The sequence below is a fragment of the Salmonella sp. SAL04196 genome (assembly GCF_046550835.1).
Taxonomy (GTDB): Bacteria; Pseudomonadota; Gammaproteobacteria; order Enterobacterales; family Enterobacteriaceae; genus Salmonella; species Salmonella enterica.
Genome location: NZ_JBGDXE010000008.1, coordinates 1 through 54292, shown reverse-complemented (window position 1 = coordinate 54292; position 54292 = coordinate 1). Strand labels below are relative to the sequence as shown.

Annotated in this window: 71 protein-coding genes, 1 tRNA gene and 3 pseudogenes (1 of these 75 cut by a window edge); 58 read left to right on the top strand and 17 right to left on the bottom strand. The window is 51.7% G+C overall.

Going from position 1 to position 54292, the window contains the following annotated elements:
* Positions 1 to 33 carry the 3' end of a protein TioA gene (gene tioA, locus ACLJPE_RS20640; RefSeq protein ID WP_000241747.1) on the top strand. Its footprint begins 585 nt before the window's first position, so 33 of the gene's 618 nt are visible here — the last part of the coding sequence; its start codon lies beyond the left edge, outside the window; the stop codon is at positions 31 to 33.
* Positions 34 to 635: 602 nt separating this feature from the next.
* On the opposite strand, the pseudogene ACLJPE_RS20635 reads toward tioA, so the two are convergent.
* A pseudogene (locus tag ACLJPE_RS20635) lies at positions 636 to 748 on the bottom strand (hypothetical protein); the annotation flags it as partial.
* A gap of 56 nt (positions 749 to 804) precedes the next feature.
* On the opposite strand from ACLJPE_RS20635, the gene ACLJPE_RS20630 reads away from it, so the two are divergent.
* The gene (locus ACLJPE_RS20630) at positions 805 to 993 is read left to right on the top strand and encodes a hypothetical protein (RefSeq protein WP_031603649.1); all 189 of its coding nucleotides are present in this window, start codon (positions 805 to 807) and stop codon (positions 991 to 993) included.
* 3 nt (positions 994 to 996) lie between these two features.
* On the opposite strand, the gene pagN is transcribed toward ACLJPE_RS20630, so the two are convergent.
* From pagN to fadE, 4 genes are all read right to left on the bottom strand, one after another.
* Positions 997 to 1716, bottom strand: coding sequence for an adhesin/invasin protein PagN (pagN, locus tag ACLJPE_RS20625; RefSeq protein WP_000787605.1), 720 nt, complete (start codon positions 1714 to 1716; stop codon positions 997 to 999).
* 330 nt (positions 1717 to 2046) lie between these two features.
* Complete coding sequence (locus tag ACLJPE_RS20620) at positions 2047 to 2454, bottom strand: Spy/CpxP family protein refolding chaperone (RefSeq protein WP_001642720.1); 408 nt, start codon at positions 2452 to 2454, stop codon at positions 2047 to 2049.
* 309 nt (positions 2455 to 2763) lie between these two features.
* Positions 2764 to 3531, bottom strand: a complete 768-nt coding sequence (locus ACLJPE_RS20615) for an amidohydrolase (RefSeq protein ID WP_000015789.1) — start codon at positions 3529 to 3531, stop codon at positions 2764 to 2766.
* A gap of 108 nt (positions 3532 to 3639) precedes the next feature.
* Positions 3640 to 6084, bottom strand: coding sequence for an acyl-CoA dehydrogenase FadE (gene fadE, locus ACLJPE_RS20610; protein ID WP_000973043.1), 2445 nt, complete (start codon positions 6082 to 6084; stop codon positions 3640 to 3642).
* A 239-nt stretch (positions 6085 to 6323) separates the two neighbouring features.
* On the opposite strand from fadE, the gene lpcA reads away from it, so the two are divergent.
* Together lpcA and ACLJPE_RS20600 are read left to right on the top strand one after the other, a co-directional pair.
* Positions 6324 to 6902: a D-sedoheptulose 7-phosphate isomerase gene (lpcA, locus tag ACLJPE_RS20605; protein ID WP_000284051.1), complete on the top strand. Its 579-nt coding sequence runs from the start codon at positions 6324 to 6326 to the stop codon at positions 6900 to 6902.
* A 212-nt stretch (positions 6903 to 7114) separates the two neighbouring features.
* Positions 7115 to 7882, top strand: coding sequence for a class II glutamine amidotransferase (locus ACLJPE_RS20600; protein ID WP_039514471.1), 768 nt, complete (start codon positions 7115 to 7117; stop codon positions 7880 to 7882).
* Here the strand turns inward: ACLJPE_RS20600 and dpaA are convergent.
* Entirely contained in the window at positions 7853 to 8593 is a 741-nt protein-coding gene (gene dpaA, locus ACLJPE_RS20595; RefSeq protein ID WP_001225658.1) for a peptidoglycan meso-diaminopimelic acid protein amidase, read from the bottom strand. The two genes, ACLJPE_RS20600 and dpaA, sit on opposite strands and share 30 nt — an antisense overlap.
* Before the next feature lie 249 nt (positions 8594 to 8842).
* Between dpaA and dinB the strand changes: the two genes are divergently transcribed.
* The 3 genes from dinB to prfH all read left to right on the top strand — a co-directional run bounded on the left by dinB (position 8843) and on the right by prfH (position 11867).
* Entirely contained in the window at positions 8843 to 9898 is a 1056-nt protein-coding gene (dinB, locus tag ACLJPE_RS20590) for a DNA polymerase IV (protein WP_001226198.1), read from the top strand.
* Positions 9899 to 10116: 218 nt separating this feature from the next.
* Entirely contained in the window at positions 10117 to 11256 is a 1140-nt protein-coding gene (locus ACLJPE_RS20585) for an RNA ligase RtcB family protein (RefSeq protein ID WP_023229772.1), read from the top strand.
* Positions 11253 to 11867: a peptide chain release factor H gene (gene prfH / locus ACLJPE_RS20580; protein ID WP_000602091.1), complete on the top strand. Its 615-nt coding sequence runs from the start codon at positions 11253 to 11255 to the stop codon at positions 11865 to 11867. The genes ACLJPE_RS20585 and prfH overlap by 4 nt, the downstream gene beginning before the upstream one ends.
* Before the next feature lie 154 nt (positions 11868 to 12021).
* On the opposite strand, the gene pepD is transcribed toward prfH, so the two are convergent.
* Entirely contained in the window at positions 12022 to 13479 is a 1458-nt protein-coding gene (gene pepD / locus ACLJPE_RS20575) for a cytosol nonspecific dipeptidase (protein ID WP_001292981.1), read from the bottom strand.
* Between the two features lie 248 nt (positions 13480 to 13727).
* Here pepD and gpt point away from each other — a divergent pair, with 248 nt between their 5' ends.
* From gpt to crl, 3 genes are all read left to right on the top strand, one after another.
* On the top strand, positions 13728 to 14186 hold the full coding sequence (gene gpt / locus ACLJPE_RS20570) for a xanthine phosphoribosyltransferase (RefSeq protein WP_001292018.1): 459 nt from the start codon (positions 13728 to 13730) through the stop codon (positions 14184 to 14186).
* Positions 14187 to 14274: 88 nt separating this feature from the next.
* Positions 14275 to 15519 (top strand): esterase FrsA, encoded by a 1245-nt coding sequence (gene frsA, locus ACLJPE_RS20565; RefSeq protein ID WP_000189586.1) that lies wholly within the window; start codon positions 14275 to 14277, stop codon positions 15517 to 15519.
* Positions 15520 to 15576: 57 nt separating this feature from the next.
* A complete protein-coding gene (gene crl / locus ACLJPE_RS20560) occupies positions 15577 to 15978 on the top strand; it encodes a sigma factor-binding protein Crl (protein WP_039514468.1) in 402 nt (133 codons plus the stop codon).
* 50 nt (positions 15979 to 16028) lie between these two features.
* On the opposite strand, the gene phoE is transcribed toward crl, so the two are convergent.
* Entirely contained in the window at positions 16029 to 17081 is a 1053-nt protein-coding gene (gene phoE, locus ACLJPE_RS20555; protein ID WP_001043672.1) for a phosphoporin PhoE, read from the bottom strand.
* Positions 17082 to 17363: 282 nt separating this feature from the next.
* On the opposite strand from phoE, the gene proB reads away from it, so the two are divergent.
* The 3 genes from proB (at position 17364) to ACLJPE_RS20540 (ending at position 19920) form a co-directional block, all read left to right on the top strand.
* On the top strand, positions 17364 to 18467 hold the full coding sequence (gene proB / locus ACLJPE_RS20550) for a glutamate 5-kinase (RefSeq protein WP_001285275.1): 1104 nt from the start codon (positions 17364 to 17366) through the stop codon (positions 18465 to 18467).
* An 11-nt stretch (positions 18468 to 18478) separates the two neighbouring features.
* The gene (gene proA / locus ACLJPE_RS20545; RefSeq protein ID WP_023136370.1) at positions 18479 to 19729 is read left to right on the top strand and encodes a glutamate-5-semialdehyde dehydrogenase; all 1251 of its coding nucleotides are present in this window, start codon (positions 18479 to 18481) and stop codon (positions 19727 to 19729) included.
* A 115-nt stretch (positions 19730 to 19844) separates the two neighbouring features.
* A tRNA-Thr gene (locus ACLJPE_RS20540) sits at positions 19845 to 19920 on the top strand.
* Between the two features lie 14 nt (positions 19921 to 19934).
* Here the strand turns inward: ACLJPE_RS20540 and ACLJPE_RS20535 are convergent.
* From ACLJPE_RS20535 to ACLJPE_RS20500, 8 genes and pseudogenes are all read right to left on the bottom strand, one after another.
* Entirely contained in the window at positions 19935 to 21053 is a 1119-nt protein-coding gene (locus tag ACLJPE_RS20535) for a tyrosine-type recombinase/integrase (RefSeq protein ID WP_001132557.1), read from the bottom strand.
* Positions 20975 to 21409: a helix-turn-helix domain-containing protein gene (locus ACLJPE_RS20530; protein WP_077941726.1), complete on the bottom strand. Its 435-nt coding sequence runs from the start codon at positions 21407 to 21409 to the stop codon at positions 20975 to 20977. Before ACLJPE_RS20530 ends, ACLJPE_RS20535 begins: the two co-directional genes overlap by 79 nt.
* Positions 21325 to 21630 (bottom strand): protein YfdT, encoded by a 306-nt coding sequence (gene yfdT / locus ACLJPE_RS20525; RefSeq protein ID WP_000206732.1) that lies wholly within the window; start codon positions 21628 to 21630, stop codon positions 21325 to 21327. The genes ACLJPE_RS20530 and yfdT overlap by 85 nt, the downstream gene beginning before the upstream one ends.
* Positions 21630 to 21992 carry a phage protein gene (locus ACLJPE_RS20520; protein ID WP_001242749.1) on the bottom strand — a complete coding sequence of 121 codons (363 nt, stop codon included), beginning with the start codon at positions 21990 to 21992 and terminating at the stop codon, positions 21630 to 21632. The genes yfdT and ACLJPE_RS20520 overlap by 1 nt, the downstream gene beginning before the upstream one ends.
* Positions 21983 to 22519, bottom strand: a complete 537-nt coding sequence (yfdR, locus tag ACLJPE_RS20515) for a 5'-deoxynucleotidase (RefSeq protein WP_000008200.1) — start codon at positions 22517 to 22519, stop codon at positions 21983 to 21985. The genes ACLJPE_RS20520 and yfdR overlap by 10 nt, the downstream gene beginning before the upstream one ends.
* Before the next feature lie 127 nt (positions 22520 to 22646).
* Positions 22647 to 23471, bottom strand: coding sequence for a YfdQ family protein (locus ACLJPE_RS20510; protein WP_000081309.1), 825 nt, complete (start codon positions 23469 to 23471; stop codon positions 22647 to 22649).
* 65 nt (positions 23472 to 23536) lie between these two features.
* Complete coding sequence (yfdP, locus tag ACLJPE_RS20505) at positions 23537 to 23899, bottom strand: protein YfdP (protein WP_000135682.1); 363 nt, start codon at positions 23897 to 23899, stop codon at positions 23537 to 23539.
* Positions 23900 to 23913: 14 nt separating this feature from the next.
* A pseudogene (locus tag ACLJPE_RS20500) lies at positions 23914 to 24224 on the bottom strand (hypothetical protein).
* A gap of 113 nt (positions 24225 to 24337) precedes the next feature.
* Here ACLJPE_RS20500 and ACLJPE_RS20495 point away from each other — a divergent pair.
* Complete coding sequence (locus tag ACLJPE_RS20495; RefSeq protein ID WP_000159356.1) at positions 24338 to 24529, top strand: hypothetical protein; 192 nt, start codon at positions 24338 to 24340, stop codon at positions 24527 to 24529.
* Between the two features lie 412 nt (positions 24530 to 24941).
* Here ACLJPE_RS20495 and ACLJPE_RS20490 read toward each other — a convergent pair whose 3' ends face one another.
* Positions 24942 to 25616 carry a LexA family protein gene (locus ACLJPE_RS20490; RefSeq protein WP_000859462.1) on the bottom strand — a complete coding sequence of 225 codons (675 nt, stop codon included), beginning with the start codon at positions 25614 to 25616 and terminating at the stop codon, positions 24942 to 24944.
* Positions 25617 to 25706: 90 nt separating this feature from the next.
* Here ACLJPE_RS20490 and ACLJPE_RS20485 point away from each other — a divergent pair, with 90 nt between their 5' ends.
* From ACLJPE_RS20485 to ACLJPE_RS20270, 44 genes and pseudogenes are all read left to right on the top strand, one after another.
* Positions 25707 to 25907: a YdaS family helix-turn-helix protein gene (locus ACLJPE_RS20485; RefSeq protein ID WP_000649477.1), complete on the top strand. Its 201-nt coding sequence runs from the start codon at positions 25707 to 25709 to the stop codon at positions 25905 to 25907.
* 43 nt (positions 25908 to 25950) lie between these two features.
* Positions 25951 to 26502: a protein YmfL gene (gene ymfL / locus ACLJPE_RS20480; RefSeq protein ID WP_000515860.1), complete on the top strand. Its 552-nt coding sequence runs from the start codon at positions 25951 to 25953 to the stop codon at positions 26500 to 26502.
* Between the two features lie 145 nt (positions 26503 to 26647).
* The gene (locus ACLJPE_RS20475; protein WP_001341559.1) at positions 26648 to 26827 is read left to right on the top strand and encodes a DUF4222 domain-containing protein; all 180 of its coding nucleotides are present in this window, start codon (positions 26648 to 26650) and stop codon (positions 26825 to 26827) included.
* A complete protein-coding gene (locus tag ACLJPE_RS20470) occupies positions 26790 to 27335 on the top strand; it encodes an ash family protein (protein ID WP_001440428.1) in 546 nt (181 codons plus the stop codon). Before ACLJPE_RS20475 ends, ACLJPE_RS20470 begins: the two co-directional genes overlap by 38 nt.
* A complete protein-coding gene (locus tag ACLJPE_RS20465) occupies positions 27328 to 27564 on the top strand; it encodes a hypothetical protein (RefSeq protein ID WP_000933941.1) in 237 nt (78 codons plus the stop codon). Before ACLJPE_RS20470 ends, ACLJPE_RS20465 begins: the two co-directional genes overlap by 8 nt.
* Positions 27561 to 28379, top strand: coding sequence for a helix-turn-helix domain-containing protein (locus ACLJPE_RS20460; RefSeq protein WP_001677149.1), 819 nt, complete (start codon positions 27561 to 27563; stop codon positions 28377 to 28379). The genes ACLJPE_RS20465 and ACLJPE_RS20460 overlap by 4 nt, the downstream gene beginning before the upstream one ends.
* Complete coding sequence (locus ACLJPE_RS20455) at positions 28376 to 28870, top strand: PerC family transcriptional regulator (RefSeq protein WP_072129969.1); 495 nt, start codon at positions 28376 to 28378, stop codon at positions 28868 to 28870. The genes ACLJPE_RS20460 and ACLJPE_RS20455 overlap by 4 nt, the downstream gene beginning before the upstream one ends.
* Complete coding sequence (locus ACLJPE_RS20450) at positions 28870 to 29523, top strand: phage N-6-adenine-methyltransferase (protein ID WP_001343335.1); 654 nt, start codon at positions 28870 to 28872, stop codon at positions 29521 to 29523. Before ACLJPE_RS20455 ends, ACLJPE_RS20450 begins: the two co-directional genes overlap by 1 nt.
* Positions 29520 to 29846 carry a LexA family transcriptional regulator gene (locus ACLJPE_RS20445; protein WP_048348968.1) on the top strand — a complete coding sequence of 109 codons (327 nt, stop codon included), beginning with the start codon at positions 29520 to 29522 and terminating at the stop codon, positions 29844 to 29846. Before ACLJPE_RS20450 ends, ACLJPE_RS20445 begins: the two co-directional genes overlap by 4 nt.
* Positions 29843 to 30232: a RusA family crossover junction endodeoxyribonuclease gene (locus ACLJPE_RS20440; RefSeq protein ID WP_021512743.1), complete on the top strand. Its 390-nt coding sequence runs from the start codon at positions 29843 to 29845 to the stop codon at positions 30230 to 30232. Before ACLJPE_RS20445 ends, ACLJPE_RS20440 begins: the two co-directional genes overlap by 4 nt.
* Positions 30233 to 30251: 19 nt before the next feature.
* A complete protein-coding gene (locus ACLJPE_RS20435; protein ID WP_023352899.1) occupies positions 30252 to 31061 on the top strand; it encodes a KilA-N domain-containing protein in 810 nt (269 codons plus the stop codon).
* A gap of 7 nt (positions 31062 to 31068) precedes the next feature.
* Positions 31069 to 32058, top strand: a complete 990-nt coding sequence (locus tag ACLJPE_RS20430) for a DUF968 domain-containing protein (RefSeq protein WP_001439745.1) — start codon at positions 31069 to 31071, stop codon at positions 32056 to 32058.
* A gap of 13 nt (positions 32059 to 32071) precedes the next feature.
* Complete coding sequence (locus ACLJPE_RS20425) at positions 32072 to 32824, top strand: antitermination protein (protein WP_015967852.1); 753 nt, start codon at positions 32072 to 32074, stop codon at positions 32822 to 32824.
* A 129-nt stretch (positions 32825 to 32953) separates the two neighbouring features.
* Positions 32954 to 33268, top strand: a complete 315-nt coding sequence (locus tag ACLJPE_RS20420; protein ID WP_093931636.1) for a hypothetical protein — start codon at positions 32954 to 32956, stop codon at positions 33266 to 33268.
* Between the two features lie 149 nt (positions 33269 to 33417).
* Positions 33418 to 34470 carry a DNA-methyltransferase gene (locus ACLJPE_RS20415; protein ID WP_048348970.1) on the top strand — a complete coding sequence of 351 codons (1053 nt, stop codon included), beginning with the start codon at positions 33418 to 33420 and terminating at the stop codon, positions 34468 to 34470.
* 76 nt (positions 34471 to 34546) lie between these two features.
* Positions 34547 to 34882, top strand: a complete 336-nt coding sequence (locus ACLJPE_RS20410) for a phage holin, lambda family (protein ID WP_001120502.1) — start codon at positions 34547 to 34549, stop codon at positions 34880 to 34882.
* A 3-nt stretch (positions 34883 to 34885) separates the two neighbouring features.
* Positions 34886 to 35362 (top strand): glycoside hydrolase family 104 protein, encoded by a 477-nt coding sequence (locus ACLJPE_RS20405; RefSeq protein ID WP_016244989.1) that lies wholly within the window; start codon positions 34886 to 34888, stop codon positions 35360 to 35362.
* Positions 35346 to 35738, top strand: a complete 393-nt coding sequence (locus ACLJPE_RS20400; protein WP_024249233.1) for a DUF2570 domain-containing protein — start codon at positions 35346 to 35348, stop codon at positions 35736 to 35738. Before ACLJPE_RS20405 ends, ACLJPE_RS20400 begins: the two co-directional genes overlap by 17 nt.
* Positions 35623 to 35895, top strand: coding sequence for a hypothetical protein (locus tag ACLJPE_RS20395; protein ID WP_063048012.1), 273 nt, complete (start codon positions 35623 to 35625; stop codon positions 35893 to 35895). Before ACLJPE_RS20400 ends, ACLJPE_RS20395 begins: the two co-directional genes overlap by 116 nt.
* A gap of 26 nt (positions 35896 to 35921) precedes the next feature.
* A complete protein-coding gene (locus ACLJPE_RS20390) occupies positions 35922 to 36272 on the top strand; it encodes an HNH endonuclease (protein WP_032172868.1) in 351 nt (116 codons plus the stop codon).
* A 125-nt stretch (positions 36273 to 36397) separates the two neighbouring features.
* Positions 36398 to 36883 carry a phage terminase small subunit P27 family gene (locus ACLJPE_RS20385; protein WP_000929174.1) on the top strand — a complete coding sequence of 162 codons (486 nt, stop codon included), beginning with the start codon at positions 36398 to 36400 and terminating at the stop codon, positions 36881 to 36883.
* Positions 36884 to 36896: 13 nt separating this feature from the next.
* Positions 36897 to 38630 carry a terminase large subunit gene (locus ACLJPE_RS20380; protein ID WP_000088161.1) on the top strand — a complete coding sequence of 578 codons (1734 nt, stop codon included), beginning with the start codon at positions 36897 to 36899 and terminating at the stop codon, positions 38628 to 38630.
* A gap of 11 nt (positions 38631 to 38641) precedes the next feature.
* A complete protein-coding gene (ymfR, locus tag ACLJPE_RS20375; RefSeq protein WP_000605606.1) occupies positions 38642 to 38824 on the top strand; it encodes a protein YmfR in 183 nt (60 codons plus the stop codon).
* Positions 38824 to 40065, top strand: coding sequence for a phage portal protein (locus ACLJPE_RS20370; RefSeq protein ID WP_001514795.1), 1242 nt, complete (start codon positions 38824 to 38826; stop codon positions 40063 to 40065). The genes ymfR and ACLJPE_RS20370 overlap by 1 nt, the downstream gene beginning before the upstream one ends.
* Entirely contained in the window at positions 40043 to 40693 is a 651-nt protein-coding gene (locus ACLJPE_RS20365) for an HK97 family phage prohead protease (RefSeq protein ID WP_001193631.1), read from the top strand. The genes ACLJPE_RS20370 and ACLJPE_RS20365 overlap by 23 nt, the downstream gene beginning before the upstream one ends.
* Positions 40694 to 40707: 14 nt before the next feature.
* Complete coding sequence (locus tag ACLJPE_RS20360) at positions 40708 to 41913, top strand: phage major capsid protein (RefSeq protein WP_021567480.1); 1206 nt, start codon at positions 40708 to 40710, stop codon at positions 41911 to 41913.
* Between the two features lie 49 nt (positions 41914 to 41962).
* Positions 41963 to 42162, top strand: a pseudogene (locus ACLJPE_RS20355) (hypothetical protein).
* A gap of 2 nt (positions 42163 to 42164) precedes the next feature.
* Positions 42165 to 42488 carry a head-tail connector protein gene (locus ACLJPE_RS20350; protein ID WP_000927719.1) on the top strand — a complete coding sequence of 108 codons (324 nt, stop codon included), beginning with the start codon at positions 42165 to 42167 and terminating at the stop codon, positions 42486 to 42488.
* Positions 42485 to 42895: a phage head closure protein gene (locus tag ACLJPE_RS20345; RefSeq protein WP_000702388.1), complete on the top strand. Its 411-nt coding sequence runs from the start codon at positions 42485 to 42487 to the stop codon at positions 42893 to 42895. Before ACLJPE_RS20350 ends, ACLJPE_RS20345 begins: the two co-directional genes overlap by 4 nt.
* Positions 42870 to 43376, top strand: a complete 507-nt coding sequence (locus ACLJPE_RS20340; RefSeq protein WP_022630978.1) for a hypothetical protein — start codon at positions 42870 to 42872, stop codon at positions 43374 to 43376. The genes ACLJPE_RS20345 and ACLJPE_RS20340 overlap by 26 nt, the downstream gene beginning before the upstream one ends.
* Entirely contained in the window at positions 43373 to 43933 is a 561-nt protein-coding gene (locus ACLJPE_RS20335; RefSeq protein ID WP_000779279.1) for a hypothetical protein, read from the top strand. Before ACLJPE_RS20340 ends, ACLJPE_RS20335 begins: the two co-directional genes overlap by 4 nt.
* Positions 43934 to 43941: 8 nt before the next feature.
* The gene (locus ACLJPE_RS20330) at positions 43942 to 44112 is read left to right on the top strand and encodes a DUF2635 domain-containing protein (RefSeq protein ID WP_000497751.1); all 171 of its coding nucleotides are present in this window, start codon (positions 43942 to 43944) and stop codon (positions 44110 to 44112) included.
* Positions 44096 to 45592 carry a phage tail sheath subtilisin-like domain-containing protein gene (locus ACLJPE_RS20325; RefSeq protein WP_022630977.1) on the top strand — a complete coding sequence of 499 codons (1497 nt, stop codon included), beginning with the start codon at positions 44096 to 44098 and terminating at the stop codon, positions 45590 to 45592. The genes ACLJPE_RS20330 and ACLJPE_RS20325 overlap by 17 nt, the downstream gene beginning before the upstream one ends.
* Positions 45592 to 45948, top strand: a complete 357-nt coding sequence (locus tag ACLJPE_RS20320) for a phage tail tube protein (RefSeq protein WP_000090998.1) — start codon at positions 45592 to 45594, stop codon at positions 45946 to 45948. The genes ACLJPE_RS20325 and ACLJPE_RS20320 overlap by 1 nt, the downstream gene beginning before the upstream one ends.
* A complete protein-coding gene (locus tag ACLJPE_RS20315) occupies positions 45948 to 46217 on the top strand; it encodes a phage tail assembly protein (protein ID WP_000661047.1) in 270 nt (89 codons plus the stop codon). Before ACLJPE_RS20320 ends, ACLJPE_RS20315 begins: the two co-directional genes overlap by 1 nt.
* Before the next feature lie 141 nt (positions 46218 to 46358).
* Complete coding sequence (locus ACLJPE_RS20310) at positions 46359 to 48191, top strand: phage tail tape measure protein (protein WP_052896704.1); 1833 nt, start codon at positions 46359 to 46361, stop codon at positions 48189 to 48191.
* Positions 48192 to 48290: 99 nt separating this feature from the next.
* Positions 48291 to 48785, top strand: a complete 495-nt coding sequence (locus tag ACLJPE_RS20305; protein ID WP_001219112.1) for a hypothetical protein — start codon at positions 48291 to 48293, stop codon at positions 48783 to 48785.
* Positions 48786 to 48875: 90 nt separating this feature from the next.
* Entirely contained in the window at positions 48876 to 50204 is a 1329-nt protein-coding gene (locus tag ACLJPE_RS20300) for a DNA circularization protein (RefSeq protein ID WP_000219913.1), read from the top strand.
* Positions 50201 to 51280 (top strand): phage baseplate assembly protein, encoded by a 1080-nt coding sequence (locus tag ACLJPE_RS20295; RefSeq protein WP_000999499.1) that lies wholly within the window; start codon positions 50201 to 50203, stop codon positions 51278 to 51280. The genes ACLJPE_RS20300 and ACLJPE_RS20295 overlap by 4 nt, the downstream gene beginning before the upstream one ends.
* A complete protein-coding gene (locus ACLJPE_RS20290) occupies positions 51280 to 51828 on the top strand; it encodes a phage baseplate assembly protein V (protein ID WP_022630975.1) in 549 nt (182 codons plus the stop codon). Before ACLJPE_RS20295 ends, ACLJPE_RS20290 begins: the two co-directional genes overlap by 1 nt.
* A complete protein-coding gene (locus tag ACLJPE_RS20285; protein ID WP_000424732.1) occupies positions 51828 to 52253 on the top strand; it encodes a phage GP46 family protein in 426 nt (141 codons plus the stop codon). Before ACLJPE_RS20290 ends, ACLJPE_RS20285 begins: the two co-directional genes overlap by 1 nt.
* Positions 52240 to 53298: a baseplate J/gp47 family protein gene (locus ACLJPE_RS20280; RefSeq protein ID WP_022630974.1), complete on the top strand. Its 1059-nt coding sequence runs from the start codon at positions 52240 to 52242 to the stop codon at positions 53296 to 53298. The genes ACLJPE_RS20285 and ACLJPE_RS20280 overlap by 14 nt, the downstream gene beginning before the upstream one ends.
* Positions 53289 to 53873: a YmfQ family protein gene (locus ACLJPE_RS20275; RefSeq protein WP_000383548.1), complete on the top strand. Its 585-nt coding sequence runs from the start codon at positions 53289 to 53291 to the stop codon at positions 53871 to 53873. Before ACLJPE_RS20280 ends, ACLJPE_RS20275 begins: the two co-directional genes overlap by 10 nt.
* 3 nt (positions 53874 to 53876) lie before the next feature.
* Positions 53877 to 54292, top strand: a 416-nt coding sequence (locus ACLJPE_RS20270) for a hypothetical protein (protein ID WP_234033729.1), incomplete at its 3' end; no start/stop codon positions are given.

Below are 54292 nucleotides of genomic sequence, written 5' to 3'. Positions count from 1 at the left end.
GATCATAAAAAAAATGAAACTTGGTGTATATAACAGAAGGAGTGAAAATTTGAATCAAAAATATCTTATTTATTTTTTTGTTTAATTATTGTTTTGTTTTTTATTACGATTAAATATAAAGAACATCATTGTTCGTGTGGTGGGGAGGCTGGAAGTTTAGGGGATGACCGTTTATCAACAATTTTATTACAGCCACCATACGAATGGTTTATATATGCACTAGATGTATTATTTTAGTTTAATATATCGATGGTTGCTATTTGCATTGATGATGTTCCGTTACATTAAGGAATATACATCTGTATCTCTTTATACGCACGCTCACATTACTAATCATTATTAATATGAGTGTGGTTCTTGTTTTACGCATGCATGGTTGCATGTGACGTTAAATTTAAATGAGCTGACTGTATGAATTCTAAATACTTTAGAGAGGTGTTTTTTGTCTCGGTAGTTGTTATATTATTATTTTATTTGGTGTTATTTGCAGCCAGTGCTCATGCTGAAGGCGGCTTCAGCTCTGGAGGCATTGGGTTATTTATGACGGGAACAAGAGAGATGCTACTGTAGAGATAATAAATTCTGCTAAAGATTCCCCAATTCTTGTGCATTGACATCCTCCACGTCCTGAAGGGCGTGGGTTCCTGCTCCAACGGGCTGCCTGACTGCACGCTCCTTCCACAGGCAAGCACGGCGTGTCCCGCTCTAAAATGTTACGCGCGCCGTTTACATCGGCGTTCGCAGTATATCTTCATACCAGACACTTGTAAGTATCTCGCATAATCGTGCCATTCACATTTAGAGATCATACAACAGGACGGGGCTGTTTTTGGGCAGCCGGAAGTTAAGCCCATACCAGAAACGTTGCAGTGTACTGAAAAATGGCGCCAGGTTGCACCTGTTCAACGATTTTCTGAAGGCGCAGGAGTATTCATTACTGATATCCTCCATTGCGCCTTCGGGAACCCACAGGACCAGCTATTTTACCGATAGTGTTTAAAAGGCGTAAGTAATGCCGAGCATGAAGTCATTGGAGGCAGCCTTTGTGTCTGCATCATAAGCGGTATGTTCATCACCAGCATAGTGATTTTTTGAAATGCTTACTTTGCCTGCATTAATGTATTTATAACTGGCGTCAATCATAATATTATCTGTTACAGCATATTTTGCACCGATACCTGCGCCCCAGGCAAAGTTATTTTTTGAAGCAGACAGAGTTTCATTAATACCAAAACCAACAGGAATGGTGTTATTACTTAGCTTCACATGAGCGAGGCCAACGCCTGCGCTGATATAGGGTGTAAACGCCGTACTATTGTGAAAATCATAATAGCCATTAACCATGTAAGTGGTCATTCGGACCTGATTTTTTACATTTATGTGTACTGGCTGACCAAATGCAATAATATCCTGCCCGCCTTTAGCATCCGTCTCACCTCTGAAAGTGGTATCCAGTTCTAAACGTACTGGAAGCTGGAATGGATCATAAAAGTCATAACCGATAGCAACCCCGCCGCCAAAAACGCCTTTGGTACGGTCAGGTAACGTTGCATGACCATTGACTATCTCATCCTGGCTGAAGGTTGAGTTGATTCCATAGACATTTACTACAGATGTCCCCGCTTTCCCGGTGATATAGATCCCTTCTTTTGCTGATGCAGTAGCGGACCAGGCTACCACAAGGGGAATGATGCAGACTGCGAAAAAGTTTTTCATTTCAGAACCTGCTTTAACATTGGGCTAAAAGACAAGTTTCACGGTATAGGGTGTGATATAACGATTACATAAACGAAGCCCAAAAAACGGTCTATTGTAACGCTGGGTTTTCTGTAAGCGGGTAAAAAATGAGATGAAAATTTTAAATAACAATACGATAATCGTCGGTATGGAAATCCATCTCCTCGCCAAATTGCCCCACGTACGGTTTCACTTCTACGTTATGTAACGGGTAGTGTTAGATAGAGCGATGCTGTAAGAAAAAGATGAAGATGAATTTGTACCCGACCTGGATAAAGCCCGTTATCCAGGAATAACGGGCAAAAATATTTACTCAAGTGCCTGGGCGAGATCTTGTTGTACCTGTTGACGCTGTTCTGGTGTTAAGACTTTGCTTAAATCAAAATAATATTTAACCCGATAATAGCGAGCCTGTTGTTCTATGTTACTGAAGGCTGCAAGCTGCTGTTTTACGGCGGCGTCATCCCATTTACCGGATTTAATCACCTCTATCAGCGCACCGTCTTTAATCCCCTTCATAGAAATCTGACTGACGTCGCTTTCCAGTTGTTGGTGAAGTTTTTTGATCCGGGTAATCTGATCGTTTGTCAGCTTCAGATGCTGGACAATAGGATCCTGGGCGGGCAGGGGAGGATTGGGAACAGCGGTGGCGAAAGCGCCAAAAGAAACGCCCGCCAGAGTCGCTGCCAGTAAAGTTGTGCGTACAAAGTTTTTCATGAAGATATCCTGATAAGGGAGTGATTAACCGTTTTTATTACCCACGAATGGCGAGCAATTATCTTAGAGCCTATCCCAGTAGGCGTTATTGGCGCAGCCAGTTTGGACACGGACAGCGCGCAAAAACCGGAGCGTACACGTAGTACGTGAGGATTTTGAGCACTGCCCAGGTCCAAAATGGCAAGTAAAATAGCCCTAATGGGATAGGCTCTTAGTCAGAATACGTTGCCTGCCACATTACGCCACGCGAATTTGTTTTACGGAGAGTTACGGAGTGAAACAATCCCGCCGCGGTGAGCGGCAGGTTGCTTACAAGGTGAATGGATCGGCATCGCGCCAGGCTGGAAATTTTTCGCGATAGTCCTGCAAGGCGACGAGAGAAAGATCGGCATCAATACGTGTCGCCTGGTGTGGTTCGGCGGTGGCGATAATATCACCCTGGGGATTAATGATCCGGCTATCGCCGCGATAATGTAACCCATTGCCATCGGTGCCAACCCGGTTGCAGCCTGCGACATAAGCCTGATTTTCAATAGCGCGCGCTGTCAGTAATGTTTGCCAGTGTAGCGAGCGCGGCGCAGGCCAGTTCGCTACATACAGCGCCAGATCGTAATCATTGCGGTTGCGCGACCATATCGGAAAGCGCAGATCGTAACAGATCAGCGGCAGGATGCGCCAACCGCGCCACTGCACGATGATGCGTTTATCGCCTGCGGCATAATGTTGATGTTCATCCGCCATACGAAACAGATGGCGCTTATCATAGAGATGAACCTTGCCTTCCGGTTCAACCAGTAAGAAGCGATTTACGGCGCCGCGCTCAGTTTGTAGCGCCGCGCTGCCGGCAATCAGAGCGTCAGTTTGTCGGGCTTTGGCCTGCATCCACGTAATCACGCTATCTTGCGAAAGTGAGTTATTAGCGGCCTCCATCGCAAAGCCGGTGGTAAACATTTCAGGCAGAACAATCACATCCCGGCCAGATACGAGCTCTAGCTGTCTGTCAAAATGACGCAGGTTTGCCGGGCCGTCCATCCAGACTAAAGGTTGTTGCAACAGAGTAATTTTCAAACCAGACACGATCGGAGCTCCTCATTGAACAGCGTCTTTACACTGTAGCATGAGCAATAATAAAAAAGCGGCAAGAAAAAGCCCCGCGAAAGCGGGGCAGGAAAGACACGAGACTGATTATGCGGCTTCGACTTTACGCACTTTCTCCGGCAGCTTTACCGGCCTGGTCGCCAGCGCTTCAGGTTCAAAATCATCAACGTTGATACTGCGCAGGCGGCTCTCTTCCGCTTTCGCCAGAATGGCGGCTTCATCTTTATCTATAAGCCCTTTCGCCAGCGCATTGCGCGCCAGTTCATCCAGACGAGTAAACGGCAGATTTTTACCCAGCTCTTTGCAGATGCGCTGGTGGATAGGGTCGGCAGCGATGACATCACGCAGCGCTTCTTCCAGTAAACCGACCGGATTATGTTCGGCGGGCGTCAGATACTGACCGCGCCCAATGCGTGAACGTGTGGCGTTCGGCACCTGCAGGATCTTCGCAACGGCGTGATCCAGCTTATCAGACGGCGCCAGATAATGACGGCCAGTCGGGAAGATCATCGCGGTGAGCAATCCGGCCACGACGCGGTTCGGGAAGTTCTGCAGCAGATCGTCCATCGCTTGTTCAGCACGATACAGCGCATCCTGTACGCCCCAGTGCACCAGCGGCAGGTCGGCTTCGTGGCGACCTTCGTCGTCGTAACGCTTCAGTACGGCTGAGGCCAGATAAAGCTGACTCAACACATCGCCCAGACGCGCGGAGATACGCTCGCGGCGTTTCAGGCTGCCGCCCAGTACCGCCATTGACACGTCGGACAGCAGCGCCAGGTTTGCGCTCAGTCGGTTCAGATGCTGGTAATAACGCTTCGTGGCGTCGCCGGTTGGCGTATGGCTCGTTAATCCGCGGGTCAGGCCAAGCCAGAAACTGCGAACGGTATTGCTGCCGACATGACCAATATGTTTAAACAACAGTTTATCAAAGGCATTGACATCATTATTCTGCGCTGCGGCCATCTCTTCCAGTACATAAGGATGGCAGCGAATGGCGCCCTGACCAAAGATCATCATGCTACGGGTCAGGATATTCGCGCCTTCCACGGTAATCGCGATAGGCGCGCCCTGGTAAGCACGCGCCAGGAAGTTGCTCTCGCCCAGCATAATGCCTTTACCCCCAGTGATATCCATCGCGTCGATAATGGACTGCTGGCCGCGGTGGGTGCAGTGGTACTTCACGATAGCCGACAGTACCGCCGGTTTTTCGCCCAGCATAATGCCGTAGGTGATTAACGATGCGGCGGCATCCATCACATAAGCGTTACCTGCAATACGCGCCAGCGGTTCTTCAATACCTTCCATCTTGCCGATAGAAATTTTGAACTGACGACGAATGTGAGCATAGGCGCCGGTTGCCAGCGCGACGGATTTCACCCCGCCAGTGGAGTTGGACGGCAGGGTAATACCGCGTCCTACCGACAAACATTCCACCAGCATACGCCAGCCCTGTCCGGCCATTTTGGGGCCGCCGATAATATAATCAATAGGCACGAAAATATCGTTACCGCGGGTTGGACCATTCTGGAACGGAACGTTAAGCGGGAAGTGACGACGACCAATTTCCACACCCGGCGTTGAGGTGGGGATCAGAGCGCAGGTAATACCCAGCTCTTCTTCTCCGCCTAACAATCTATCCGGATCGGAAAGCTTAAACGCCAGGCCCAACACGGTAGCTATCGGCGCCAGCGTAATGTAACGCTTGTTCCAGGTCAGGCGCATACCCAGCACCTGCTGGCCCTGCCATTCGCCCATGCAAACCACGCCGGTATCCGGAATGGCGCCTGCATCAGAACCTGCTTCCGGGCTGGTCAGCGCAAAGCAGGGGATCTCCTGGCCGCGCGCCAGTCGCGGCAGATAGTGATTCTTCTGCTCTTCCGTACCATAGTGCTGCAACAACTCGCCAGGGCCGAGTGAGTTTGGAACGCCGACGGTGATAGCCAGAATTCCGGAGACGCCGGACAGTTTTTGCAGTACACGGGACTGCGCATAAGCGGAGAACTCCAGCCCGCCGTACTCTTTTTTAATGATCATCGCAAAAAAACGATGCTCTTTCAGATAAGCCCACAGTTCCGGCGGCAGATCCGCCAGTTCATGGGTAATCTGGAAATCGTTCGCCATCCGGCACGCTTCTTCTACCGGGCCGTCGAGAAACGCTTGCTCTTCGGCAGTGAGTTGCGGTTGCGGATAGTTGTGCAGTTTTTTCCAGTCTGGCTTGCCCTGGAACAGATCGCCTTCCCACCAGGTTGTACCGGCATCAATCGCTTCTTTCTCAGTGCGCGACATCGGCGGCATGACCTTACGGAAGCCGCGGAACACCGGTGCGGAAATCATTGATTTTCGCATCGGTGTGAGGTTAAACGGCACGAGGATAATGGCCAGAGGAACCAACAGCCAGATGGACCACAGGCCAGCGACGCCAAGTGCGGCGGTCCAGGCGAGCAGAATCAGGCTGCTGAGAAATAAACTCACGCGGTGATAGAACAATGCGCCGAGCAGAACAACCGTAGCGATAATACTCAAAATCATCATAACGAAAAGCTCCCTTGCTTGTAGGAGGTCTGACCACTTGTGATGATTAGGTTGTAGTGGATGTAAAATCTTTTAGCAATGTGTTTACAAAATAATTACAACAAAGCTCACATTGTTGCCGTTTTTGGGGGCACGAAAAATCAAAAGCGTGAGGCGTTAATTCGGCTTATGCTTCTCGCCTGTACTGCTATCCGGTACACTGCATACTGTCATTTACATTCATGCTGAAGGATATCCTCATGTACCAAGATCTTATTCGTAACGAACTGAACGAAGCGGCGGAAACGCTGGCTAATTTTTTAAAAGATGACGCCAATATTCACGCCATTCAGCGCGCGGCGGTCCTGTTAGCTGACAGTTTTAAAGCGGGTGGTAAGGTACTTTCCTGCGGTAACGGCGGCTCCCATTGCGATGCGATGCACTTTGCTGAAGAGCTGACAGGTCGTTATCGTGAAAATCGTCCGGGCTACCCGGCAATTGCGATTTCTGATGTTAGCCATATATCCTGCGTCAGTAATGATTTTGGCTATGACTATATTTTCTCTCGTTACGTTGAAGCGGTAGGGCGCGAAGGCGATGTCCTGTTAGGGATCTCGACGTCGGGTAACTCTGGTAACGTGATTAAAGCGATTGCCGCGGCCCGTGAAAAAGGCATGAAAGTGATTACGTTGACCGGCAAAGACGGCGGCAAAATGGCGGGAACGGCGGATATTGAAATTCGCGTACCGCACTTCGGTTATGCCGATCGTATTCAGGAAATTCATATCAAAGTGATTCATATCCTGATTCAGTTGATCGAAAAAGAGATGGTTAAATAACTATACCCGTCATACTTCAAGCTGCAGGTGCGTTGGTTGCGCTCAGAAACCCCAGTCACATAGTTATCTATGCTCCTGGGGATTTCCTCCCTTACCGCCTTCCTGCAACTCGAATTATTTAGGGTATAGCATATTGTTTTCTTTGATATTTTGAGTTTTGATTGGCTGTAAAAATTACGCCTTCCCGCTTAAGGCGTTTGTGGAGGTGATGTATGTGCGAACTGCTTGGGATGAGCGCCAATGTGCCGACGGATATCTGCTTTAGCTTCACCGGACTGGTGCAGCGTGGCGGCGGAACCGGGCCGCATAAAGACGGCTGGGGAATTACCTTTTACGAAGGAAAGGGCTGTCGCACGTTTAAAGATCCGCAACCGAGCTACCATTCGCCGATTGCGAAACTGGTACAGAATTACCCGATCAAGTCCTGCTCGGTTATCGCCCATATCCGTCAGGCTAATCGCGGTGAAGTGGCGCTGGAAAATACACACCCTTTTACCCGGGAATTATGGGGACGCAACTGGACTTATGCTCATAACGGTCAGCTCAACGGTTATAAGTCGCTGGAAACCGGTAATTTTCGTCCGGTGGGGGAAACCGACAGCGAAAGAGCGTTTTGCTGGCTATTGCATAAATTAACGCAGCGTTATCCCCGCACGCCGGGCAACATGACAGCGGTATTTAAATATATTGCGACACTGGCGACGGTATTACGTGAAAAAGGCGTTTTTAACATGCTGCTGTCAGATGGGCGATATGTGATGGCGTTTTGCTCAACCCATTTGCACTGGATCACTCGCCGGGCGCCGTTTGGCGTAGCCACGCTGGTGGATCAGGATATGGAAATTGATTTCAGTTCACAGACCACGCCAAATGACGTGGTTACCGTGATTGCTACCCAGCCGCTAACGGGGAATGAAACCTGGCAAAAGATTATGCCAGGCGAATGGGCGTTATTTTGCCTCGGAGAGCGTATAATTTGAGGCCAGCTGTGGCTGAACGACTTCGTGACTCAACGGTTTGCTCACGACGTAACGTCCATCAACGATAGAAACAGTTGGCGGCTTATGCGTCTGTTCAAAATAATCGTAGCCGGGTTTTAGCTGCGCCCAGAAATCTTTGTAATATGAATATTTATGACGCTGCATATTGGCGTCGGTCATCCGGAACGGATAAATACTCACCTGTACGCTCGGCTGACCAAAGACCAGCGCGGCGGTGACAAACTGGAAAATCTCATCAATGCCGCTGTCGGTCATGGCATAGCAGCCGACGGAAACACAGGCACCGTGAATCATCAGATATTTACCATCATAGCCATGCGCGCGATCGTAGGCATTGGGAAAACCAATGTTGATGGCCTTATAAAAACGGCTGTCTGGCTTGAGTTGATTACGCTGAACGCTGTAAAACCCTTCCGGACTTTTAAAATCGCCCTGACGGCGTTTCGGGCCTAACCCGCCGGAATAGTTGCAAATTTTGTAGCTATCAAGCAACTGGTATTGCTCACCCATTTTGACGTAGAGATCAAGAGTGCGCTCTTCTTTAAAAATCTGAATATAGACCGGTGAGCCCATTAACTGCTGCTTATACTCTTTACTGACCGGCGTGACGGGGCTGCTGCTGCTCAGCAAACCGGCAAATGAGACGCACGGCATCAGAAGCATCGCAAGAAAAAATGCGATTTTACGCATACTGCTTGTTCCTTGATAAAACGGTTACACACGCCAGAACGGCAAAAGAGTCCCCAAATCGGAGTAATCTGGATTTGGAGCGCTCACATTAGCACCACGGCAGTTTTTCGCAAGTCCCCGTGTGTACGTTTACAATTTTCCCGCCGCTTTCGTCGTCATACCTTCGAATATGTCGCATTTTTAACGCGAATGTATCTTTGCGCGCAATAAAACATACTGTACACTTAAACAGTATTGTGGGGGCGAGCGATGCGCAAAATCATACATGTTGATATGGACTGTTTTTTTGCCGCGGTAGAGATGCGTGATAATCCGGCGTTACGCGATATCCCCATTGCCATTGGCGGGAGTCGTGAGCGAAGAGGCGTTATCAGTACCGCCAACTATCCTGCGCGCCAGTTTGGCGTACGCAGCGCGATGCCGACTGCCATGGCGCTAAAGCTGTGCCCTCATCTCACCTTACTGCCTGGCCGCTTTGACGCCTATAAAGAGGCTTCGCGGCATGTACGTGACATCTTTTCCCGCTACACTTCACTGATTGAACCGCTCTCGCTGGATGAAGCCTGGCTGGATGTGACTGACAGCCCGCACTGTTATGGATCGGCGACTCTGATCGCCAGGGAGATTCGTCAGACTATTTTCAATGAACTGCAACTCACCGCCTCCGCCGGCGTTGCGCCAGTGAAATTTCTGGCGAAGATCGCCTCCGATCTCAATAAACCGAATGGACAATATGTTATTACGCCAGCCGATGTACCCGACTTTCTTAAAACGTTGCCGTTAGCCAAAATTCCAGGCGTGGGGAAAGTTTCCGCCGCCAAACTGGAAAATATGGGGTTAAGAACCTGCGGGGATATTCAACAGTGCGATCTGGCGATGCTTCTCAAACGCTTTGGTAAATTTGGCCGGGTATTATGGGAGCGTAGTCAGGGTATTGACGAGCGTGATGTTAACAGCGAAAGGCTGCGTAAATCGGTAGGCGTTGAGCGTACTCTGGCGGAGGATATTCATGAATGGTCGGACTGCGAGGCCATTATTGAGCATTTATATCCGGAGCTGGAGCGTCGTCTGGCTATAGTGAAGCCCGATTTACTGATTGCCCGACAGGGCGTTAAATTAAAATTTAATGATTTTCAGCAAACCACTCAGGAACATGTCTGGCCGCAATTAAATAAAGAAGACTTAATTACCACCGCCCGTAAAACCTGGGACGAGCGTCGCGGCGAGCGCGGCGTACGGCTGGTGGGGCTACACGTAACGCTGCTCGACCCTCAATTGGAACGACAGTTGGTGTTAGGGTTATAAGTCAGGCCATTAAGATTTTATCACTATTACGATTGCGCCATCTAAATTTCAGTATTACTATACCCGCGTTTTCTCATTCTCAATAACTGCAAAGGAGGTTCATCATGACACTTTATTCTCTGAACGCACTTTGCAGACCTTTCCAGGATTAATTTTCTCTTATTGCTCTGGATTAGTCTGCCATTTCCTGATTTTTTAATTCATATATGGAATGGTATATGGGCAATTATATTCGTCCTTTATCAGATGTGGTATTTTCTATCGCATCAGATAACCTGTGGATCGAAGATTCCGCGATCCAACAATTATATACGACGGCTAAGTTAACCGGTATGAGACGCGTTATCGGGATGCCAGATCTGCATCCGGGGCGTGGCTATCCTATTGGCGCAGCCTTTTTCTCGCGTGGGCGCTTTTATCCGGCGCTGGTCGGCAACGATATCGGCTGCGGCATGGCGTTATGGCAAACGGATATTTTAGGGCGTAAATATAACGCCGATAAACTGGAGAAGCGGCTGGCGTCGCTGACTGACGTGGCGGATGCACAGTGGCTGGAGGAGAATGTCCCCGCCGCAATGCAGCATCATTCGTGGCTCTCTGCGCTGGGTTCCATTGGCGGCGGCAATCATTTTGCCGAGCTGCAGCAGGTCGATCGCATCGTCGATGCTGATTCGTTCGCTTTGTCGGGGTTGCAAAAAGCGCAGTTATTACTGCTGGTACACAGTGGTTCCCGCGGTCTGGGGCAAGCTATCCTGCGTCGTCATGTGGAGGCGTTTTCGCATAACGGTTTGCCGGAAGATAGCGACGATGCGCGCCGCTATCTTGCAGAACATGACGATGCGCTGGCATTTGCCCGCAGTAATCGCGCGCTGATTGCCCGCCGGATACTGCAACAGCTCAGGGCTGAGGGCGAACCGCGGCTGGATGTGGCGCATAACTTCGTTGAACCCTGTACTGTCGCGGGTGAGGCGGGGTGGCTGCACCGTAAAGGCGCTACGCCAGATGGGCAGGGACTGGTGATTATCCCCGGCTCGCGCGGCGATTATAGCTGGCTGGTGAAACCCGTCGTCAGCGAGAAGAGCCTCTTCTCCCTGGCGCACGGCGCGGGGCGCAAATGGATGCGTACCGAGTGTAAAGACCGGTTATCGGCAAAATTTACCCCGCGACAGCTCTGCCGTACCGGGATGGGCAGCCGGGTGATTTGCCGCGATCGCCAGCTCATTTATGAGGAAGCGCCGCAGGCGTATAAATCCATCGATAGCGTTGTGGATTGTCTGGCAGACGCCGGACTGATTACGCCGGTTGCCTGCCTGCGTCCGGTGCTGACGCTGAAAACCTCAGGGGAGAAAAGCGCATGATCTTACTGCAACTTTCTTCCGCACAGGGACCGGACGAGTGTTGTCTGGCGGTAAAAAAAGCGCTGGATTGTCTGACGAAAGAAGCCGCCAGAGAAAAGGTATCGTTGACACGGCTTGAAACAGAGCCGGGACGATTACCAGACACGCTGCGTTCCGCACTGGTCTCGCTGGACGGTGAAAAAGCTATGGCTTTCAGTGAACGTTGGTGTGGAACGTTACTGTGGATTTGTACCAGCCCGTATCGCCCGCACCATGGGCGAAAAAACTGGTACGTCGGCATTGGGCGCTTTTCCGCCGACGAACAGATGCAGTCTGATGAGATTCGTTTCGAGACTCTGCGCTCTTCCGGCCCGGGTGGGCAGCACGTTAATAAAACCGACTCGGCAGTGCGGGCCACGCACCTGGCGAGCGGGATTAGCGTGAAGGTTCAGTCGGAGCGCAGTCAACATGCGAATAAGCGTCTGGCCCGGCTGCTGATTGCCTGGCGGCTGGAACAGCAACGGCAAAATGAGTGTGCGGCGTTGAAGTCTGAAAGGCGTCTGTTCCATCATCAGATTGAGCGCGGCAATCCGCTACGGATATTTAAAGGAATGGCGTTTACGCCACAATAATTCGGTGTTACCGGCGCTGTTATCGGGCTGTCCGGCTATTCGCGTGTAGCCGCAGCGCTATTCAGCGCATCCAGGAGAGCTTATCTGGCAATGGATACCCGATATTCCATATTGATAGCCCGTCCAGAAATGGGACGGGCATTTTAGCGCTTTCTTACTTCGCAGGAATCGCTTTCAGCAATTCGGTCAGCAGAGTCCAGTAGTGGCCGACGCTTTCGATATGTACCTGCTCATCCGGAGAGTGAGGTCCGGTAATGGTAGGCCCAATAGAGACCATATCCATATCCGGATAGGGTTTCTTAAACAGACCGCATTCCAGGCCGGCGTGGATAATCTGGATGTTCGGTGTCTTGTTGAACAGACGCTGATAGGTTTCCCGCACCAGGTGCATGACCGGCGAGTTCGCATCGGGCTGCCAGCCAGGATAGCTGCCTTTTGCTTCGGTTTTCGCGCCAGCCAGCTTGCCCAGCGAATCCAGCATACTCACCACATAATCTTTACCGCTGTCGATAAGAGAGCGAATCAGGCAGTGAATTTCGACATTCGCATCAGACATTGTGACCACGCCAACGTTCAGCGATGTTTCCACTACGCCTTTCGCCACGTCTGAATTGCGGATCACGCCGTTCGGCGTTGCGTTCAGCAGGCGCACAAAGGTATCGCGTGACGGCGCGGTCAATGCGGCTTTATCACTAGCAACCTCATTGAGTTGCAGCGTCAGGTTTTTCTCTTTTTCCGCCAGTTCGTTTTTCAGAATATCCTGGTAAGCGTTCACTAATGTTTTCAGAGCGCCTACGTTGTTTGCGGAAACGGCGAGGGTAGCGAACGCTTCGCGCGGAATCGCGTTACGCAGCGTGCCGCCGTTGAAATCGATCAGACGCAGATCCAGTTCTTCTGCGTGCCCGGCCAGGAAACGCGCCAGCAATTTGTTGGCATTGCCAAGGCCGAGGTGAATTTCACCACCGGAGTGGCCGCCTTTCAGGCCTTTCAGGGTTAGCTTAAAGCATGCAAATCCTGCGGGTACAGCTTCACGGGTCAACGGCAGATTAGAGGTAAAATCGATGCCGCCTGCGCAGCCCATATAGATCTCACCTTCTTCTTCAGAGTCGGTGTTGATCAGGATGTCGGCCTGCAACCAGCCGGACTGGAGGCCGAACGCGCCATCCATGCCGGCTTCTTCGGTCATGGTCAGCAGCACTTCCAGCGGGCCATGGACGACATTATCATCAGCCAGTACCGCTAACGCAGAAGCCATTCCAATACCATTGTCGGCGCCGAGCGTAGTACCGCGCGCTTTAACCCATTCGCCATCAATATAAGGCTGGATAGGATCTGTAGTGAAGTCGTGAACGGTGTCGCTATTTTTTTGCGGCACCATATCCAGATGCGCCTGTAAAACGACCGGCTTGCGATTTTCCATACCTGCAGTGGCGGGCTTACGGATCAGAATATTACCGACCTGGTCGCGATCCACGTAAAGGCCTTTCTCTTTGGCCCAACTCACAATATGTTCCGCGAGTTGCTCTTCGTGATAGGACGGGTGAGGAATAGAACAGATTTTGGCAAAAATATCCCACAAAGGTTGTGGTGATAACTGAGACAGTTCAGACACGATAAGTCTCCTTGGCGGTGGTCTGAAAAACGTTCTTACAGGCCACAGGGTTAGCGGAATTGATAACTCTTACGAGATGCGACTGAGAATACCACTTTCTCCGCCTGCGGGTAGTATAAAGCATACAAAAAGAGGCGTGGATTCCGCTAAACACTGGTTTTTAGCGCGTCAGGTCTCTATAATCTCGCGCAACTATTTCCCCCTCGAACACTTTTTAAGCCGTAGATAAACAGGCTGGGACACTTCACATGAGCGAAAAATACGTCGTCACCTGGGACATGTTGCAGATTCACGCACGCAAACTGGCGAGCCGCCTCATGCCTTCAGAACAATGGAAAGGCATTATTGCCGTAAGTCGTGGCGGCCTTGTACCGGGCGCACTACTGGCGCGTGAATTGGGCATTCGTCATGTCGATACCGTATGCATCTCCAGCTACGATCACGATAACCAGCGCGAACTGAAAGTGCTGAAACGTGCAGAAGGCGACGGCGAAGGCTTTATCGTCATCGACGATCTGGTCGATACCGGCGGCACCGCCGTCGCGATTCGCGAAATGTACCCTAAAGCGCATTTCGTCACGATTTTCGCTAAACCGGCGGGCCGTCCGCTGGTTGATGATTATGTTATTGATATTCCTCAGAACACCTGGATTGAGCAGCCCTGGGATATGGGTGTGGTATTTGTACCGCCGATTTCAGGTCGTTAATCAGCAGTTTTTCAGAGCGCCCGGCAATGCCGGGCGCTGTTTTATTGGTTACAATAAGCCTCTATGAGTATCCAAGGAGGCTGCACGAATGACACAGGCTAACCTCAGCGAAACCCTGTTCAAACCCCGCTTTAAACATACTGAAACGTCTACCCTTGTCCGTCGGTTCAATCGTGGGTCGCAGCCGCCCATGCAATCCGCGCTGGACGGTAAGAACGTTCCGCACTGGTATCGCATGATAAACCGCCTGATGTGGATTTGGCGCGGCGTTGACCCACGAGAAATCCTTGATGTGCAGGCGCGCATTGTGATGAGCGACGCAGAGCGAACGGATGATGATTTATACGATACGGTCATCGGTTACCGCGGCGGCAACTGGATTTATGAGTGGGCAAAGCAGGCGATGGACTGGCAGCAGAAAGCCTGTCAGGAACAGGACGCCATGCGCAGCGGACGCTACTGGCTTCATGCCTCAACGCTCTATAACATTGCCGCCTACCCGCATTTGAAGGGCGATGAGCTGGCGGAGCAGGCGCAGGCGCTGGCGAATCGCGCCTATGAAGAGGCCGCGCAGCGGTTGCCCGGCTCGTTACGTGAAATGGAATTTGCCGTTCCTGGCGGTTCGCCTGTCACCGCGTTTTTACATATGCCGAAAGGGGATGGTCCGTTTCCGACGGTGCTCATGTGCGGCGGCCTGGACGCCATGCAAACCGACTATTACACCCTGTATGAACGCTATTTCGCGCCGCGCGGTATCGCGATGTTAACGCTTGATATGCCTTCGGTTGGATTTTCATCAAAGTGGAAATTAACCCAGGATTCCAGCTTGCTCCACCAGCATGTGTTAAAAGCGCTTCCTAATGTCCCCTGGGTGGATCATACCCGTGTTGCGGCGTTTGGTTTCCGTTTTGGCGCCAACGTTGCGGTGCGTCTGGCCTATCTGGAAGCGCCGCGTTTGAAAGCGGTGGCTTGCCTGGGGCCGGTGGTCCATGCGCTACTTAGCGATCCGCAACGACAGAGCACGGTGCCGGAGATGTATCTGGATGTTCTGGCCAGCCGTCTGGGTATGCATGATGCTTCGGATGAGGCGCTACGTGTGGAGCTCAATCGCTATTCGTTGAAAGTACAGGGGCTACTGGGCAGACGTTGTCCTACGCCAATGCTTTCCGGCTTCTGGAAAAACGATCCCTTCAGCCCGGAAGAAGAGTCTCGCTTAATTACAACATCATCTTCAGACGGTAAGCTGATAGAGATCCCTTTTAACCCGGTGTACCGCAATTTTGACCACGCGCTGCAAGAAATTACCGACTGGATTAATCATAGATTGTGTTAATAGATTGATAAATTCTATTGATTTGGTAAAACAGTTGCTTCATTAAAGGAGATCGCAATGACGTTACCGAGTGGACACCCGAAAAGTAGATTGATCAAGAAATTTACCGCGCTTGGCCCCTATATCCGGGAAGGGCAGTGTGAAGACAATCGTTTTTTTTTCGATTGCCTGGCAGTTTGCGTCAACGTGAAGCCCGCGCCAGAGAAGCGTGAATTTTGGGGCTGGTGGATGGAGCTGGAAGCACAAGAGAAACGCTTCACTTATCGTTATCAGTTTGGTTTGTTTGATAAAGAGGGCAACTGGACCGCAGTGCCGATTAACGAAACCGAAGTGGTGGAGCGACTGGAATACACGCTACGCGAGTTTCATGAAAAGCTACGCGACCTGCTGATTTCTATGGAGCTGGCGTTGGAGCCGTCTGACGATTTCAACGACGAGCCGGTAAAACTGTTGGCATAACCCTGCTGCCATGCCTGATGGCGTAGCGCCATCAGGCACAATGCGACTTATCAGAACTGGTAGGTCAACCCTATTGCCACAATATCATCGTCATTAATGCCTAACGTGTTATCGCTATCAAGCTGATTGATTTTGTAATCTACAAACGCGGACATATTTTTGTTGAAGTAATAGGTTGCGCCCACGTCAATGTAATTCACCAAATCCTCACTGCCGACGCCCTCAATATCTTTGCCTTTTGACAGCACATAGCCTAATGACGGACGCAGACCAAAATCAAACTGATACTGGATAACTGCTTCGAAGTTTTGGGTTTTATTGGCAAATCCGCCGGAAACTGGCGTCATGTTGCGGGTTTCTGAATAGAAGGTCGCAATATAAATATCATTCGCGTCATACTTTACACCCGTAGCCCAGGCTTCGGCTTTATCGCCCGTACCGCGGCGCTGCAGATTTTGCTCCCTGGTGCGATCGGAGAGAGTATAAGCGCCGCTGACGGCAAAATCGCTGCCGCCGAAATCATAGCTCACGGATGTGCCGAAGCCGTCGCCGTTTTGCTTTTTCACATCGCGATTTTCGTTTTTCCCCTGATACTGTAAGGTAAGATCCAGTCCATCAACGATGCCGAAGAAATCGGTATTGCGGTAAGTCGCCAGCCCGCTGGCGCGTTTAGTCATAAAATTATCGGTCTGGGCGGAAGAGTCGCCGCCGAATTCGGGAAACATATCCGTCCAGGCCTCAACATCGTACAGCGCGCCCAGGTTACGTCCATAGTCAAAAGAACCAATATCTTTTAATTTCAGGCCTGCAAAGGCCAGGCGGGTTTTTTGCTGGGACGAATCACTTTCGGCTTTATTACCGGCAAACTCAGCTTCCCAGCGCCCGTAGCCGGTCAATTGATCGTTAATTTGCGTTTCGCCTTTAAAACCAAAACGAACGTAGCTTTGATCGCCATCTTTGCTGTCATAATCGCTCATATAGTGCATGGCTTTAACTTTTCCATACACATCAAGCTTATTACCGTTTTTATTGTAAACCTCGGCGGCGTGAACAGATGCTGATGCGATGATACTCACCACTATTGCCAGAGTGCTCTTATTCATTTCCATTCCTGTTTTAATTACGCGCTATGATTTGTCGGGAGACCCGGTAAAAAACAGGAAGGTTTTTAACGTTCGGTAATGAAAGATTTATGACAAAGTGAGAATTTTTTTAAAAAAATATGTTTAATTGTTGCGGTAATAAAATGGTCAAATTCTGCCGCTACGCTTGCTGATCCTGCGCAACAAAATTTCACGCTACGCGTACAGGTTGTTGGCAACCGGAGCCAGTCCTGCTAAAACGTTCATTTGGTCTTTATTTCTTATTTTGAACGGCAGAGAATCATGAGTGACAGCCAGACGCTGGTCGTAAAACTCGGCACCAGCGTGCTAACAGGCGGATCGCGCCGCCTGAACCGTGCCCATATCGTAGAACTTGTCCGCCAGTGCGCGCAGCTACACGCCGCGGGACATCGTATTGTTATTGTTACCTCTGGCGCGATTGCCGCCGGACGTGAACATCTCGGCTACCCGGAACTGCCGGCAACGATCGCCTCTAAACAGCTTCTGGCGGCGGTAGGGCAAAGCCGTCTGATTCAACTGTGGGAGCAGTTGTTTTCAATTTACGGTATCCATATCGGGCAGATGCTGTTGACGCGTGCGGATATGGAAGACAGAGAGCGCTTTCTGAACGCCCGCGATACGCTGCGTGCATTACTGGATAACCATATTGTGCCGGTTATCAATGAAAATGATGCCGTTGCGACAGCGGAAATTAAAGTGGGCGATAACGATAACCTCTCCGCGCTGGCGGCGATCCTGGCAGGCGCGGATAAACTGCTGCTGCTGACCGATCAGCAAGGATTATTTACCGCCGATCCGCGTAGCAATCCGCAGGCGGAGCTTATCAAAGATGTGTATGGCGTTGACGATGCGCTGCGCTCTATCGCGGGAGACAGCGTTTCCGGGCTGGGAACCGGTGGTATGAGCACTAAGCTTCAGGCGGCAGACGTGGCCTGTCGCGCGGGTATTGATACGATTATTGCCTCAGGCAGTAAACCGGGCGTGATCGGCGATGTGATGGAGGGGATTTCCGTCGGCACCCGTTTTCATGCGCAAGCCTCGCCGCTGGAGAACCGCAAACGTTGGATCTTCGGCGCGCCGCCGGCAGGTGAAATTACGGTTGATGAAGGCGCGACCGCGGCAATGCTGGAACGTGGCAGTTCACTTCTGCCAAAAGGCATCAAAAGCGTGACGGGCAATTTCTCGCGGGGGGAGGTCATCAGAATTTGTAACCTGCAAGGGCGTGATATCGCTCATGGCGTCAGCCGTTATAACAGTGATGCTCTGCGGCGGATAGCCGGCCACCACTCTCAACAAATCGATGCGATTCTGGGCTATGAATATGGCCCGGTCGCTGTTCATCGTGATGACATGATTACTCGATAAGGAACAGGCATATGCTGGAACAAATGGGCATTGCTGCTAAAGCGGCGTCGTATAAGCTGGCGCTGCTCTCCAGCTGCGAAAAAAATCGCGTGCTGGAAAAAATAGCCGATGAACTGGAAGCGCAAATGGAAAGTATCCTCAGCGCGAACGTACAAGATGTTGAGCAGGCGCGAGCCAACGGCCTGAGCGAAGCGATGCTGGACCGCCTGGCGCTGACCCCTGCGCGTCTGAAAGCGATTGCTGACGATGTGCGCCAGGTCTGTAATCTCGCCGACCCGGTCGGGCAGGTGATCGACGGCGGTCTGCTGGACAGCGGCCTGCGTCTGGAGCGCCGCCGCGTGCCGTTGGGCGTGGTTGGCGTTATCTATGAGGCGCGTCCGAACGTTACCGTTGATGTGGCTTCTTTGTGTCTGAAAACCGGTAATGCGGTGATTCTACGCGGTGGGAAAGAGACGCATCGCACGAATGCCGCAACCGTTCGTGTCATTCAGAAGGCGCTGAAAGCTTGCGGTTTACCGGAGGCAGCGGTTCAGGCGATTGATAATCCGGATCGTTCGCTGGTCAATGAAATGCTGCGTATGGATAAGTACATCGATATGCTGATCCCGCGCGGCGGCGCAGGCTTGCATAAACTGTGCCGCGAGCAATCCACCATTCCGGTGATTACCGGCGGGATTGGCGTGTGCCATATTTTTGTCGATAGCAGCGCAGACATCGCCCCGGCGCTGAAGATTATCGTCAACGCCAAAACCCAGCGCCCGAGTACCTGTAACACGGTGGAAACCTTGCTGGTGCATCAGGACATCGCAGAACGCTTTTTGCCTGCGCTGAGCAAGCAGATGGCGGAGAGCGGCGTAACGTTGCATGGGGATGAAACCGTCATGCAGGCACTGCATGGCCCTGCCAAACTGGTGCCGCTGAAACCGGAAGAGCTGGATAACGAGTTTCTGTCTCTGGATCTGAACGTTGTGATGGTCGAAAATATGGATGGCGCTATCGCCCACATTCGCGAACATGGTACTCAGCACTCCGATGCCATTTTGACGTGTGATATGCATAATGCTGCGCGTTTCGTGAACGAAGTGGATTCCGCTGCGGTTTATGTCAACGCCTCTACCCGTTTTACCGACGGCGGGCAGTTTGGGCTTGGCGCAGAAGTGGCGGTCAGCACGCAGAAATTACATGCCCGCGGTCCGATGGGGCTTGAAGCGCTTACCACCTATAAGTGGATAGGCTTTGGCGATGGTACGATTCGTGCGTAATTAATGTCGAGCGGTGCAAAAATAGCCGGTTGAGTAGCAAGGCTATTGACGCACCGCCCGGTTAGTTTTAACCTTCTACCCCGTGATTCACCCGTGTGAACACACCCTTCTCAGGGCCGATATAGCTCAGTTGGTAGAGCAGCGCATTCGTAATGCGAAGGTCGTAGGTTCGACTCCTATTATCGGCACCATTAAAATCAATAAGTTACACATCATTAGTACCTTCCTTATTTTTTGACTGGGACAAATTTGGGACCGATGGGTTCAGGATCGAGTCTATTTGCCGTGCGTGTTCGGTAAGGTGATTAGGTGCAAGGTGAGCATATCGACGAACCATTTCGATAGACTCCCAGCCTCCCATTTCCTGTAACACTGACAACGGGACTCCGGCTTGAACCAGCCAACTTGCCCAGGTGTGTCTCAAGTCGTGAAATCTGAAATCATCAATACCAGCCCGTCTCAGCGCCGCTTTCCAGGCTGTGTTTGCGTCATACCGCATCTTCCTTACTGTTGGCGCTTTCGTTCCGTCTGGTTTGGTACAGCTTTCCTTGTACACAAATACCCAACGGTGATGATTCCCGATTTGTTTTTTCAATACGCGACATGCAGTATCATTCAGCGCAACGCCAATTGCGCGGTTTGATTTACTCTCTTCCGGGTTTATCCATGCCACCCGGCGCTGCATATCTATTTGTTGCCATTCAAGGTTGATGATGTTCGAGCGTCTTAAGCCTGTTGCCAGTGCAAATTCAACAACAGACTTTAATGGCTCCGGACATTCATCAATCAGCCTTTGTGCTTCATGGGGCTCCAGCCAGCGGATCCGTTTATTCTTTGGTTGAGGCACTTTAATAATTGGTGCCTTATCCAGCATTTTCCATTCACGCTCTGCGGCTCTTAGTAGGGCCTTTATAAATGAAAGATGCGTAGCCTTCGTTGCAACGGACGCTGGTTTTGGCGTGTATTCTGGAACAGGTTTCCCTTTTTTTCTGCATGCTTCTGCCCTGAGTTTCCAGTTTTCCTCATGACGCCGGTTCGTCATTTTTTGCATTGCTGAATAAATTTTTGATTCAGTAATGTCTCTTAGTTGCATTCCTGCGAAATGTTGAAGCCAGAATCCGATCCGGCTTTTGTCATCGTCCAGTGATTTTTTATGTGCTTTCTCTTCAAGCCACCTGACACACGCTTCCTCGAACGTTATATCAGGTATTTCACCAAGTTTGCTGACCCGCCATGCTTCAGCCTTTAGCTTGTCATGGAGTTCTGTCGCCTGCCTTTTGTCCTTTGTTCCAAGAGACTGTTTAAATCTTTTACCGTTCGGCAATGTGAAACTGGCGTACCATATTTCACCTCTGCGGAAGAGTGACATTTTCTTTCCTCTGTTATGCCATCACCCGCGCTCACCTGGACAGTATGCAGCGGAGACTGAAGAGCCGCAATGCAGGCTTGTCGTGTTGTGAGGTAAGGAGATTTATTCTTAGTGGGATCTTTGCGTGTTGCCTGAAGACGCCCTGTGCGTATCCAGTTAATGGCAGTCGGTCTGGATATCTTGAGAAAATGACAGGCCTCATCGAGTGTGAGGCTGTATGGCTCCATTATTTCACCTCTTGCTGTGACATTGTTGAGAAATGGATACCAGCTCGTTGCTGCCAGACGATCCAACCGAGAGTCATATCCCATGCCATGTATTCGTTATCGCCGTTTTTTGCTCTCCGACGATCTACTAAGTCACCAAAACGCTTTTCCATGAATAATTCATAAGCTTCGCGTTCATCTGGTTCTACTTCCAGAGATAGGAGTGCGATTTCATAAGCACGGCGCTCAATATCGTCTCGCACGTCAAGGCTGCTGATACGCTCTTTAATTTCTTTAATCAGTTCTTTGTCGGTAAAAGTGGTCATTATGCTCCAGCCTCCGGTGCTTTTGGCATTACTGCCCAGTGAGTGATATTGACGTTTTCAAGGTCCCCGACCTGAAATGTCCACTGCCATTCTCCGGTTTCTTTTTGTCCCCAGGTGTACCAGAGAGAACGCCAGCCAATTAGCCAGCCTTCTCCGTTAGCATCGAATAACAAAACACTTTCATTTGCTGGTGGCAGTTCAGTTGACACTGGTATTACTTTGTTTTCCTGTGCTGCACATTTAGCTTCAAGCGCATCGAATTTACGCACCAGGTATTCAGCATCTGTTTCATTTACTTTCAGATCTCGCGGTACACATCTCCCACGAAGAAACCCTTCCATTTCGAAAACATTCATGCGCATTTGCGTAACTCCGATAACTCGTTAAAGCGTTCCATAAACATCCCGTAGGCATGGCCCGGTGCCAGTGGAATCACGTTGAACATCTCTGTTGCCGGGATACCTTCCAGTACAGGCCAGAAAGAGCCATCATCAAGCCCGAGATCGCGGCGTTCGGTTGCCAGCATGATGAGATCGGCATATTTCACGGGCGTACTCATAACTGGGGGTAACCCGTATTTCTCACGGATTACGGCGTCTATTTTTTCTTCCATTTGTTTATAGTCAGGAAGAAGGCGTTTCAGTGGTGCGGGAATGTCCTGGCAATACGCTTCTGTTGCATCATGCATTAACGCTTCAAAAGCAAATTCCTGCGGCACCAACTGGCTGCAAAGAACCGCATGTTGGGCGACGCTGTAGAAGTGCGAAAGATGACCGGCAAAGCGACAGATATTTGAAAGGGAAACCGCGATATCGTTAATATCGATGTCGTCTTTATTTATCCTGTCATAATAAAAATGCTTCCCGGAAAAAGTTTTAATAAATGACATTTTGTTCTCCACGTATATGCGCTGCACCGCGCTGAATTCTGGTAAAAAGAATCCCTCACCATCCGGCGATTATTGAGTAAATTACGTTTCCATAAATGCCCCCGCAGGGGCATTTGCAGTAATGAAATCAGGCGGTGAAAGTACCAATAAAGGTTTCTACTTTGCTGTCCTTGAATTTCTCAACAAGCAGATCACGAAATTCGTTAGCCATTTCTTCCTGCACCGCCTCCAGCTGAATAATGCGCAGAACCAGTACAGGACGATCGCCAGTGATAATACTGAGGCGTAATTTAAACGGACGTTCTTTCAGACCTTCAAACGGAACGCATTTAAATTCAAATGCCACTGGCATAATGTCTTTGGTCTTCGCTTCGACAGACTCCATCAGGGAGCGTTTGCCGCTGAAGTCATTATCTTCAAAATCAGCGGTCTGGTTTGCTTCAATCGTGATTTTACGGACAGCCGCAGCCGCTTTTGTTGCCTGAATAGCGTCACCATTAGCATCAAAGCCCACAAGATAGTCGGCCCAGTCTTCAATCCATTCTGCCAGTGACTTCTGGGAGTTACGCTCGCCGTTAACAGACAACAGAGCAGAGAACGGTGCTGTCTTTTTCAGTTTGAGTGTGGCGGTGTTATCTGCGTGACCTGGTTCATCAATAGTACCCAGGTTAAGCACACTGACGGCACGCATATTATCAGCATCGATAAAGCAGCGGGTGCCTTCATCTGCAAGATCTTTAGAATAACGGGTAAAGTCATCGATGCTGGTAGTGGAAAGCGCACCACGGAAACGGAAGCGATTTAAATTAAATTTTTCCAGATCATGAATGCGAAAATTCTCAGGCAATGCCACAGCATCGGCACCAATCTTACTGATAATTTCATTAACACCCTGAGCAGAAATAAGGGCATGGATTTGATTAATTGCGGTTGCGTCTAAGTTCTGAGACATAATAAGTCCTCACTATATAAAGATATTCAGTGATGAGATAAATAATCAGTTAATTAAAAACGATATTAACGACCTGCTGCGCGGAGTTTTCCGTCAGGTTCACCGGCAAGAGTCAGTAACTGTCCCTGGTCTTCCTGCAGAATAGTCAGGCGACCACCGCGATTGACATACATCGGCGTTTCGGTGGTGTCTTCTTCGGAAATTTTCCCGCGGTTAGTCGGGCGAACATATGAGAGTTTGTGTTTGATTTTCACACGGTTCTCATCAAATGGTTCGATTTCCAGGTTGAGTGAGACCTTACCTTTGGTTTTCGTGTTCATCACACCGGAAGCGACTTCACTGAGAACTGCGCCGATTTTGGTTTCAAATACGCCGCCGTCCAGCTCCCCGATAAATGCCTGCACATCAGTACTGCGTTCGCTAGCCATTTTGCTGCTCCTCATCATATCGACCCTGCAAGGTCGGTTGGTTTCTCCACAAAACAGAGAAGAACACCTGCGGTGACTGCCGCCCGGATGGATTGGGTTATGAGCCCGTCGTCCGGTGATGTTCTTCTCTGTTTTGTAAAAAGAGCGATACCAGCCGGAAGCAAGTGTACAAACTGGTACCGCGAGGACTACACACAGCATAAAGTTGTGGTGCCGGGTGCCTCCCGGTGCCTGGCGAAGGTTGCACACCAGGCGGGTGGGTATCCACAGAAGGTCGACTGTCAGCCTCAACCTTAACCCGCGTGCGCTGAGCCGCATTCACCACAACGCTAAGGATTCTCTCTGGTTGAAAATACTTAGCTGTTATGTGCCTGTCTTTTCACCACTTCAGGCTCGGTGGTATCTTGGTGTTTTCATATAGCCAAGAAGGAAATAGTTATGACCAAAGAAGAAAAAATTCTTTATTTATTCCAACTATCGGTTAAGACACACACTGCATATCAGACTGCTGCCATGACATCAGATAAAAATTACAGTACGTCAGAAAACCCGATAGACGACATAAGCAAGCTTTACGATAAGTTCGAAGCACTACTCGATAAAAAGTTTGCTGAGGCTGGGCTTGAGTGATTGTTGAATAATCGACAAAACCCAACTTAAATTTTCGTCAGTGGGCTCGATGCCATGTGCGGTGAGCTCACTTTTCAAAACTCCAAGCAATTCAGAGCTGATTTTCAATATATCTGCTTGATTTCTAACTATTCCCAATTTTTCCTCCCTTGGTCTACGCGCGGTCATGTTTTACGCCCAAACGACTTCACAGTTATTGTTTAAAATCTGGACTTTCATTTCATACACCTGCTTTAACATGAGTGCCTAGTGGCACAACATGACTCAACGAATCATCCTGGACTTCATATGCCCCAGGCGGCTACTTCGTGGGCGTCCTGCCTGTTCGTTGTTTCGCTTGGGTACATTATGTATCTCAAAGGTACATTGTCAAGTATAAAAAAACCTGCCGAAGCAGGTTCATAAACATTGATTAGGCTTTGATTTTGTATCTTCTTGGTTTTCCTGAGAAAATCACTGTACCAATTATAGAGCAATTACCGTTGATCTTAATGTAAGGCTCAGGCCAGTTTGGGTTTAACGCTTTGAGATAACGCTGTGTCCCATCTTCTATCAACCTTTTGAAGGTGGTTTCACCTGTATCGTGCATCAATGCAATAACGTCGTCACCGTGGCAGGCAGGGACTTCAGGATCTACAAAAATCATGTCTCCTGGGCGGTACTCATCAATCATTGAATCACCTATCACCCGCAAGATATAAGTCATTTCCCCACAGGGTACAGGGCAGGGATACGTTTCTGCTGTGCTCAAATCAACCTCAGAATATCCAACTTCTTTCCATGCTCCGGCCTGTACCCATGATATGACAGGGACTAATGTGATTTGTTTATTAGTGATTGAAACATCAGGTTTTTTTGTGATGTTCGTTGTCTGGTGTTCTTGATCGAGCCATCCGACAGGCAGGTCGAAACATTTTTCGATGTGCCGTGCCATGCTGTCACCGATATTTTTAGTAGCACCATCTCCCATAAACCTGCTGGTCTGGGTTGGCTCGCGATCAATCATGGTGGCAAAGGAAGAATTCCCGCCAACACCATCTCTCAGTTTTCTGGCGTTAGACCGCCGGATGTCATGGACTGTTTTCATAAAGAAATTAAAACCTTTGTACCGATAAGGTACAAGTATCTTGAAGGTTCATACTAATCATGTAATATGTATATCGGAGGTACATATTGTATGAAAGCGTATTGGGACTCTTTAACCAAAGAACAGCAGGGCGAGTTGGCCGGAAAAGTTGGCTCAACACCAGGCTACTTACGGCTGGTTTTCAATGGTTATAAAAAAGCCAGTTTTGTGCTGGCTAAAAAACTTGAGCAATGCACGTCAGGTGCAATTACGAAATCTGACTTAAGACCGGATATCTATCCGAAAGATTAACAGAACATCTTCAATTTTTAACCACAGAACGATGAGGCTAACCGTGGGTAAGCATCACTGGAAAGTAGAAAAACAGCCTGAGTGGTACGTGAAAGCTGTCAGAAAAACTATCGCGGCGTTGCCGGGGGGTTACGCTGAAGCTGCTGAGTGGCTGGATGTAACAGAGAACGCTTTATTCAACCGCCTTCGTGCAGATGGCGATCAGATTTTCCCGCTGGGATGGGCAATGATTTTACAGCGCGCGGCTGGCACTCACTACATTGCGGATGCTGTCGCACAGTCTGCTGGTGGGGTGTTTGTATCGCTTCCTGAAATTGAGGAAGTAGAGAACGCCGATATAAACCAGCGCCTGCTGGAAGTCATCGAACAGATCGGGAGTTACTCAAAGCAGATTCGTTCGGCAATCGAAGATGGGGTAGTGGAGCCACACGAGCAGACAGCAATTAATGATGAGTTGTATCTGTCAATTTCGAAGCTCCAGGAGCATGCAGCACTGGTCTACAAAATCTTTTGCGCTCCAGAAAAGAGTGACGCCCGCGAGTGTGCAGCTCCGGGCGTCGTGGCGTTTTGTGTCTGTGGAGAAACTAACGCATGAACAGTTTAACGGCAAATAACCGTTTGTCGCAACAGCTGGTGGTCAGCGTCGCTGAACACCTGTTGTTACGGCATGAATGCAGATTACCAAATCACCTGGCTGTAAGTAACCACAGAGAACTTTACCTGACTGTGGGGGGCGAGTTGTGCAGGAACTTAACCGCTGGTTTCGTGACGGAAGAGGGCTTTATGTCCATGTTATTCGTTGGGAGCCAGAAACACAGCGCGTTATCTATCTTCGCAAAGACTACCCGCATGAGTGCTTTAGTCCTTTGTGGAAATTCAGGCGTGATTTTGTTGAGTGTGAAGGACCACCAGCACATTGATTCTGCCATTCCGGGACGTTACACTGTTCAGGCACCTTATAAAGCGGGTGTCGGGATTGGCGTCCTGGAATTGCATACGGCGACAATTGGCGCGTTAGCGTCTTTTTTGTTGCTACAACTCAGCTATACCCAAATTATGGTGGGCTGGGTGGGGGCACCGAAAGGTGCGCCGGTTTCCGTATGCGCCGGTTACGCCAACCCTGCTCAGTTCACCACCAGCGAAATTGGCGTTTCCGGTGGTGGAAGTTATCCATTGCATACGGAGGCTGCCATCATGGCTACTGTCCCAGCCCTCTCTCGTCTGAATGATGAAGACTTACATAAACTCAGTTATGTAACAACTGCACTACGTGCTCTGCGCAAGGTAACTCTTTCGGATCCGCAGGCGCATCAAGTTCTGGTAGAAACCCTTCTTAACTTGCAGGCTGAACGTATTCGTCTGGCGGATAAGGCTAATTTTCATATTCACCGTCTCCTGAATATCAGCGGAGGGCATCGTCATGCTTAATCCGTTGATCCTCAATATTTGCCGTTTGCTTCAGCGTAAAAAAACATCAATTCCTACAGTTGGGCAGTGGTACACCACGCCTGCAGGGCATGTTCTACGTGTTAGCCTGGTTGACCGTGAATGTCAGAAGGTGATTTGTGAACCGCTGGGCCGTAATTACCGCATCAGTATGCCGCTTATAGCCTTTTGCTCCGGAAAAAACATGAAGCATCTCGGAGGTGCAGCATGAGTATGGAGCTGATGGTTAAAGCGATGAAAATTCGAGTGGGTAATCCATTGCGAAAACTGGTTCTGATCAAGCTGGCTGATAATGCCAGCGATCAGGGTGAGTGCTGGCCCAGCTACCAGCATATTGCTGACCAGTGCGAGATTAGCAAACGTTCTGTGATGAATCATATTGCGGCCCTTTGTGAGTCCGGGCTGGTAAAAAAAGTCACCCGGAAAGGTGAAAAAGGTAACTCAAGTAATATCTATCTCCTTCATCTGGATGGTGCAGGAGATTCACTAGGGGGTAGTGCAAATAATTCACTATCTGGTGCAGCAAATTCACTAGGTAGTGCAGGAGTTGCACCAGGGGGTAGTGCAGGAGATTCACCCAGAACCAGTCACTCTTTTGAACCAGTCAAAGAACCAGTCAATGAACCAATAGCTGTTGGTGCATCAGTTGATGAGTCCGTGCGAGTTCGTTCAAACCGACCGGAATACTCTCCGGAGTTTGAGCAGGCATGGCTGGCATATCCCAAACGTGCTGGTGGCAATTCAAAATCTGCAGCCTTCAAAGCCTGGAAAGCCCGTTTGAATGAGGGAGTAAACCCCGAAACCATGCTGGAAGGTGTGAAACGCTACGCGGGCTGGGTATCTGCGATGGGTAACAGCGGCACACAATTTGTGAAACAGGCTGTCACGTTCTTTGGTCCGGATCGTCATTTCGAAGAATCCTGGGAAGTTCCTGCGGTATCTGCAGCCAGACGTGAGGACCCGTACTTCAAAGCCAGTTACGACAACGTGGACTACAGCCAGATCCCGGCAGGATTCAGGGGGTGATCATGAGTCTTTTGAATGAAGTTCAGAAATTCATTGAAGCCCATCCGGGGTGTACTTCCGGAGACATTGCGGATGCTTTTGCAGGTTACTCACGGCAGCGCGTTCTGCAGTCAGCAAGCAAGTTACGTCAGAGTGGGCGTGTGGCTCACCGTTGTGAAGGAGATACACGCAGACATTTCCCACGCCTGACTGAGAGAGCGCAGGAGCCGGAACCACAACCAGTTCGTGAAACCAAACCTGTGCGCAATTTCTATGTCGGCACTAACGATCCCCGGGTGATTTTGTGCCTGACCCGCCAGGCTGAAGAGCTGGAGTCCAGGGGGTTATACCGTCGTGCTGCAACGGTGTGGATGGCGGCATTCCGAGAAAGCCACTCCCAGCCAGAACGAAACAATTTTCTGGCGCGTCGTGAGCAGTGCTTACGGAAAAGCAGCAAGCGAGCTGTATCGGGTGATGAGTGGTATCTGTCAGGGAATTACGTGGGGGCTTAATGAGTAATAAATATTGCCAGGAGCTGGTGGAACTGCGGAACAAACCAGCCCATGAACTGAAGGAAGTGGGTGATCAGTGGCGCACGCCGGACAACATTTTCTGGGGAATTAACACCCTGTTTGGCCCGTTTGTTCTGGATCTGTTCACTGACGGTGATAACGCCAAATGTGCCGCGTATTACACGGCGGAAGACAACGCGCTGGCGCATGACTGGTCAGAACGCCTTGCGGAGCTTAAAGGTGCTGCCTTTGGTAATCCTCCATACAGCCGCGCCAGTCAGCATGAAGGGCAATACATCACCGGCATGCGTTACATCATGAAACATGCCAGTGCCATGCGTGATAAGGGCGGGCGCTATGTTTTCCTGATCAAAGCTGCCACCAGCGAAGTGTGGTGGCCGGAAGATGCGGACCATATTGCTTTTATTCGCGGGCGTATTGGTTTTGAACTGCCTGCCTGGTTTATCCCGAAGGACGAGAAGCAGGTGCCGACAGGAGCTTTTTTCGCTGGTGCTATTGCTGTTTTTGACAAGACCTGGAAGGGACCGGCAATCAGCTACATCGGGCGCGATGAACTTGAGGCATGTGGTGAGGCGTTTCTGGCGCAGGTTCGCCAGCAGGCGGAAAAACTGGTCAGGGAGATGGCGGCATGACGACGTTAACTCAATGCCAGCAGCAGGTGCTGGATATGCTGATTTCTTACCAGAAAGAACGTGGCTTCCCGCCAACCAATCAGGAGGTGGCAACCATGCTGGGATACCGTTCAGTGAATGCAGCGGTGGAGCATCTTCGCGCACTGGAGAAAAAAGGCGTCATCACGATAAAGCGTGGCGTGGCCCGGGGGATCACGCTTCATACCGCGGTGAAGGACGACGACAGCGAGGCGGTCGGTATCATCCGCGCACTGCTTTCCGGTGAGGAGAACGCCAGGTTGCGTGCAGCCCACTGGTTACATGAGAGAGGCCTGAAAGTATGAAGCTAATCCTGCCTTTCCCGCCCAGCGTGAACACGTACTGGCGACACCCCAACAAAGGGGCATTTTCTGGTAAGAGCCTGATAAGCGCGGCGGGGCGCAAATTCCAGAGCGCGGCGTGTGCAGCAATAGTTGAGCAGTTACGTCGTCTGCCGAAACCAACGTCGGCACCTGCTTCAGTGGAGATCGTGTTATTTCCTCCGGATAACCGGATCCGCGATCTGGACAACTATAACAAGGCGCTGTTTGACGCCCTGACCCACGCGGGGGTGTGGGAAGACGACAGTCAGGTGAAAAGAATGCTGGTGGAGTGGGGACCGGTTATCCCGGAAGGGAAGGTCGAGATCACTATCAGTAAGTACGAGAAAACGGCGGGTGCAGCCGCCTGATCAAGAGGAGAAACGAAGTATGAATAATCTGATGGTCATTGATGGTATTGAAGTTCGTCGTGATGCTTATGGGCGTTACAGCCTGAACGATCTGCATCGCGCAGCAGTAGCATCTGGTGCAAATGCCAGAACCAAGGAGCCAGGAAAGTTTCTTTCCAGCCAACAGACTGTTGAGCTTGTTCATGAATTGACCAACACCCAGAATTTGGGTGTTGACCCGGTGAGTGTGATTCATGGGGGAAATGAACGGGGAACGTATGTCTGCAAGGAACTGGTGTATGCCTATGCAATGTGGATCAGCCCGTCATTCCATCTGAAGGTGATCCGTACTTTCGATATGGTAACCAGCGCACCGGAAAAATTATCCGGACAGGCTGCTGACAAGATGCAGGCTGGTGTGATTCTGCTGGACTTTATGCGTCGGGAGTTAAACCTGTCTAACTCTTCAGTGCTTGGTGCCTGTCAGAAACTCCAGGAGGCTGTTGGCTTACCGAATCTGGCACCGCGCTATGCCATTGATGCTCCTGCTGATGCACACGATGGCTCAAGTCGCCCGACACTGTCACTGAGTGCACTGCTGAAACAGTATGGTATCCGCCTGACGGCTAATCAGGCATATCACCAGATGGTGAAGCTGGGGATCGTCGAGCAGCGCGAACGATACAGCCGTACCGGGATTAACAACATCAAAAAATTCTGGTCGCTGACGGCGAAAGGCTGCATGTTCGGCAAGAACATCACCAGTCCCGCAAATCCGCGCGAGACGCAGCCGCATTTCTTCGAATCCCGATTCCCTGAGCTGTTAAAGCTGCTCGATACCGTTCATTGAGGTGACCGTGAGAGCACTACTGACCCCTGAAATTGCCCCGCGTATGGGGATCGTATTGTTCAGGCCAGGTTCAGAGCTGATGCCCCTGTTTATGCAGGGGCGTGTCCTGCTGGAGCCTGAGCCAGAACGTTATTCATCTTTCGCCAGTGGTGCCGTTCCGGCGGCATCACAACCGCTGGCGGATGATCCTGCCGTTCGGGCCGTGTTCCGCAATGAGGCAGTGATCCGTCGTGCTGGTGGCGTGGAATGTCTTGAAAGCTGGTTACTTCGTGAAAAAGGCTGCCAGTGGCCTCATTCCGACTGGCACAGCGAGAACATGACCACAATGCGACACGCTCCGGGCGCAATCCGTCTGTGCTGGCACTGCGATAACCAGCTGCGCGATCAGTTCACGGAACGGCTGGAATCAATGGCAACGGATAACTGTGCCCGCTGGGTGTTGTCTGTAGTCCGTCGGGATCTCGGTTTTGATGATAACCATGCCGTGACAATGCCGGAACTGTGCTGGTGGCTGATTCGTAATGACCTTGCGGATGCCTTACCTGAAAGCGCAGCCCGTAAGGCGCTGAGATTACCGAAACCTGTTGTGCCGTCTGTCACCCGGGAAAGTGACCTTGTGCCTTCGGTTCCTGCCACCAGCATCATCCAGGATAAAGCGAAAAAGGTGCTGGCGCTGAAAGTGGATCCGGAGTCGCCGGAGTCTTTTATGTTACGCCCAAAACGCCGCCGCTGGGTTAATGAAAAGTACACGCGCTGGGTTAAGACACAGCCGTGTGCATGTTGTGGAAAGCCTGCTGATGATCCCCACCACCTGATAGGCCACGGTCAGGGTGGAATGGGTACAAAAGCGCATGACCTCTTTGTGTTGCCTTTGTGCAGAAAGCATCACGACGAGCTGCATGCGGATACCGTGGCATTTGAAGAAAAGTATGGCTCTCAGCTGGAGCTGATATTTCGTTTTATCGATCGTGCGCTGGCAATTGGCGTATTGGCGTAAGTGGAGAACGAGCATGAACCTTGAAGCCTTACCAAAATATTACTCCCCAAAATCTCCAAAATTGAGCGATGACGCACCGGCGACAGGCTCAGGTGGTTTAACGATTACGGATGTGATGGCTGCGCAGGGGATGGTGCAGTCGAAAGCACCGCTTGGGTTTGCCTTATTCCTGGCAAAAGTTGGTGTTCAGGATCCTCAATTTGCGATTGAAGGTCTGCTCAATTACGCGATGGCACTGGATAACCCGACATTGAACAAATTGAGTGAAGAAACCCGGTTACAGATCATCCCTTACCTTGTGAATTTTGCCTTTGCTGATTATTCCAGGTCTGCGGCAAGTAAGGCTCGCTGTGAGCATTGTGCTGGTACTGGATTTCATAATGTATTGCGCGAAGTGGTGAAACACTCCAGAAGCGGGGAATCTGTTATCAAGGAAGAGTGGGTGAAGGAACTATGTCAGCATTGTCATGGTAAGGGAGAAGTCAGCACAGCGTGCAGAGGGTGTAAGGGTAAAGGTATTGTCCTGGATGAAAAAAGGACCCGGCTTCATGGCACACCTGTTTATAAGATTTGTGGGCGTTGCAATGGAAACCGGTTTAGCCGTTTACCAACCACACTAGCGCGGCATCATGTCCAGAAGCTGGTACCAGACCTGACAGATTATCAGTGGTACAAAGGATATGCAGATGTCATTGATAAACTGGTTACAAAGTGCTGGCAGGAAGAAGCATATGCTGAGGCGCAATTAAGAAAAGTGACGAGATAAATGATTTTCGCCGAAGATGGCGACATAATGCTTGCATTTTTCAAAAAATATGGATAAGATTTTTCCAACGATGGGCTTTGTATGTCTACCGTTGATAAGATTTAAGAACCCGCCGCTGAGCGGGTTTTTTTGTGCCTTGATGTTGGCAGTACGGTAAACACGCTGGTGGTCGTGAATACTGACTTTTTATCTTGCTGGCTTTTTAGACAAGAGTTATTGGTATGTCATGTTAACCAGAAGGAAAAAGGCATGCTAAAACAGCAAGATATGACAGAAACGGCGAAAGTTGTTTTTAATGAATTAAGCATCGAACCGGCAACAGTCGGGGAGATTGCACAAAACACATATCTTTCACGCGAACGCTGTCAGTTAATACTGACCCAGTTGGTTATGGCGGGGCTGGCAGATTACCAGTTCGGCTGTTACAGACGCCTTCAGCAATGAAGGACTTTTAATTTGTGAAAATGGGCGGCTGGTGGGTGTTGGTAGCACCTGCCAGCCATTCGCTCATGCTTACTGGTCACAAGCGAACCACGGCCCACTGCTTTAGCGCAAAAGCAGAGTGAGCCTACCAGAGTTACGCTTACTGATCCATGAAAAATACTGTAAAAATAAACAGTGTTGATTTAATCAACGCTGATTGCCTGCATTTTATTCAGTCCCTGCCTGATGATTCCATTGACCTGATTGTTACCGATCCGCCGTACTTCAAGGTGAAACCCAACGGTTGGGACAATCAGTGGAAAGGGGACGAAGATTACCTTAAGTGGCTGGATCACTGTCTGGCCCAGTTCTGGCGGGTGTTGAAACCTGCCGGAAGCCTTTACCTGTTCTGTGGACATCGCCTGGCATCTGATATTGAGATCATGATGCGTGAACGTTTCAACGTGCTTAACCATATCATCTGGGCGAAGCCGTCCGGACGTTGGAATGGGTGTAATAAAGAAAGTCTGCGTGCATATTTTCCTGCCACAGAGCGCGTTCTGTTTGCTGAACATTACCATGGGCCATATCGTGGCAAAAGTGACGGCTATGCGGCAAAAGAAAGGGAACTCAAACAGCACATAATGGCACCGCTGATATCGTATTTCAGGAATGCTCGTGCCGAACTGGGTATAACGGCAAAACAAATTGCCGAAGCCACAGGTAAGAAAAATATGGTTTCCCACTGGTTTGGTGCCAGTCAGTGGCAGTTGCCGAATGAGGCTGACTACCGGAAGTTACAGGCACTGTTTTCCCGTATAGCGGCAGAGAAGTTTCAGGAACAGCAACTGGAACAACCACACCACCAGCTGGTGGCATCTTATGATTCACTGAATCGCAAATATTCTGAATTGCTGGATGAGTTTAAATCACTCCGGCGCTATTTCTCCGTATCAGTCTCCGTGCCTTATACCGATGTCTGGACGCATAAGCCCGTTCAGTTCTATCCGGGTAAACATCCGTGCGAGAAACCGACGGATATGCTCCGGCAAATAATCAATGCCAGTAGTCGACCTGGTGATCTGGTTGCTGATTTCTTTATGGGATCCGGTTCCACAATAAAAGCAGCAATGGCGCTGGGGCGTCGGGCGTTAGGTGTTGAACTTGAGTCAGAGCGGTTTAATCAGACGGTGAAAGAGGTAAGTGAACTGGTGGGGAAATAATTCTGGTGGCCACGTTGCGTGGCCTTTTTATTTCCAACACAGCACCCGCAAATATCGCGAGGTGAGAGATGACGAAATGCCTCATAACCCAAATACCTGGCCGGACTGGCTGGAGTTGTTTCAGAGCTGGTGGCGTGGAGACACACCGCTGGGTGCAGTGATTATGTCGATCGTTATGGCTGGTTTGCGCATCGCCTATTTTGGCGGTGGTGGTGGCTGGAAGCGAAAAACGCTCGAGATTTTGCTCTGTGGCGCTCTGACGCTGACCTTTGCATCCGCTCTTGAATATGTCGGATGGCCTAAATCGCTTTCTGTTGCCATTGGTGGTGGCGTGGGGCTGATCGGTGTCGATGCTATTCGTGGGGCTGCAATGCGAGTAATCGGTAACAAATTTGGTAGCTCGAAGGAGTAATTTATGCAGGCACTAAATTCCCAGCGTAAAGCTTTCCTGGATATGGTGGCATGGTCAGAAGGAACGGATAACGGGCGACAACCGACACGTAACCACGGTTATGATGTTATTGTTGGTGGCGAACTGTTCACTGATTACTCCGATCACCCTCGCAAACTTGTCACGCTAAACCCAAAACTCAAATCAACAGCCGCCGGACGTTACCAGCTTCTTTCCCGTTGGTGGGATGCCTATCGTAAGCAGCTTGGCCTGAAAGACTTCTCTCCGAAAAGCCAGGACGCTGTGGCATTGCAGCAGATTAAGGAGCGTGGCGCTTTACCGATGATTGATCGCGGTGATATCCGTCAGGCTATCGATCGTTGCAGCAATATCTGGGCGTCGTTACCTGGTGCAGGTTATGGTCAGTATGAACATAAAATCAGTGATCTGATTTCCCGGTTTAAAGAGGCTGGTGGGGTGGTAAATGAAGTTGAGCTATAAGCTGGTTATCGCTGCATTCTTCTTTACTGTCATCGGTTCTTTCATCTGGTCTGCCAACCACTACTACAGCAAATATCAGCACGAAAAGAAACGTGCTGATGAGGCTGTACAAAATGCCAAATCGGCAACTGTCATTACCAATAACGTCCTGCAATCACTGCAAATCGTCAATACAGTTCTGGAGGCTAACCAGCATGCAAAACAGCAGATCACACTGGAGTCACAGAGAACCCAGGAAGATATCAAAGTGGCTGTTGCGGATGATGATTGTGCTTCACGTCCTGTGCCTGCTGCCGCTGCTGACCGGTTGCGGAAGTACGCGAACAGTTTACGTACCGATTCCGGCGGTACCGTTGCCAGCAAGCCTGACTACTGAAACTCCCCAGCCAGTCATTCCCGAGCCGCTGACCTATGGGGCCAGTCTGGATCTGAATGTGAGCCTGCTTTCGGCGTTGGGACAATGCAATATTGACAAAGCGGGGATTCGAAGTATCGAGATGCGCCGTAACGCTTTGCTGGCAGCAGGCAAATAGTCCGGACAAAGAACAGGAATATATTTATGCCCCCTCGAACTCCAAAAGCCTGCCGCGTTCGCGGCTGCCGTAATACCACGACAGACCCGTCAGGCTACTGCGAAAGCCACAAAAGCGAAGGCTGGAAGCAATACAAGTCAGGACAATCCCGTCATCAGCGCGGTTATGGTTCTAAGTGGGATGTTATCCGTGTGCGTGTGCTGCAACGTGACAAAGGCCTGTGTCAGTTATGTCTGCGTGCCGGTGTGGCGCGTGAAGCGAAAACCGTTGACCACATCATCCCTAAAGCACATGGCGGCACTGATGCCGACAGTAATCTGCAGAGTCTGTGCTGGCCGTGTCATAAGGCGAAGACGGCCCGTGAACGGCTTAAGTGATAATAACTCTCAACTGTCTGAGGGGAGGGGCGGGTCAAATCTCTGTGACCTGACGTCTTCCGGACTGCCCGCCCCATCGTTTTTTTATACCCGCGAAAAATGAAATTTAACCAGGAGTGCCGCATATGGCTGGAACGGCGGGGCGTTCCGGGCGTCGCCCCAAGCCAACGGCGCGCAAGGCGCTGGCCGGAAACCCCGGCAAGCGAGCCCTGAATAAAGATGAACCTGTTTTTACGCCCATCAAAGGTGTTGAGCCACCGGAGTGGTTCGCTGAAGAAGATCTCCCTCTCGCCACGATCATGTGGCAACTGACAACCAAAGAACTCTGCGGTCAGGGCCTGCTGTGCGTGACTGACCTGGCGGTACTTGAGCGGTGGTGTGTGGCCTATGAATTCTGGCGACGTGCCGTGAAAAATATTGCCAGACAGGGCAACACCATCACCGGTGCAATGGGCGGCATGGTCAAAAATCCGGAGCTGACCGCCAAAAAAGAACAGGAGTCCGAGATGAGCAGCACGGGGGCAATGCTCGGACTCGACCCCAGCAGCCGCCAGCGTCTGATTGGCCTGGCGGGGAAGAAGAAAGCCACTAACCCGTTTCTGACAATCTGAAAATCATCGAATCATGAGCCGGAAATCTTACCCCAACGTAAATGCAGCCAATCAGTATGCCCGGGATGTCGTGCGCGGAAAGATTGTTGCCTGCCAGTTTGTGATTCAGGCCTGCCAGCGCCATCTTGATGACCTGATGGCGGAAAAAAGTAAGTCGTTTCGTTACCGCTTCGACAAGGACCTGGCTGAACGGGCCGCGAAATTTATTCAGCTGTTGCCGCACACCAAGGGGGAGTGGGCATTCAAACGGATGCCCATCACGCTGGAGCCGTGGCAGCTATTTGTGATCTGCTGTGCGTTTGGCTGGGTCAATAAAGGCACCCGGTTGCGCCGCTTCCGGGAGGTGTACACCGAAATCCCCCGTAAGAACGGCAAATCAGCAATCTCTGCCGGTGTTGCCCTGTATTGTTTTGCCTGTGATAACGAGTTTGGCGCGGAAGTGTATTCCGGTGCCACGACAGAGAAACAGGCGTGGGAAGTCTTTCGCCCGGCGCGACTGATGTGTAAACGCACACCCATGCTGACAGAAGCGTTCGGGATTGAGGTTAACGCCTCAAACATGAACCGTCCGGAGGATGGCGCGCGGTTTGAACCGCTGATCGGCAACCCAGGTGATGGTTCATCACCCCACTGTGCCGTGGTGGATGAATATCACGAGCATGCCACCGATGCGCTTTATACCACAATGCTTACCGGGATGGGGGCGCGACGTCAGCCACTGATGTGGGCCATCACCACCGCCGGGTACAACATTGAGGGGCCGTGCTACGACAAACGGCGGGAAGTCATCGAGATGCTCAACGGCTCGGTGCCTAACGATGAACTGTTCGGGATCATCTATACCGTTGATGAAGGTGACGACTGGACCGACCCGCAGGTGCTGGAAAAAGCCAATCCAAATATTGGCGTGTCGGTTTATCGCGAATTTTTGTTAAGTCAGCAGCAGCGTGCGAAAAATAATGCCCGTCTGGCAAACGTCTTTAAAACAAAACACCTCAATATCTGGGTGTCGGCGCGTTCGGCGTATTTCAACCTGGTGAGCTGGCAGAGCTGCGAGGATAAATCACTGACTCTTGAGCAGTTCGAGGGGCAGCCGTGCATTCTGGCCTTTGACCTGGCGCGTAAGCTGGATATGAACAGCATGGCGCGACTTTATACCCGCGAGATTGACGGTAAAACGCATTACTACAGTGTGGCCCCGCGTTTCTGGGTACCGTATGACACGGTGTACAGCGTCGAGAAAAATGAAGATCGCCGGACAGCCGAACGCTTTCAGAAATGGGTGGAAATGGGCGTTCTGACCGTTACCGATGGTGCAGAGGTGGATTATCGCTACATCCTCGAAGAGGCCAAAGCGGCGAACAAAATCAGCCCGGTCAGTGAGTCACCCATCGACCCTTTTGGAGCGACCGGGCTGTCACATGACCTTGCTGATGAAGACCTGAATCCCGTTACTATCGTCCAGAACTTCGCCAATATGTCCGACCCGATGAAAGAGCTGGAGGCAGCGATTGAATCGGGACGCTTTCATCATGACGGCAATCCCATCATGACCTGGTGTATCGGCAATGTGGTCGGCAAAAACATGCCAGGTAACGATGATTTAGTGAAGCCCGTCAAAGAGCAGGCGGAAAACAAAATCGATGGTGCAGTTGCGCTGATTATGGCGGTTGGCAGAGCCATGCTGTACGAGAAAGAAGACACGCTGTCTGACCACATTGAGTCCTATGGGATCCGCTCGCTTTAACTGAGGTAATTATGATCATGCTGATTCTCGCGCCTCTGGTGGGCGTGCTGGGTGCGCTTTTGCTGGCGTATGGTGCCTGGCTGATTTATCCCCCGGCGGGTTTTGTTGTTGCCGGGGCGCTGTGCCTGTTCTGGTCGTGGCTGGTGGCGCGATATCTCGACCGTACACAGTCGTCTGTCGGCGGAGGTAAATAGTGTTCTTTTCGGGATTATTTCAACGAAAAAGTGACGCACCGGTGACCACGCCAGCAGAGCTGGCGGATGCCATCGGGCTGTCGTATGACACCTATACCGGAAAGCAGATCAGCAGTCAGCGGGCCATGCGACTGACGGCGGTTTTTTCCTGCGTCAGAGTGCTGGCAGAGTCGGTCGGGATGTTGCCCTGCAATCTGTATCACCTGAACGGCAGCCTGAAGCAGAGAGCCACCGGCGAACGTCTGCATAAACTGATCTCCACGCATCCCAATGGCTATATGACGCCGCAGGAGTTCTGGGAGCTGGTGGTCACCTGTCTGTGCCTGAGGGGAAACTTTTACGCCTACAAAGTGAAAGCATTTGGCGAAGTGGCTGAACTGCTGCCCGTCGATCCCGGCAGTGTGGTACCGAAGCTTAACAGTAGCTGGGAACCGGTCTATCAGGTCACATTCCCGGATGGCTCCACGGATGTACTGAGCCAGGAGGATATCTGGCATGTGCGTACGCTGACGCTGGACGGACTGGTGGGGCTGAATCCCATCGCCTATGCCCGCGAGGCAATATCGCTGGCGGCAGCGACCGAAGAGCACGGGGCCAGACTGTTCAGCAATGGCGCGGTGACATCGGGTGTTTTGCGTACAGAGCAGACGCTGTCGGATCAGGCTTATGAGCGCCTGAAGAAAGATTTTGAGGAGCGTCACACCGGGCTTGGCAATGCTCACCGCCCGATGATCCTTGAGATGGGGCTGGACTGGAAGTCGATGGCGCTGAACGCCGAGGACAGCCAGTTCCTGGAAACCCGCAAGTTTCAGCTTGAAGAAATCTGTCGTCTGTTCCGGGTGCCGTTGCACATGGTGCAGAACACCGATCGCGCCACCTTCAATAATATCGAAGAGCTGGGGCTGGGATTTATCAACTATTCACTGGTGCCGTATCTGACCCGCATCGAACAGCGGATCAACACCGGACTGGTACGAAAAAGTAAGCAGGGCGTTTATTACGCCAAATTTAACGCCGGGGCGTTACTGCGCGGGGATATGAAGTCCCGTTTTGAAGCCTACGCCACCGGGATCAACTGGGGAATTTACTCTCCCAATGACTGCCGCGACCTGGAAGATATGAATCCGCGTCCCGGTGGTGATGTCTATCTCACACCGATGAACATGACCACGAAACCCTCCGATGGCAGTAAAGCCGGTAAGCAGAAGGATAACGCCAATGCAGACGAAACAACGTCTTGATGTACCGCTGAGTCTGAAATCTGTCAGTGACTCCGGTGAGTTTGAAGGGTATGGCTCCGTCTTTGGTGTAAAGGACAGCCACGATGATGTGGTGATGTCCGGGGCATTTGCTGCTTCCCTGCGGGCGTGGAGTGACAGAAAAGCGTTACCTGCGCTGCTCTGGCAGCACCGCATGGATGAACCCATCGGTGTTTACACCGAAATGAAGGAAGACGATGTCGGGCTTTACGTCAGGGGACGGTTGCTTATTGATGATGATCCCCTCGCAAAACGCGCACATGCACACATGAAGGCCGGTTCGTTAACCGGCCTTTCTATTGGGTACGTCCTGAAAGACTGGGAATACGACCGGAGCAAAGAAGCCTTTCTGCTGAAAGAAATCGACCTCTGGGAAGTCAGCCTGGTGACGTTCCCGTCTAACGACGAGGCGCGGATCAGCGACGTCAAGAACGCACTGGCCCGCGGGGAAATCCCCGAACAGAAAAAAATCGAAAGAGTCCTGCGTGATGTCGGACTCTCCCGTACCCAGGCCAAAGCATTCATGGCCGGGGGCTATGGCGCACTGTCCCTGCGCGACGCTGAGGATGTGGGCTCTGCACTGAATGCACTGAAAAATCTGAACTTCTAATCAGGAGAAATACGATGGCGGTAGATATTAAAGATGTCGAACAGGTCGCGCAGGAGCTGCAGCAGAAGTTTGACGACTTCAAAGCAAAGAACGACAAGCGCGTGGATGCGATTGAGCAGGAAAAAGGCAAGCTTGCCGGGCAGGTGGAAACTCTGAACGGGAAACTCAGCGAGCTGGAAAATCTCAAAAGCGATCTTGAAAAAGAGCTGCTTGAGCTGAAACGTCCGGCAGGTGGCGCGCAAAATAAACTGGCCACCGAGCATAAAGAAGCGTTTGTGGGCTTTTTGCGTAAAGGCCGTGAAGATGGTCTGCGCGATCTGGAGCGTAAGGCATTGCAGGTGGGCACCGATGAAGACGGTGGCTATGCCGTGCCGGAAGCGCTGGATCGCAACATTCTCACCCTGCTGAAAGATGAAGTGGTGATGCGCCAGGAAGCCACGGTGATCACCGTTGGCGGTTCCGACTACAAAAAACTGGTGAATCTGGGCGGCACGGCTTCCGGATGGGTGGGGGAAACGGATACGCGATCCCAGACTGCCACCTCCAGACTGGAGCTGATTGAACCTCTCATGGGGGAAATCTACGGCAACCCGCAGGCCACCCAGAAAATGCTGGACGATGCCTTCTTCAACGTGGAGGCCTGGATCAACAGCGAGCTGGCAACCGAATTTGCCGAACAGGAAGAAATTGCCTTTACCTCAGGCGATGGCACCAAGAAGCCGAAAGGGTTCCTGGCGTATGAATCCACTGATGAAACCGACAAGGTCCGGGCGTTCGGCAAACTTCAGCATATTGTATCCGGCGAAGCGACCGCGGTGACCGCAGACGCCATTATCAAACTGATTTACACGCTGCGTAAGGCACACCGCACTGGCGCGAAGTTCATGATGAACAACAACAGCCTGTTTGCCATCCGTCTGCTGAAAGACACCGAGGGTAACTATCTGTGGCGTCCGGGGCTGGAACTGGGGCAGCCGTCCTCTCTGGCGGGTTACGGTATCGCTGAAAACGAACAGATGCCGGATATCGCCGCTGATGCGAAAGCCATTGCATTTGGTAACTTCAAACGGGGTTACACCATCGTTGACCGTATCGGCACCCGCATTCTGCGTGACCCGTACACCAATAAACCGTTTGTCGGTTTTTATACCACCAAGCGCACCGGCGGGATGCTGGTCGATTCGCAGGCCATCAAACTGCTGAAGATTGCAGCGGCGTAATCACTCAGGGGCGCGGAACCGCGCCCCCTGTTCTGACGGGTGAAGAATCATGATCCTGAAACAAGATCTGAAATGGTCACCGGACGGTATGCGTGTTGAGGTCATTCAGGCCGGTGAGTATGACGACGGGGCGCTTCCTGCCCGGGTGCAGGAGATTGCACTTCAGGCCGGGTTAGCAGAGCGCGGAATCAGTGCAAAAAGCAGTAAAGCGGCAAAAGAGAAAAAGCCACGACCAGTAAAGAGGGCTGAGTATGCTTCTGACAATGGAAGAGATTAAAGCCCAACTCCGGCTGGATGAGGATTTCGATACTGATGACCGCCATCTGCAACTGCTGGCATGTGCGGCACAAAAGCGGACGGAAACGTATCTGAACCGGAAGCTCTATGCACCGGATGAAACCATTCCGGACAGCGATCCGGACGGGCTGCACCTGCCGGATGATATTCGTCTGGGGATGCTGATGCTTATCAGCCATTTTTACGAAAACCGCTCGTCGGTTACGGAAGTGGAGAAACTCGACATGCCGCAGAGTTTTGGCTGGCTTGTCGGCCCGTACAGGTACTTTCCGCAATGAAAATTCGTCAGGCGCAGACCAGCGCAACCTACATTCTGCCGGACCCCGGTGAACTGAATAAACGCGTCCTGATCCGCCTGCGGGTGGATATGCCCGCGGATAACTTTGGCGTGGAGCCTCAATACCCGGTTACGTTCCGGACATGGGCGAAGGTTATCCAGACCAGTGCCACCACCTGGCAGGAAACCGCGCAGACCGGGGACGCCATCACCCATTACATCACCATTCGTTACCGCCGGGGGATCACCGCTGATTATGAGGTGGTCTGCGGTGACAGTGTGTACCGGGTGAAACGTCAGCGCGATCTGAACGGGGCGCGGCGCTTTCTGCTGCTGGAGTGTACGGAGCTGGGCGAATGTAGGCAGAGTCACGGAGGCAACAATGACGACTTCCTTTTTGCACGTTGATTTTCAGCAGCCCGCGGAGATGCGCTTTAACCGCGCCCGTGTCCGGCGGGCGTTTGTCACGATTGGTCAGCGTCATATGCGTGATGCCCGTCGGCTGGTGATGCGCCGTGCGCGGTCGGCACCGGGTGAAAACCCCGGTTATCAGACCGGACGCCTGGCTCGTTCGATTGGTTACATGGTACCCAGAGCCAGTAAACATCGCCCTGGTTTTATGGCACGTATAGCCCCTAACCAGCGTAATGGAGAGGGAAACCGCCGTATCACCGGTGATTTTTATCCGGCTTTTTTGTTCTATGGCGTGAGGCGAGGGGAAAAGCGTCGTCGCAGCCATCATCGTGGTGCATCCGGTGGCAGCGGCTGGCGACTTGCTCCACGTAATAACTTCATGGTGGAAACGCTTGAAAAGAACCGCAGCTGGACACGCTATTTTCTGGCGCGGGAATTGCGTAAATCACTGAAGCCGGAGCGACGACACAGATGAAACTGACGCCTGTTATTGCTGCACTGCGTGCCCGCTGTCCGTATTTTGAAAACCGGGTTGCAGGCGCGGCCCAGTTCAAAAATCTGCCGGAGGTCGGAAAGCTGAAGCTCCCGGCGGCATATGTGGTACCGGGTGATGATTCTCCGGGAGAAAACAAAAGCCAGACCGACTACTGGCAGGAGCTGAAAGAGGGTTTCTCCGTGGTTGTCATACTGAGTAACGGGCGTGATGAGCGCGGTCAGTTTGCCTCGTATGATGTGGTGGACGATGTCCGGCAGATGCTCTTTAAGGCTCTGCTGGGCTGGAACCCGGAGGCGTGCGGTAACCCGATTACCTATGACGGCGGCACGCTGCTGGATCTGAATCGTCATGAGCTGATTTATCAGTTCGATTTTTCGGTCATCAGCGAGCTGACTGAAGACGATACCCGCCAGCAGGATGATCTGAACAGTCTGGATGAACTGCAAACGCTGGCGATTGATGTTGATTATCTCGAGCCCGGTAACGGGCCTGACGGCGATATCGAACATCACACCGAAATAACTCTTCCTTCCTGAGGATCCTCATGTTTGTCAAACCTGTTAAAGGGCGGTCAGTTCCTGATCCTGCCCGCGGCGACCTTTTGCCCGCCGAAGGGCGAAATGTTGACGAGAACAACTACTGGCTGCGCCGTGAAGCAGCTGGTGATATCCGGCGCGTGAATAAAAAGGTGAATACCGATGACGATAAGCTTTAACACCATTCCGTCGAATACGCTGGTTCCGTTGTTTTATGCGGAAATGGATAACCAGGCGGCGAATACTGCACAGGACAGCGGAGCATCGCTGCTGATTGGTCATGCCAATAACGGTGCAGAGATTGTTGCCAACAGTCTGGTACTGATGCCGTCGGCAGACTATGCACGCCAGATTTGTGGTGCGGGAAGTCAGCTGGCGCGTATGGTCGAGGCTTATCGCCAGACTGACCCGTTTGGCGAGCTGTATGTGATTGCCGTTCCTGAATCCACAGGCGCGGCGGCAACGGTTACGCTGACGGTGACCGGGGCGGCAACCGAAACCGGCACGGTGAATGTGTATGTGGGACGTACCCGCGTGCAGGCACCGGTGACTAACGGCGATAACGTCACGATGATTGCCAGCAGTATCCAGGATGCCATCAATGCCGTTCCGACCCTGCCGTTTACGGCTTCATCTTCGGCAGGCGTGGTCACACTGACCGCGCGTCATAAGGGGCTTTGCGGGAATGAAATTCCTGTCAGCCTCAATTACTACGGCTTTGGTGGGGGCGAAGTGCTGCCAGCGGGCGTACAGATTGCCGTGGCGACGGGTACCGCCGGAACGGGTGCTCCGGTTCTCACCGGCGCGGTGGCTGCAATGGCGGATGAGCCGTTTGATTATATTGGCCTGCCGTTCAACGACACGGCCTCCGTTAACACGCTGGTGACCGAGATGAACGATACCAGCGGTCGCTGGAGCTATGCGCGTCAGCTGTATGGTCATGTGTATACGGCAAAGACCGGCACGCTGTCAGAACTGGTGACCGCAGGTGACCAGTTTAACCAGCAGCACATTACCCTGGCGGGGTACGAAAAAGACACCCAGACGCCTGCCGACGAGCTGGCGGCAAGCCGTACCGCCCGCGCAGCGGTGTTTATCCGCAACGATCCGGCACGTCCCACGCAGACCGGTGAGCTGGTGGGTATGCTGCCTGCGCCGAAGGGGAAACGGTTCACGATGACCGAGCAGCAGACCCTGCTGTCTCATGGCGTGGCAACGGCGTATGTCGAAAGCGGGGTGCTGCGCATTCAGCGTGATGTCACCACGTACAGGAAAAATGCTTACGGGGTTGCGGATAACAGCTACCTCGACAGCGAGACGCTGCATACCAGTGCGTATGTACTGCGCAAACTGAAATCCGTCATTACCAGTAAGTACGGGCGTCACAAGCTTGCCAGCGACGGTACCCGCTTTGGTCCCGGTCAGGCGATTGTCACCCCGGCGGTAATCAAAGGGGAACTGCTGGCAACCTACCGTCAGCTTGAGCGTGCGGGGATCGTGGAAAACTACGAACTGTTTAAGCAGTACCTGGTTGTGGAGCGTGATGCCAGCGATCCGAACCGCCTGAACACGCTGTTCCCGCCTGACTATGTTAACCAGTTGCGTGTTTTTGCCGTGGTTAACCAGTTCCGTCTTCAGTATTCAGAGGAGTCTGCATAATGGCCCGTATCGGGGGAACCTGTTATTTCAAAATTGACGGTCAGCAGCTATCGCTGACCGGCGGCATTGAGGTGCCCATGAACAGGACGGTCAATGATGACATCATCGGCCTGGACGGTTCAGTGGACCGCAAGGAAACTCACCGTGCGCCTTATGTCAAAGGGACCTTCAAGGTGCCGAAGAATTTTCCGGTGAGCAAAATCACCTCGTCTGATGAGATGACCATCACTGCCGAGCTGGCGAACGGTCAGGTCTATGTATTGTCGTCCGCCTGGCTGCACGGAGAAGCGAACCATAATGCCGAAGAAGGCACGGTTGATCTTGAGTTCCACGGTGAAGAAGGGGATTACCAGTAATGAAAGAGCTTGAGTTAAAGAAACCGATTATCGCTCATGGTGAGACACTCTCCGTACTGGAGTTTGATGAACCCACCGGGAAGGATGTCCGCGAGCTGGGGTATCCCTACCAGATGAATCAGGATGAGTCCGTCAGACTTCTGGCGCATGTGGTGTCGAAATACATTGTGCGGCTGGCGAAAGTGCCGCAAAGCTCTGTCGACCAGATGTCTCCGGCAGACCTGAATGCAGCGGCGTGGCTTGTGGCTGGTTTTTTCCTCCAGGCCTGACGGCTGAATACCTCACTGATCGCTTCTTTGACTGCGCCAGCTACTGGCGCATTAATCCCTTCGAATTGCTGAGTATGCCGATCAGTGAAATTCCCTTGCTGGTCAGTCAGGCAAACAGGATAGAGCAGGAGAAACGCACACATGGCTGAATTTGAGCTTAAGGCGTTGATCACCGGTGTCGACAGGCTTTCTCCCGCGCTGTCGAAAATGCAAAAGAAAATCCGGGGATTTAAACGCCAGGCGGAAGAAGCGTCACAGGGTGGGCTGGCGCTTGGGGGCGGATTGGCAGCGGGTCTGACGCTTTCCCTGAAATCTTATGCCGATCAGGAAAACGCCGCCACCGGGCTGAAAGTCGCCATGATGGATGCGAACGGCGAGGTTGGAAAGAGCTTTCAGGACATCAATAAACTGGCTATTGGCCTGGGTAACCAGCTACCTGGTACAACGGCTGATTTCCAGAACATGATGCAGATGCTGGTGCGTCAGGGGATCCCGGCAGAAAACATTCTGGGTGGTGTGGGTAAAGCGACAGCTTATCTTGCGGTACAACTGAAAAAAACACCGGAAGCGGCTGCTGAGTTTGCTGCAAAGATGCAGGATGCTACCGGAACGGCGTCAGAAGACATGATGGGGCTGTTCGACACTATCCAGAAGGCGTTTTATCTGGGCGTTGACGATACCAACATGTTGTCCTTCTTCACTAAAACCAGTTCTGTTCTGAAGATGGTGAACAAGGATGGTCTTCAGGCTGCACAGAGCCTTGCCCCCATCAGCGTCATGATGGATCAGATGGGGATGAACGGGGAGTCGGCAGGTAATGCCCTGCGAAAAGTTATCCAGTCCGGATTAAGCGTTAAGAAAATCAGGGACGTTAATAAAGTTATGGCCCGCCAGAAACTCGGGGTACAGCTCGATTTTACTGACGGCAAAGGAAGTTTTGGCGGTCTTGATAACATGTTCAGGCAACTGGCAAAGCTGCGAAAACTGACCGACGTTAAGCGAACAGATGTACTTAAGGCAATATTTGGTGATGATGCCGAAACCCTTCAGGTGGTCAATGCACTAATCGATAAAGGAAAGGATGGCTACGATCAGATCCAGCAGAAGATGAATAAACAGGCCAGCCTGAATAAACGTGTTCAGGCACAGCTTGGTACGCTGTCCAACCTGTGGGAGGCAATGACAGGGACCGCAACTAACGGCCTTGCGGCTATTGGCGGCGCATTTTCTGGTGACGCTAAAAATATCACACAATGGCTGGGGGAGTTGGGGGAGAAATTCACGAAGTTTGCGGATGAAAATCCCCGGGTTATTCGCGGCGTCGTCGGGCTTGCTGCCGGTCTTGCGATTCTGAAACTGGGATTGATGGGCGTGGGCAGTGCCATCAGTATTGTCAGCAGGATTATGTCGATGACGCCGATTGGCATGATTGCGACGGCGATTGCTCTGGCTGCGGGATTAATTATCACTAACTGGGATGTTGTCGGACCTTATTTCAAGAAGCTCTGGGAAACCATTGGTCCTTATTTTGAGGCAGGTTGGGAACTTCTGAAGAAGGTTTTTGCCTGGTCGCCGCTGGGGATGGTGATCAATAACTGGGGACCGGTTGTTAAGTGGTTTCAGGATATGTGGGACAAGCTGAAGCCAATTATTGAGTGGTTTACCGACAGTTTCGGTGACACGGTCGATGCCATTAACTCTGCGCAGTGGGGCGCGGGTGCTTATGATGCTTATGGGACGGGAATACCGGCGCGGGGATACACACCTTATCCGGCGGTGGATCCGGCTCAGTCAAACAACGCCTCCGATGCCACAGGCTCGAATCCCTTCATGATTAACAAAGCTTCTGTGCCAAAAGTTGATGGTGAGATCAAGGTATCTTTTGTGAATTCGCCTCCGGGTATGCGGGTTATGGAAACGCGATCCAGCGGTTTTGATGTCAGCCATGATGTTGGCTATACGCGGTTCAGGTAGTGTACAAAATGATTAATGTGTTTTTGTCTGGCATAATTTGGGTTTTCAGCTTTAAGTAGTTAATATAATCATTCCTTACAAATGATTGAAGGGATGATTATGCGTATCTTTGTTTTTTTTATATCTGCACTTTTATCTTTTAACTTGGCTGCGGAAGAGTGTAAGTTCAGCTTTAATGAGTCAGAATTAATCTCTTCTATAGGTATTGCACCAGTTAAGCAAGAGATAATAAAGGACGAAGGAATAACTAAGCGGCAATATGAATTCAGAAGAGAATTATCTTCTGAAGAAATGCTTAGTGATGACGCTGATGAAAAATATGAGCCGCAGTTTTATATATCTGTTTATAATCCATCATGCCCACAAAAGGTTATTGTTTGGTTTTTCAAAGACAATAAAAACACAATGGATTTAAGTAATGAGGTCCTTGCTGGTAGAGCGTTCAAGTATTTAACTGGTGTTAATGAAAGTATTTTTGAAAATAAAATGAAAAAGTTTTTAAAGGTACAGTCATTTGAATCTTTTGATGAAAGGACAGATTCTAAATTTATAAAGAGTGGTGATATTTATTCCATTGATGTTCAACTCAGATAGTAATTAAAAATATTAGGTTCCCGCCACATCTTCTGCGATGTAAATAACTGACAAAGCAGATTTGGCGGGTTTTTTGTATCCGGAGTTTATATGACGTGGAAAGACAGGCTTCAGGATGCGTCATTTCGCGGCGTACCGTTTAAGGTTGAAGAAGAAAGTGCGGGAACCGGTCGCCGTGTGGAAACACACGAATATCCGAACCGCGACAAGCCCTATACCGAAGATCTGGGAAAAGTCACTTTCCGCCCGTCCATCACAGCTTATGTGGTGGGAGATGACTGCTTTGACCAGCGCGATCGCCTGATTGACGCGCTGAATAAACCCGGTCCCGGCACGCTTGTCCACCCGACATATGGTGAGCTGAAAGTCTGTGTTGACGGGGAAGTTCGGGTCAGCACATCGAAAAGTGAAGGGCGTATTGTCCGCTTTGACCTGAAGTTTGTCGAAGCAGGAGAACTCTCTTACCCCACATCAGGTGCGGCGACGGCGCAGACGCTGATGTCATCCTGTTCTGCACTGGATGACTGCATCAGTGACAGCTTCAGCGGTTTCAGTATCGATGGTGTGGCGGATTTCGTGCAGAACGACGTTATCGGTAATGCCAGCATAATGCTGGGGTATGTTTCTGATGCGATGAAAGTGGTGGATTCTGCCGTATCGGATGCCGCCAGGCTGTTGCAGGGGGATATCTCGGTACTTCTGCCGCCGCCATCGTCAGGCAAAAATTTCGTTGAGCAGGTGCAGAAAATGTGGCGTACCGGGAAACGCCTTTATGGTAACGCCAGCGACCTGGTCACCATGATCAAAACGCTTTCCGGTGTCAGCCTCGGCAGCGATCTGCAACCGCGCGGCGTCTGGAAAACGGACAGTAAAACCACCGCCACGGCGACGCAGCAGCGTAACGTGGTTGCCAGCACCCTTCGTACGACCGCAATCAGCGAAGCGGCGTATGCCGTCACCCGATTGCCTGCGCCAACAACTTCCGCGGTGATGCAGAATTCCGCAGTGGGGCAGGCAACAACACCCGCGCAGAGCACTGGCTGGCCTTCCGTCACGCATCCGGCACTGAACAATGCACCGGCGGTGAAAAACACGGTTGACCTGCCGACGTGGGAAGAACTGACTGACATTCGCGACACACTGAATACGGCAATTGATAAGGAGTTGTCCCGTACAACCAGCGATGCGCTGTTTCTGGCGCTGCGCCGGGTGAAAGCAGATCTGAATGCGGATATCAACACGCGCCTTGAACAGTCTGCACGGATCATTCAGCGCACACCGGATGAGGTTTTACCCGCGCTGGTGCTGGCGGCGACCTGGTTTGATAACGCGGCGCGTGACGCGGACATTATCCGGCGTAATGCCATTACGCATCCCGGCTTTGTGCCGGTGATCCCTCTGAAGGTGCCAGTGCAATGAACGACAATGTCACGCTACGGGTAAATGGCCGGGAGTGGAATGGCTGGACATCGGTGCGCATCGGTGCCGGTATTGAACGGCTGGCGCGGGATTTCAGTGTGGAGATCACCCGCCAGTGGCCGGGAGATGAGGGTATCACCACGCTTCAGCCGCGCATTAAAAACGGTTCAAAAGTGGAGGTGCTGATTGGTGATGAGCTGGTGATCACCGGCTGGGTGGAGGCGACGCCCGTTCGTTACGATGCCCGTTCGGTCAGCACCGGTATTGCCGGACGCAGTCTGACCGCTGACCTGATTGACTGTGCAGCCGAACCGACACAGTTTAATGGACGATCGCTGGTACAGATTGCGCAGGCGCTTGCTGCGCCTTTCGGCATTGAGGTGGTGAACAACGGTGCGCCGTCGGGTGTTATTCCTGATGTCCAGCCTGATCACGGTGAAACGGTGATTGAGGTAATCAACAAAATACTCGGTCAGCAGCAGGCACTGGCTTACGACGACCCGCACGGCAGGCTGGTGATTGGCGGTATTGGCTCAACGCGGGCACATACTGCGCTGGTACTCGGGGAAAACATCCTTTCCTGCGATACGGAGAAGAGTATCCGGGAGCGGTTTTCTGTTTACCAGGTGGCGGGGCAGCGTGCCGGAAACGACGATGATTTCGGTGAGGCCACCACCACCGCGCTGCGGGCCCGCACAGAGGACGCATTTATTGCCCGTTACCGTCCGATGTATATCAGGCAGACAGGGCAGGCTACGGGGGCAGGCTGTATTGCCCGTGCGGACTTTGAAGCCCGACAACGGGCGGCGCGGACGGATGAAACCACCTATGTGGTGCAGGGCTGGCGACAGGGTAACGGTACGCTGTGGCAGCCCAACCAGCGGGTGATTGTCTTTGATCCGGTCTGTGGTTTCGACAATACCGAACTGCTTGTTTCGGAAGTCACGTTTACTCAGGACCAGAACGGCACCCTGACGGAAATCCGTGTCGGCCCACCTGATGCTTATCTGCCTGAACCCGAAGCCCCCGGCGCGCGGAAAAAGAAAAAAGCCAGAGTACAGGAGGACCCGTTCTGATGAGGACGATTGAAGCCATGCAGCGACAACTCCTCGGCCTGATTGGGCGGGCCGTGGTGAAAAGCATCAGTGCCGCCACGAAATGTCAGACCGTGGATGTGTCCCTGATTGCCGGTGAACCCAAAGCCGGGGTTGAACATCTTGAACCCTACGGTTTTACCTCAAGGGCAAACAGCGGTGCGGAAGCGGTGGTGTTGTTTCCGGATGGCGACCGTTCTCATGCGGTGGTTGTTACGGTGTCGGACCGGCGCTACCGCCTGAAAGGGCTGCAGACGGGTGAGGTGGCTGTCTATGACGATCAGGGGCAGTCCGTGACGCTGACCCGGGAGGGGCTCGTGGTGGACGGTGCAGGTAAAACGATCACGTTTCGCAATTCACCTAAAGCGCGTTTTGAAATGGACCTGGAAGTGACCGGACAGGTGAAAGACCTGTGCGATTCCGGCGGCACCACCATGTCAGCGATGCGGCTTGCCTATAACGGCCATCGTCACAGAGAGAACGGTCAGGGCAGTAACACCGACAAACCGGATAAAGCGATGGAGGCATGATGGAACTGTGGCTGACGGTGAACGGTAAACGCACCTGCGCCAGCGCACCGCTGGATCCGCTGACCCGCGCCGTGGTGATTTCCCTGTTCACCTGGCGGCGGGCGGAGCCTGATGATAATGCCGACGTCCCGATGGGATGGTGGGGGGATACCTGGCCTGCGGTACAGAATGACCGTTACGGCTCCCGACTGTGGCTGCTTCAGCGCAGCAAACTGACCAATCAGCTGGTGCAGACGGTAAGGGGGTATATCCGCGAATGCCTGCAATGGATGATTGATGACGGCGTGGTGTCCCGTATTGATCTGGATATCCGCCGCACCGGGATTAATGAACTGGGTAACAGTATCACTCTCTGGCGTCGTGACGGACCGGTAATGATTTCTTTTGATGATCTGTGGAGTGCGATAACGCATGGCGGACAGTGAATTTCAGCGCCCGACGCTGGCAGAAAATATCAGTATGCTCCGTAACGATTTATTCGCCAGGCTGGACGTCAGCGACACGCTCCGGCGCATGGATGAAGACGTGCGGGCAAAGGTGTATGCGGCGGCGCTGCATACGGTTTACGGTTACATCGATTATCTGGCAATGAACATGCTGCCTGACCTGTGCGATGAGTCCTGGCTGGCGCGACATGCTGCGATGAAACGGTGTCCGCGCAAGGAGGCCACGGCTGCCAGCGGGTATATGCGCTGGGAAGGTGTCAGCGATGGCCTGAAGGTGACTGCCGGGAGTGTTATTCAGCGCGATGACCTGGTTCAGTACACGGCAACTGCCGATGCAACCAGCTCTGGTGGTGTCCTGCGCGTGCCGATCGCCTGCTCAAGTGCAGGTGCGGTCGGTAACGCTGACGACGGTACGGCATTAATCCTGGTCACGCCGGTGAATGGTCTGCCGTCTTCCGGTGTGGCTGACACCCTGACAGGCGGATTTGATACTGAAGAGCTGGAAACGTGGCGCGCCCGCGTCATTGAGCGGTATTACTGGACGCCTCAGGGCGGGGCTGACGGGGACTATGTCGTCTGGGCTAAAGAAGTGCCCGGCATTACCCGCGCATGGACATACCGTCACTGGATGGGAACGGGAACTGTCGGTGTGATGATTGCCAGCAGTGACCTGATTAATCCCATTCCGGAAGAATCAACGGAAACGGCGGCAAGACAACATATCGAGCCACTGGCCCCGGTGGCAGGCTCTGATTTGTATGTGTTCAGGCCGGTGGCACATACGGTGGATTTTCATATCCGTGTGACGCCGGACACACCGGAAATACGGGCTGTCATCACCGCGGAGTTGCGTTCGTTCCTGCTGCGTGATGGTTATCCGCAGGGAGAACTGAAGGTATCGCGTATCAGTGAGGCGATTTCCGGTGCGAACGGGGAATACAGCCATCAGTTGCTTGCACCGGCAGACAATATCTCCATTGCAAAAAATGAACTGGCGGTTCTGGGGACGATTTCATGGACGTGACAAACGATGATTACATCCGTCTGTTGTCGGCACTGCTGCCGCCCGGTCCGGCGTGGTCAGCCAGCGATCCGGCGATTGCAGGTGCGGCACCGTCATTAACCCGTGTTCATCAGCGTGCGGATGCCCTGATGCGGGAGTTGGATCCGCGCACCACCACTGAACTGATAAACCGCTGGGAGCGTCTGTGCGGTCTGCCGGATGAATGTATTCCCGCAGGGACACAGACCCTTCGCCAGCGTCAGCAACGGCTGGATGCGAAGGTTAATCTGGCGGGCGGCATCAATGAGGATTTTTACCTTGCACAGCTTGCTGCCCTGGGCAGACCAGACGCCACTATCACGCGATACGATAAAAGTACGTTCACCTGCTCATCGGCCTGTACTGACGCGGTGAATGCGCCGGAATGGCGGTATTACTGGCAGGTCAACATGCCAGCCGCCACCAACACCACCTGGATGACATGTGGCGATCCCTGTGATTCCGCACTGCGTATCTGGGGCGACACCGTTGTCGAGTGCGTGCTTAACAAACTCTGCCCTTCGCATACCTACGTAATTTTTAAATATCCGGAGTAATCCATGCATCGTATAGACACGAAAACCGCGCAGAAGGATAAGTTCGGCGCGGGTAAGAACGGTTTTACCCGTGGTAACCCCCAGACCGGAACGCCTGCCACCGATCTGGATGATGACTACTTTGACATGTTGCAGGAGGAGCTTTGCAGCGTGGTGGAGGCATCCGGTGCCAGCCTGGAGAAGGGGCGGCACGACCAGCTGCTTACCGCGCTTCGTGCGCTGCTGTTAAGCCGCAAGAATCCGTTTGGCGATATCAAATCGGACGGCACGGTGAAAACGGCTCTCGAAAACCTTGGTTTAGAAGAAACGATAAATCGTGCCGCCGATGCGTTACAAAAATCACAGAACGGTGCAGACATTCCTGACAAGCCGCGGTTTGTACAAAATATCGGTTTAAAAGAAACCCTCAATCCAACAAA

Coding starts and splice junctions, on each gene's coding strand:
- ACLJPE_RS20395 (WP_063048012.1), top strand. CDS start 35,623: ATGATGATTGTGCTTCACGTCCTGTGCCTGCTGCCGCTGCTGACCGGT.
- ACLJPE_RS20345 (WP_000702388.1), top strand. CDS start 42,485: ATGAAAATTCGTCAGGCGCAGACCAGCGCAACCTACATTCTGCCGGAC.
- ACLJPE_RS20310 (WP_052896704.1), top strand. CDS start 46,359: ATGGCTGAATTTGAGCTTAAGGCGTTGATCACCGGTGTCGACAGGCTT.
- ACLJPE_RS20340 (WP_022630978.1), top strand. CDS start 42,870: ATGACGACTTCCTTTTTGCACGTTGATTTTCAGCAGCCCGCGGAGATG.
- ACLJPE_RS20280 (WP_022630974.1), top strand. CDS start 52,240: ATGGCGGACAGTGAATTTCAGCGCCCGACGCTGGCAGAAAATATCAGT.
- ACLJPE_RS20450 (WP_001343335.1), top strand. CDS start 28,870: ATGAGTAATAAATATTGCCAGGAGCTGGTGGAACTGCGGAACAAACCA.
- ACLJPE_RS20490 (WP_000859462.1), bottom strand. CDS start 25,616: ATGAAAACAGTCCATGACATCCGGCGGTCTAACGCCAGAAAACTGAGA.
- ACLJPE_RS20330 (WP_000497751.1), top strand. CDS start 43,942: ATGTTTGTCAAACCTGTTAAAGGGCGGTCAGTTCCTGATCCTGCCCGC.
- ACLJPE_RS20295 (WP_000999499.1), top strand. CDS start 50,201: ATGAACGACAATGTCACGCTACGGGTAAATGGCCGGGAGTGGAATGGC.
- dpaA (WP_001225658.1), bottom strand. CDS start 8,593: ATGCGTAAAATCGCATTTTTTCTTGCGATGCTTCTGATGCCGTGCGTC.
- ACLJPE_RS20365 (WP_001193631.1), top strand. CDS start 40,043: ATGCAGACGAAACAACGTCTTGATGTACCGCTGAGTCTGAAATCTGTC.
- ACLJPE_RS20620 (WP_001642720.1), bottom strand. CDS start 2,454: ATGAAAAACTTTGTACGCACAACTTTACTGGCAGCGACTCTGGCGGGC.
- ACLJPE_RS20315 (WP_000661047.1), top strand. CDS start 45,948: ATGAAAGAGCTTGAGTTAAAGAAACCGATTATCGCTCATGGTGAGACA.
- ACLJPE_RS20320 (WP_000090998.1), top strand. CDS start 45,592: ATGGCCCGTATCGGGGGAACCTGTTATTTCAAAATTGACGGTCAGCAG.
- ACLJPE_RS20435 (WP_023352899.1), top strand. CDS start 30,252: ATGAATAATCTGATGGTCATTGATGGTATTGAAGTTCGTCGTGATGCT.
- ACLJPE_RS20410 (WP_001120502.1), top strand. CDS start 34,547: ATGCCTCATAACCCAAATACCTGGCCGGACTGGCTGGAGTTGTTTCAG.
- phoE (WP_001043672.1), bottom strand. CDS start 17,081: ATGAATAAGAGCACTCTGGCAATAGTGGTGAGTATCATCGCATCAGCA.
- ACLJPE_RS20465 (WP_000933941.1), top strand. CDS start 27,328: ATGCTTAATCCGTTGATCCTCAATATTTGCCGTTTGCTTCAGCGTAAA.
- ACLJPE_RS20405 (WP_016244989.1), top strand. CDS start 34,886: ATGCAGGCACTAAATTCCCAGCGTAAAGCTTTCCTGGATATGGTGGCA.
- ymfR (WP_000605606.1), top strand. CDS start 38,642: ATGATCATGCTGATTCTCGCGCCTCTGGTGGGCGTGCTGGGTGCGCTT.
- ACLJPE_RS20520 (WP_001242749.1), bottom strand. CDS start 21,992: ATGCGCATGAATGTTTTCGAAATGGAAGGGTTTCTTCGTGGGAGATGT.
- ACLJPE_RS20495 (WP_000159356.1), top strand. CDS start 24,338: ATGACCAAAGAAGAAAAAATTCTTTATTTATTCCAACTATCGGTTAAG.
- crl (WP_039514468.1), top strand. CDS start 15,577: ATGACGTTACCGAGTGGACACCCGAAAAGTAGATTGATCAAGAAATTT.
- ACLJPE_RS20335 (WP_000779279.1), top strand. CDS start 43,373: ATGAAACTGACGCCTGTTATTGCTGCACTGCGTGCCCGCTGTCCGTAT.
- ACLJPE_RS20360 (WP_021567480.1), top strand. CDS start 40,708: ATGGCGGTAGATATTAAAGATGTCGAACAGGTCGCGCAGGAGCTGCAG.
- dinB (WP_001226198.1), top strand. CDS start 8,843: ATGCGCAAAATCATACATGTTGATATGGACTGTTTTTTTGCCGCGGTA.
- ACLJPE_RS20350 (WP_000927719.1), top strand. CDS start 42,165: ATGCTTCTGACAATGGAAGAGATTAAAGCCCAACTCCGGCTGGATGAG.
- ACLJPE_RS20400 (WP_024249233.1), top strand. CDS start 35,346: ATGAAGTTGAGCTATAAGCTGGTTATCGCTGCATTCTTCTTTACTGTC.
- frsA (WP_000189586.1), top strand. CDS start 14,275: ATGACACAGGCTAACCTCAGCGAAACCCTGTTCAAACCCCGCTTTAAA.
- ACLJPE_RS20445 (WP_048348968.1), top strand. CDS start 29,520: ATGACGACGTTAACTCAATGCCAGCAGCAGGTGCTGGATATGCTGATT.
- ACLJPE_RS20485 (WP_000649477.1), top strand. CDS start 25,707: ATGAAAGCGTATTGGGACTCTTTAACCAAAGAACAGCAGGGCGAGTTG.
- ACLJPE_RS20300 (WP_000219913.1), top strand. CDS start 48,876: ATGACGTGGAAAGACAGGCTTCAGGATGCGTCATTTCGCGGCGTACCG.
- ACLJPE_RS20600 (WP_039514471.1), top strand. CDS start 7,115: ATGTGCGAACTGCTTGGGATGAGCGCCAATGTGCCGACGGATATCTGC.
- ACLJPE_RS20460 (WP_001677149.1), top strand. CDS start 27,561: ATGAGTATGGAGCTGATGGTTAAAGCGATGAAAATTCGAGTGGGTAAT.
- ACLJPE_RS20290 (WP_022630975.1), top strand. CDS start 51,280: ATGAGGACGATTGAAGCCATGCAGCGACAACTCCTCGGCCTGATTGGG.
- proB (WP_001285275.1), top strand. CDS start 17,364: ATGAGTGACAGCCAGACGCTGGTCGTAAAACTCGGCACCAGCGTGCTA.
- ACLJPE_RS20305 (WP_001219112.1), top strand. CDS start 48,291: ATGCGTATCTTTGTTTTTTTTATATCTGCACTTTTATCTTTTAACTTG.
- prfH (WP_000602091.1), top strand. CDS start 11,253: ATGATCTTACTGCAACTTTCTTCCGCACAGGGACCGGACGAGTGTTGT.
- proA (WP_023136370.1), top strand. CDS start 18,479: ATGCTGGAACAAATGGGCATTGCTGCTAAAGCGGCGTCGTATAAGCTG.
- gpt (WP_001292018.1), top strand. CDS start 13,728: ATGAGCGAAAAATACGTCGTCACCTGGGACATGTTGCAGATTCACGCA.
- ACLJPE_RS20285 (WP_000424732.1), top strand. CDS start 51,828: ATGGAACTGTGGCTGACGGTGAACGGTAAACGCACCTGCGCCAGCGCA.
- ACLJPE_RS20325 (WP_022630977.1), top strand. CDS start 44,096: ATGACGATAAGCTTTAACACCATTCCGTCGAATACGCTGGTTCCGTTG.
- ACLJPE_RS20585 (WP_023229772.1), top strand. CDS start 10,117: ATGGGCAATTATATTCGTCCTTTATCAGATGTGGTATTTTCTATCGCA.
- lpcA (WP_000284051.1), top strand. CDS start 6,324: ATGTACCAAGATCTTATTCGTAACGAACTGAACGAAGCGGCGGAAACG.
- fadE (WP_000973043.1), bottom strand. CDS start 6,084: ATGATGATTTTGAGTATTATCGCTACGGTTGTTCTGCTCGGCGCATTG.
- ACLJPE_RS20425 (WP_015967852.1), top strand. CDS start 32,072: ATGAACCTTGAAGCCTTACCAAAATATTACTCCCCAAAATCTCCAAAA.
- ACLJPE_RS20385 (WP_000929174.1), top strand. CDS start 36,398: ATGGCTGGAACGGCGGGGCGTTCCGGGCGTCGCCCCAAGCCAACGGCG.
- ACLJPE_RS20440 (WP_021512743.1), top strand. CDS start 29,843: ATGAAGCTAATCCTGCCTTTCCCGCCCAGCGTGAACACGTACTGGCGA.
- ACLJPE_RS20390 (WP_032172868.1), top strand. CDS start 35,922: ATGCCCCCTCGAACTCCAAAAGCCTGCCGCGTTCGCGGCTGCCGTAAT.
- ACLJPE_RS20510 (WP_000081309.1), bottom strand. CDS start 23,471: ATGTCTCAGAACTTAGACGCAACCGCAATTAATCAAATCCATGCCCTT.
- yfdP (WP_000135682.1), bottom strand. CDS start 23,899: ATGGCTAGCGAACGCAGTACTGATGTGCAGGCATTTATCGGGGAGCTG.
- yfdR (WP_000008200.1), bottom strand. CDS start 22,519: ATGTCATTTATTAAAACTTTTTCCGGGAAGCATTTTTATTATGACAGG.
- ACLJPE_RS20415 (WP_048348970.1), top strand. CDS start 33,418: ATGAAAAATACTGTAAAAATAAACAGTGTTGATTTAATCAACGCTGAT.
- pagN (WP_000787605.1), bottom strand. CDS start 1,716: ATGAAAAACTTTTTCGCAGTCTGCATCATTCCCCTTGTGGTAGCCTGG.
- ACLJPE_RS20530 (WP_077941726.1), bottom strand. CDS start 21,409: ATGGGATATGACTCTCGGTTGGATCGTCTGGCAGCAACGAGCTGGTAT.
- yfdT (WP_000206732.1), bottom strand. CDS start 21,630: ATGACCACTTTTACCGACAAAGAACTGATTAAAGAAATTAAAGAGCGT.
- ACLJPE_RS20380 (WP_000088161.1), top strand. CDS start 36,897: ATGAGCCGGAAATCTTACCCCAACGTAAATGCAGCCAATCAGTATGCC.
- ACLJPE_RS20275 (WP_000383548.1), top strand. CDS start 53,289: ATGGACGTGACAAACGATGATTACATCCGTCTGTTGTCGGCACTGCTG.